The organism is Streptomyces gamaensis (assembly GCF_042656465.1).
In the GTDB taxonomy this organism is placed as follows: Bacteria; Actinomycetota; Actinomycetes; order Streptomycetales; family Streptomycetaceae; genus Streptomyces; species Streptomyces gamaensis.
Genome location: NZ_JBHSPB010000004.1, coordinates 221,061 through 278,731, shown reverse-complemented (window position 1 = coordinate 278,731; position 57,671 = coordinate 221,061). Strand labels below are relative to the sequence as shown.

General features: G+C 72.9%; 45 protein-coding genes, 2 tRNA genes and 3 pseudogenes (2 of these 50 cut by a window edge). 39 read left to right on the top strand and 11 right to left on the bottom strand.

Annotation, left to right across the window (positions count from 1 at the left end; all coding sequences use genetic code 11):
- Positions 1–1,291 carry the 5' portion of a hypothetical protein gene (locus tag ACFP1Z_RS08595; protein WP_390315320.1) on the bottom strand. It extends 8 nt beyond the left edge of the window, so 1,291 of the gene's 1,299 nt are visible here — the first part of the coding sequence; it begins with the start codon at positions 1,289–1,291; the stop codon falls past the left edge of the window.
- An 86-nt stretch (positions 1,292–1,377) separates the two neighbouring features.
- Here ACFP1Z_RS08595 and ACFP1Z_RS08590 point away from each other — a divergent pair.
- The 4 genes and pseudogenes from ACFP1Z_RS08590 to ACFP1Z_RS08575 all read left to right on the top strand — a co-directional run.
- A pseudogene (locus tag ACFP1Z_RS08590) lies at positions 1,378–1,761 on the top strand (ATP-binding protein); the annotation flags it as partial.
- Positions 1,762–1,843: 82 nt separating this feature from the next.
- Positions 1,844–2,047 (top strand): hypothetical protein, encoded by a 204-nt coding sequence (locus ACFP1Z_RS08585; RefSeq protein ID WP_390315553.1) that lies wholly within the window; start codon positions 1,844–1,846, stop codon positions 2,045–2,047.
- Complete coding sequence (locus ACFP1Z_RS08580) at positions 2,047–2,295, top strand: DUF7848 domain-containing protein (RefSeq protein WP_390315552.1); 249 nt, start codon at positions 2,047–2,049, stop codon at positions 2,293–2,295. The genes ACFP1Z_RS08585 and ACFP1Z_RS08580 overlap by 1 nt, the downstream gene beginning before the upstream one ends.
- A gap of 380 nt (positions 2,296–2,675) precedes the next feature.
- Positions 2,676–2,963 carry a hypothetical protein gene (locus ACFP1Z_RS08575; protein ID WP_390315319.1) on the top strand — a complete coding sequence of 96 codons (288 nt, stop codon included), beginning with the start codon at positions 2,676–2,678 and terminating at the stop codon, positions 2,961–2,963.
- 1,029 nt (positions 2,964–3,992) lie between these two features.
- Here ACFP1Z_RS08575 and ACFP1Z_RS08570 read toward each other — a convergent pair.
- Positions 3,993–4,400 carry a peptidase inhibitor family I36 protein gene (locus tag ACFP1Z_RS08570; protein ID WP_390315318.1) on the bottom strand — a complete coding sequence of 136 codons (408 nt, stop codon included), beginning with the start codon at positions 4,398–4,400 and terminating at the stop codon, positions 3,993–3,995.
- A gap of 276 nt (positions 4,401–4,676) precedes the next feature.
- A complete protein-coding gene (locus ACFP1Z_RS08565; protein WP_390315317.1) occupies positions 4,677–5,453 on the bottom strand; it encodes a GntR family transcriptional regulator in 777 nt (258 codons plus the stop codon).
- Between the two features lie 172 nt (positions 5,454–5,625).
- On the opposite strand from ACFP1Z_RS08565, the gene ACFP1Z_RS08560 reads away from it, so the two are divergent.
- The 4 genes from ACFP1Z_RS08560 to ACFP1Z_RS08545 all read left to right on the top strand — a co-directional run bounded on the left by ACFP1Z_RS08560 (position 5,626) and on the right by ACFP1Z_RS08545 (position 9,194).
- Positions 5,626–6,000 (top strand): SCO3933 family regulatory protein, encoded by a 375-nt coding sequence (locus tag ACFP1Z_RS08560; protein WP_390315316.1) that lies wholly within the window; start codon positions 5,626–5,628, stop codon positions 5,998–6,000.
- Positions 6,000–7,292 carry an FtsK/SpoIIIE domain-containing protein gene (locus tag ACFP1Z_RS08555; RefSeq protein ID WP_390315315.1) on the top strand — a complete coding sequence of 431 codons (1,293 nt, stop codon included), beginning with the start codon at positions 6,000–6,002 and terminating at the stop codon, positions 7,290–7,292. The genes ACFP1Z_RS08560 and ACFP1Z_RS08555 overlap by 1 nt, the downstream gene beginning before the upstream one ends.
- Entirely contained in the window at positions 7,289–7,486 is a 198-nt protein-coding gene (locus ACFP1Z_RS08550; RefSeq protein WP_390315314.1) for a hypothetical protein, read from the top strand. The genes ACFP1Z_RS08555 and ACFP1Z_RS08550 overlap by 4 nt, the downstream gene beginning before the upstream one ends.
- A 310-nt stretch (positions 7,487–7,796) precedes the next feature.
- Positions 7,797–9,194 (top strand): replication initiator, encoded by a 1,398-nt coding sequence (locus ACFP1Z_RS08545; RefSeq protein ID WP_390315532.1) that lies wholly within the window; start codon positions 7,797–7,799, stop codon positions 9,192–9,194.
- Between the two features lie 220 nt (positions 9,195–9,414).
- Here the strand turns inward: ACFP1Z_RS08545 and ACFP1Z_RS08540 are convergent, their stop codons facing one another.
- Positions 9,415–11,034 carry a recombinase family protein gene (locus ACFP1Z_RS08540; RefSeq protein WP_390315313.1) on the bottom strand — a complete coding sequence of 540 codons (1,620 nt, stop codon included), beginning with the start codon at positions 11,032–11,034 and terminating at the stop codon, positions 9,415–9,417.
- A 299-nt stretch (positions 11,035–11,333) separates the two neighbouring features.
- On the opposite strand from ACFP1Z_RS08540, the gene ACFP1Z_RS08535 reads away from it, so the two are divergent.
- The 5 genes from ACFP1Z_RS08535 (at position 11,334) to obgE (ending at position 18,692) form a co-directional block, all read left to right on the top strand.
- Positions 11,334–12,110: a TIGR03936 family radical SAM-associated protein gene (locus tag ACFP1Z_RS08535; protein WP_390315311.1), complete on the top strand. Its 777-nt coding sequence runs from the start codon at positions 11,334–11,336 to the stop codon at positions 12,108–12,110.
- Between the two features lie 221 nt (positions 12,111–12,331).
- A complete protein-coding gene (locus ACFP1Z_RS08530) occupies positions 12,332–16,261 on the top strand; it encodes an Rne/Rng family ribonuclease (protein WP_390315309.1) in 3,930 nt (1,309 codons plus the stop codon).
- 262 nt (positions 16,262–16,523) lie between these two features.
- Positions 16,524–16,844 (top strand): 50S ribosomal protein L21, encoded by a 321-nt coding sequence (gene rplU / locus ACFP1Z_RS08525; protein WP_390315308.1) that lies wholly within the window; start codon positions 16,524–16,526, stop codon positions 16,842–16,844.
- A 14-nt stretch (positions 16,845–16,858) separates the two neighbouring features.
- Positions 16,859–17,113: a 50S ribosomal protein L27 gene (gene rpmA, locus ACFP1Z_RS08520; RefSeq protein WP_390315307.1), complete on the top strand. Its 255-nt coding sequence runs from the start codon at positions 16,859–16,861 to the stop codon at positions 17,111–17,113.
- Between the two features lie 139 nt (positions 17,114–17,252).
- The gene (gene obgE, locus ACFP1Z_RS08515; RefSeq protein WP_390315306.1) at positions 17,253–18,692 is read left to right on the top strand and encodes a GTPase ObgE; all 1,440 of its coding nucleotides are present in this window, start codon (positions 17,253–17,255) and stop codon (positions 18,690–18,692) included.
- A gap of 64 nt (positions 18,693–18,756) precedes the next feature.
- Here obgE and ACFP1Z_RS08510 read toward each other — a convergent pair whose 3' ends face one another.
- A complete protein-coding gene (locus ACFP1Z_RS08510) occupies positions 18,757–20,799 on the bottom strand; it encodes a hypothetical protein (protein ID WP_390315305.1) in 2,043 nt (680 codons plus the stop codon).
- A 296-nt stretch (positions 20,800–21,095) separates the two neighbouring features.
- On the opposite strand from ACFP1Z_RS08510, the gene proB reads away from it, so the two are divergent.
- The 5 genes from proB (at position 21,096) to ACFP1Z_RS08485 (ending at position 26,528) form a co-directional block, all read left to right on the top strand.
- The gene (proB, locus tag ACFP1Z_RS08505; RefSeq protein ID WP_390315531.1) at positions 21,096–22,214 is read left to right on the top strand and encodes a glutamate 5-kinase; all 1,119 of its coding nucleotides are present in this window, start codon (positions 21,096–21,098) and stop codon (positions 22,212–22,214) included.
- Between the two features lie 314 nt (positions 22,215–22,528).
- Positions 22,529–23,062, top strand: coding sequence for a hypothetical protein (locus ACFP1Z_RS08500; RefSeq protein ID WP_390315304.1), 534 nt, complete (start codon positions 22,529–22,531; stop codon positions 23,060–23,062).
- A 140-nt stretch (positions 23,063–23,202) separates the two neighbouring features.
- Positions 23,203–24,501, top strand: coding sequence for a glutamate-5-semialdehyde dehydrogenase (locus ACFP1Z_RS08495; RefSeq protein WP_390315303.1), 1,299 nt, complete (start codon positions 23,203–23,205; stop codon positions 24,499–24,501).
- 82 nt (positions 24,502–24,583) lie between these two features.
- Complete coding sequence (locus ACFP1Z_RS08490; RefSeq protein WP_390315302.1) at positions 24,584–25,246, top strand: SCO2584 family spore wall biosynthesis protein; 663 nt, start codon at positions 24,584–24,586, stop codon at positions 25,244–25,246.
- A gap of 184 nt (positions 25,247–25,430) precedes the next feature.
- Complete coding sequence (locus tag ACFP1Z_RS08485; RefSeq protein WP_390315301.1) at positions 25,431–26,528, top strand: SCO2583 family membrane protein; 1,098 nt, start codon at positions 25,431–25,433, stop codon at positions 26,526–26,528.
- Here ACFP1Z_RS08485 and ACFP1Z_RS08480 read toward each other — a convergent pair whose 3' ends face one another.
- Complete coding sequence (locus ACFP1Z_RS08480; RefSeq protein WP_390315300.1) at positions 26,529–27,614, bottom strand: M48 family metallopeptidase; 1,086 nt, start codon at positions 27,612–27,614, stop codon at positions 26,529–26,531.
- Positions 27,615–27,703: 89 nt separating this feature from the next.
- On the opposite strand from ACFP1Z_RS08480, the gene ACFP1Z_RS08475 reads away from it, so the two are divergent.
- The 9 genes from ACFP1Z_RS08475 to phsA all read left to right on the top strand — a co-directional run bounded on the left by ACFP1Z_RS08475 (position 27,704) and on the right by phsA (position 34,261).
- Positions 27,704–27,871 carry a hypothetical protein gene (locus ACFP1Z_RS08475; protein WP_390315299.1) on the top strand — a complete coding sequence of 56 codons (168 nt, stop codon included), beginning with the start codon at positions 27,704–27,706 and terminating at the stop codon, positions 27,869–27,871.
- A gap of 131 nt (positions 27,872–28,002) precedes the next feature.
- Positions 28,003–28,155 carry a hypothetical protein gene (locus ACFP1Z_RS08470; protein WP_390315298.1) on the top strand — a complete coding sequence of 51 codons (153 nt, stop codon included), beginning with the start codon at positions 28,003–28,005 and terminating at the stop codon, positions 28,153–28,155.
- A gap of 55 nt (positions 28,156–28,210) precedes the next feature.
- A complete protein-coding gene (gene nadD / locus ACFP1Z_RS08465; protein ID WP_390315297.1) occupies positions 28,211–28,822 on the top strand; it encodes a nicotinate-nucleotide adenylyltransferase in 612 nt (203 codons plus the stop codon).
- 71 nt (positions 28,823–28,893) lie between these two features.
- Positions 28,894–30,585, top strand: coding sequence for an LCP family protein (locus ACFP1Z_RS08460; protein ID WP_390315296.1), 1,692 nt, complete (start codon positions 28,894–28,896; stop codon positions 30,583–30,585).
- Positions 30,586–30,697: 112 nt separating this feature from the next.
- Positions 30,698–31,144 carry a ribosome silencing factor gene (rsfS, locus tag ACFP1Z_RS08455; RefSeq protein WP_390315295.1) on the top strand — a complete coding sequence of 149 codons (447 nt, stop codon included), beginning with the start codon at positions 30,698–30,700 and terminating at the stop codon, positions 31,142–31,144.
- A complete protein-coding gene (locus ACFP1Z_RS08450) occupies positions 31,141–31,794 on the top strand; it encodes a histidine phosphatase family protein (protein WP_390315530.1) in 654 nt (217 codons plus the stop codon). The genes rsfS and ACFP1Z_RS08450 overlap by 4 nt, the downstream gene beginning before the upstream one ends.
- Before the next feature lie 136 nt (positions 31,795–31,930).
- A tRNA-Ala gene (locus tag ACFP1Z_RS08445) sits at positions 31,931–32,003 on the top strand.
- A gap of 114 nt (positions 32,004–32,117) precedes the next feature.
- Entirely contained in the window at positions 32,118–32,351 is a 234-nt protein-coding gene (locus ACFP1Z_RS08440) for a hypothetical protein (protein ID WP_390315294.1), read from the top strand.
- A 146-nt stretch (positions 32,352–32,497) separates the two neighbouring features.
- Positions 32,498–34,261, top strand: a complete 1,764-nt coding sequence (phsA, locus tag ACFP1Z_RS08435; RefSeq protein WP_390315293.1) for an O-aminophenol oxidase PhsA — start codon at positions 32,498–32,500, stop codon at positions 34,259–34,261.
- 295 nt (positions 34,262–34,556) lie between these two features.
- Here the strand turns inward: phsA and ACFP1Z_RS08430 are convergent.
- Positions 34,557–35,438, bottom strand: a pseudogene (locus ACFP1Z_RS08430) (glycosyltransferase 87 family protein); the annotation flags it as partial.
- 170 nt (positions 35,439–35,608) lie between these two features.
- Here ACFP1Z_RS08430 and ACFP1Z_RS08425 point away from each other — a divergent pair.
- The 7 genes and pseudogenes from ACFP1Z_RS08425 to ACFP1Z_RS08395 all read left to right on the top strand — a co-directional run.
- A tRNA-Ala gene (locus ACFP1Z_RS08425) sits at positions 35,609–35,681 on the top strand.
- A gap of 532 nt (positions 35,682–36,213) precedes the next feature.
- Positions 36,214–38,190 carry a S53 family peptidase gene (locus tag ACFP1Z_RS08420; protein ID WP_390315529.1) on the top strand — a complete coding sequence of 659 codons (1,977 nt, stop codon included), beginning with the start codon at positions 36,214–36,216 and terminating at the stop codon, positions 38,188–38,190.
- A gap of 240 nt (positions 38,191–38,430) precedes the next feature.
- The gene (gene leuS / locus ACFP1Z_RS08415; RefSeq protein ID WP_390315292.1) at positions 38,431–41,280 is read left to right on the top strand and encodes a leucine--tRNA ligase; all 2,850 of its coding nucleotides are present in this window, start codon (positions 38,431–38,433) and stop codon (positions 41,278–41,280) included.
- A 233-nt stretch (positions 41,281–41,513) separates the two neighbouring features.
- Positions 41,514–42,263 (top strand): TraB/GumN family protein, encoded by a 750-nt coding sequence (locus ACFP1Z_RS08410; protein WP_390315291.1) that lies wholly within the window; start codon positions 41,514–41,516, stop codon positions 42,261–42,263.
- A gap of 130 nt (positions 42,264–42,393) precedes the next feature.
- A complete protein-coding gene (locus tag ACFP1Z_RS08405) occupies positions 42,394–43,239 on the top strand; it encodes a DegV family protein (RefSeq protein ID WP_390315290.1) in 846 nt (281 codons plus the stop codon).
- 146 nt (positions 43,240–43,385) lie between these two features.
- Positions 43,386–44,459, top strand: coding sequence for a ComEA family DNA-binding protein (locus ACFP1Z_RS08400; RefSeq protein ID WP_390315289.1), 1,074 nt, complete (start codon positions 43,386–43,388; stop codon positions 44,457–44,459).
- Positions 44,456–47,230: pseudogene (locus tag ACFP1Z_RS08395) on the top strand (ComEC/Rec2 family competence protein); the annotation flags it as partial. The gene ACFP1Z_RS08400 and the pseudogene ACFP1Z_RS08395, both read left to right, overlap by 4 nt.
- Position 47,231: 1 nt before the next feature.
- Here ACFP1Z_RS08395 and ACFP1Z_RS08390 read toward each other — a convergent pair.
- The gene (locus ACFP1Z_RS08390) at positions 47,232–47,459 is read right to left on the bottom strand and encodes a hypothetical protein (RefSeq protein WP_390315527.1); all 228 of its coding nucleotides are present in this window, start codon (positions 47,457–47,459) and stop codon (positions 47,232–47,234) included.
- A 169-nt stretch (positions 47,460–47,628) separates the two neighbouring features.
- Here ACFP1Z_RS08390 and holA point away from each other — a divergent pair, with 169 nt between their 5' ends.
- Positions 47,629–48,615 carry a DNA polymerase III subunit delta gene (gene holA / locus ACFP1Z_RS08385; protein ID WP_390315288.1) on the top strand — a complete coding sequence of 329 codons (987 nt, stop codon included), beginning with the start codon at positions 47,629–47,631 and terminating at the stop codon, positions 48,613–48,615.
- Between the two features lie 299 nt (positions 48,616–48,914).
- Here holA and rpsT read toward each other — a convergent pair whose 3' ends face one another.
- Positions 48,915–49,175, bottom strand: coding sequence for a 30S ribosomal protein S20 (gene rpsT / locus ACFP1Z_RS08380; RefSeq protein WP_390315287.1), 261 nt, complete (start codon positions 49,173–49,175; stop codon positions 48,915–48,917).
- 208 nt (positions 49,176–49,383) lie between these two features.
- Here rpsT and lepA point away from each other — a divergent pair, with 208 nt between their 5' ends.
- The 3 genes from lepA to hemW all read left to right on the top strand — a co-directional run bounded on the left by lepA (position 49,384) and on the right by hemW (position 55,075).
- Entirely contained in the window at positions 49,384–51,249 is a 1,866-nt protein-coding gene (lepA, locus tag ACFP1Z_RS08375) for a translation elongation factor 4 (protein ID WP_390315286.1), read from the top strand.
- A 248-nt stretch (positions 51,250–51,497) separates the two neighbouring features.
- Positions 51,498–53,387 (top strand): AMP-dependent synthetase/ligase, encoded by a 1,890-nt coding sequence (locus ACFP1Z_RS08370; RefSeq protein ID WP_390315285.1) that lies wholly within the window; start codon positions 51,498–51,500, stop codon positions 53,385–53,387.
- 455 nt (positions 53,388–53,842) lie between these two features.
- On the top strand, positions 53,843–55,075 hold the full coding sequence (gene hemW / locus ACFP1Z_RS08365) for a radical SAM family heme chaperone HemW (protein ID WP_390315284.1): 1,233 nt from the start codon (positions 53,843–53,845) through the stop codon (positions 55,073–55,075).
- A gap of 84 nt (positions 55,076–55,159) precedes the next feature.
- Here hemW and ACFP1Z_RS08360 read toward each other — a convergent pair whose 3' ends face one another.
- Both ACFP1Z_RS08360 and ACFP1Z_RS08355 read right to left on the bottom strand, forming a co-directional pair.
- Positions 55,160–55,990: a DUF3097 domain-containing protein gene (locus tag ACFP1Z_RS08360; protein WP_390315283.1), complete on the bottom strand. Its 831-nt coding sequence runs from the start codon at positions 55,988–55,990 to the stop codon at positions 55,160–55,162.
- A gap of 76 nt (positions 55,991–56,066) precedes the next feature.
- Positions 56,067–56,831, bottom strand: a complete 765-nt coding sequence (locus ACFP1Z_RS08355) for an MBL fold metallo-hydrolase (RefSeq protein WP_390315282.1) — start codon at positions 56,829–56,831, stop codon at positions 56,067–56,069.
- A 151-nt stretch (positions 56,832–56,982) separates the two neighbouring features.
- On the opposite strand from ACFP1Z_RS08355, the gene hrcA reads away from it, so the two are divergent.
- Positions 56,983–57,671, top strand: partial view of a heat-inducible transcriptional repressor HrcA gene (gene hrcA, locus ACFP1Z_RS08350; RefSeq protein ID WP_390315281.1) — the 5' portion only. It continues 328 nt past the right edge of the window; only the first 689 of its 1,017 coding nucleotides appear in the window; the start codon lies at positions 56,983–56,985; its stop codon lies beyond the right edge, outside the window.

The window sequence follows — 57,671 nt, the reverse complement described above, 5'->3', positions numbered from 1 at the left end:
CGAACCGGTCGCGAATGATCTCGAAGTGATCGATGAAGGCGGCCACCTTCGGCAGGACGCGGTGCGGGAGCAAGGAGCCTGCCACTGAGGCGAGTTCGCTGAAGGTGCGGGCCGATCCCGTGTGCCGGACGATGGCGAGTGCCTTGATCGCCGCGTCGGCTCCGCTCTCCGGCTCACCCGCCGTGACGTAGGCGCGGGCAAGGCGGGCGAGATAGACGCTGCGGTCGTTGCGGTAGACCTGCGGAAGCGCGGCCAACTGTCCCTCGAACAGCTTGATCGCGCGCTGCGGCTGGCCCAGGTCGATCCAGCAGTTGGCGCGCTGGATCTCGATGTAGGTCGGCGTGCAATAGGACGTGTCCACGGTCGCGTCTGTCCCGGCCGTGGCTGCCTCGGCGGCGAGTTCGCACGCCTCGTCGAACCTGGCGAACGCCGCCCGCTCGTTGCGCATCAGTGCGTAGCCCTGGGCCTCCTGCTGAGCAGCCAGAGCCGTGAGCTGCGGGGTGAGCCCGGGCAGTCGTTGCGCGGCCTTGGCCAGTCCTACGGCCTTCTGGGCGCTGGCCTGCGCGGTGGCCTGGTTGCTCTTGCGGAACAGCAGGTACGCCTGCATGTGGTCGTCGGCTGCCTCCTGGGCCCATTCCATGGAGCGGTCGGACCACAGGGCCGCACTGCGGAAGTCGCCCAGGTCCTGGTACAGCCAGCCGATGAACTCGGCGACTTGGCCGCCGGTCCGTAAGAGGGTCTGCCGGGTCGGCCCGGTGGCGGTCTCCAGCAGCCGGGAGATGTTCTGCGCGTGCTGGACGACGGACGGGATGCTGTGGCGGGCGCCGAAGTAGTTCGCCGTCTGGTAGTGCTGCGGTAGCTGGCCCTCGATGAGGGTGGCGGCGAACTCGGGGTCGGTGGTGTTGTCGACCGGACCGGCGTCGGCGGAGTCGTCGAAGAGGCCGGCGCCCGGGTCCGGGGCGGTCGCCGTGCCTGCGGTCGCGGTCGGGAAGCCGTCGCCGTCGGGTTCCCAGTCGCGGCGGGCGAGTCCCAGCATGTGGCCGGGGATGCGCAGGCCATCGGCGAGACGCTCGATGACCTGCATGTCCTTCACTTCGCGCTGTCCCTTGGCGACTTCGCCGACACGGCTCGGCGACATCTCGCAAAGGCGTGCGATCAACGAAGGGTAGATGCCTGCCCGCTTGGCCATCTGGAAGATCGTGGCGAAGTCCCGTTGTCTGCACGCCTCGACCATCATGGCGTCTCGCAGCAAGCGGGCCGGAAAGCCCTGTGGGGGCTGGTGCTTGGGCATGAGCGGCGCTCCGGGGAGGGACGGAATCCGCGTCGGGTCCATAGGGATGTGGTTACCGGTGATGTTACCCACCGTGGGTAATCACGATGGGCTCGATTCGTGAACTGGTGCCCGCGATGCTGCTGGACATGAAGGGAAGGCAGGAAGACGCGAACGGGCAAGAGGTGAGGCGGTGTTGGGCACATGACCCGCGCTGCGTCGCCCGGGCCCGCGCCGATCTGAGCAAGGCTCTCGCTGACTGGGGGCTGGCATCGATCGAGGATGCGGCCGTCCTGGTCCTCTCCGAGCTGCTCACGAACGCGGTCGCTCACACGCTGGCCTCACCGGGCCTGGCGATCGAAACGGTCTTCCGGCGTGACGGCCGGACCGTGCGGATCGCGGTGGACGACGCGGACCACCGGCGCCCCGTGGCCCGTGCTGACGACGAGCACGGCGGCTGGGGACTGCTCCTGGTGGCGGCGCTCGCCGACTGCTGGGGCGTGAGCAGCCAGTCACATATCGGCAAGTCGGTGTGGGCCGAACTCACGGCCCCCGACACGGAAGGAGATCGCGATGGCTCATGTCTGGGCGTCGCGGGTGCGGCGCGGCGACAAAGTGTGCGTCCGGGGCCGCTGGCGGGAGGTCAAGGAGGTACGTCCGGAGCGGCGCGGCGGGGGCAACCCCGTAGTGGTGCTGCTGTTCAAGGACGGCCCGGCCCAGCGGATGAACGCGACGGCCCGCGTCGAGATGGTGCGCGGCGGGAAGGGGGTGCGGTGATGGCTTCGCAACCGGTTGTACGGCCCCGTAAGTGGATGCTGAAGGTCGACTACAGGGGAATTCCGCCGCAGTTCAAGCTGAAGTGCATGACGTGCGACGGGACGCCGGAAGACCCCTCGTACCTCCCGGAAGAAGTGCAGCGGTGGGGGACCGCTCACACCGAAGCGACGGGGCACACCGAGTTCCGGGGCGAGAACCTGACCTACTTCCGGGCCGTGCTCGTGGACGCCCCCACACCGTCCCCGTAGACCGGGCGGGGGCCGTCACGACCTGGGAGGGCTGGCGGCCTCCGTCCTCCAACTCCCCTGGCGCATGCGCTCATAGTGCGTGTCTCTCGTCCATCGCGCGCTGTGAGGGCTGGGTTCCCCTGCCACGCCGGGGAGGCGGTGCACCGGGCACCGCGTGCGGTCCCGCTCCCGAATGAGGCCGGATGTGGCGGGAGCGGGACCGCGCACAACCACCGGAAACAAGGACCGGACCACCCCCGCGCCTGGCAGCAACCGGGGTGGTCCGGACGGGGAACGAGAAGAACCCCGGTGCCGATGGTACCGGGGTTGCCGCCGCGTGCGTGTGCGATCAACCCCGATCGACAGGAGTCAACACCACACTTGCTGAAGGGGATTGGGCAATGCACGAGTCAGACGGCGTGTGGTCCGACGCGGGAGAGTTCGACCCGGACGCGGTGGTGTGGGTGCGTGGGGTGGACTACGTGGCGGGCTGGCGTGCGGCGAAGGACGCGGCGGCGGAGCTGGAGAAGGCACTGACGGCGGCGGGAGTGGACGCGGCCGGCGCCTCGGTGTCGGCGGCGGCGCGGGCGGACGGGGCCGGGGTGGTGCGGCTGGTGTGGCCGGTGGAGACCGTACGGACCGTGGCGCGCCTGCTGGAGGACGCGGGGGAGCTGAAGCGGGCCGGGTGAGACCGCAACTGGCCACGGTGGGGCGGGCTGACGCCTGGCCACGGTGGTGCCGCGCTGAGCGGAGCGCCCACGACGGGCCCGGCCACAGCGCGGCAGCTGCCGCTCCCCCCCGAGCCACGGTCTATGGGTGCGGTCTCCTCACGCGGCCGCATCCGTGACGGCGGGAGTACGGCGCCCGGCCTCCCACGGCCCCGCCTGACGCGGTACCGGACCCGCGCCCCCCACCTCTCCCCTCGCTGCCAGCCTCACTGCCTGCACCACGGCGAGAGCGAGAGACGGCAGAACACCTATCGTGCGGTCCTGGCGTTGCCGTGTGTGTGGTCGGCCTGCACCACAGAAAGCGCGCCCCGACGGTGGGACGGGCGAAGGAGCCGAGCAATGTGGACCTGCACCCCCACCGGCATCAGCCACACGTCGAAGGCTCTTGACACGTCACGGCCTGTGCCACCCGAGACGCAGGACCGATGATGCTGTCCCCCTCCCGCAGACGACAACGGCGCCGCCACGCGAAGCGAGCGCAACCACAGACCAGCAACCCCCACCGCCCGCTGGCGGCCTCAGGCCGGGCGCCACGGCTGCCGGGTCGGCTCGACTACGGGCGCGTGTCAGGGGTGTTGCGGATGCGGGGCGGCCTGGCGCCGACCGGGACCGGCCGCCAGGCCGCAGCCCGGGCGGGCGCCGGGGCCGCCCGGCGCGCCCGTGGGCGCGCCCTTGAGGAAGTGAAGAAGATTTCGACCGATCCCGGGGATGGAGCCGCTCCGAACGCGTCGCGAGGGTGGCTCTATGCGGTGTCCATCCGGTTGGTCTGGCCTTCAACTCGCCAGGAAGTCCCGGTCAATCCTCGTCGGGGTAGTCCCACTAGGCGTGTCCGGTGAATCGGTGACCGGTGCGCGGACGTACCGTTGTGCGTGGCATGTGGCGGGGTGTTCTTTGGGCCGTGGAGTGGGCTCGTCTGGCGCCGCGTCTGCCGTGGACGGCCATCCTGGCTGTGATCCGCTGTGGCTGCGTGAGTGAGCCGCCGGAAAGTGCTTAGTGGCCCTCGCCGGGCGGTGTGCCGCAGCTCGGGCCGCCCGGGCCGTCGAACTGCACCGAGTTGAAGAAGTCCCGGAAGTCCGGGTAGAAGTTGCCCTTGCCGGTCGGGCCGGCGGAGGTGACGGCCGTGCAGCCGGTGTAGTTCGTTCCGGACCAGAGGTGGATGGTGGAAGAGGTCCGGTTCCAGTCCGATTCGGCGCGCGCGTTCATGCCGAGCGCCGCGAGGTCCGGCGTGCTGTGCGTCAGCGTGATCACGTCGCCGGTGCCGTCGAGGCCCGAGAACATGCAGTAGTAGCCGTCGGGACATCTGTCATACCCGTCGGCCGCACGGGCCGTGGTGACCGGCACGACGGTGGCGGCCGCGACGGCCACTGGCACGAGCAGGGTGCGCAACGTATTCCTCATCTACTGATGCTCCTTGACCCGGATTCCGAAGATTCGTCGACTCGGTGCAGATCATCACTCGTGCCGTTGCCGCCCAACCGTTCTGATGAGGTGGCGTGTCACCGCGCAGATCAGCTGGAGGCTTCCCCGCCACTGCATCAGACACACAAATCACAGGTAGTGAAGGAGCTATCGGGGGCACGAGCAGCATCCTCGCGCTACCGCTGTCCCGGCGGGCAAGGTACAACAGCATGCTCGATCGCCCGGCAGCGGATGGGCGTGATCCATCGGACATGCCTAGGAGCGGGTGCGCTTCCCTGCGGCTTTGTCGGCGGTGATGCGGTAGGCGAGTTGGGCGTGTTCGGCGCTGACGCAGAGTTCTTCGAGGGCCAGGGGGTGGCCGTCGGCGTCGTGGGTGGTGCGGGTGGCGACGAGGAGCGGGGTGGCGTCGGGGATGCCGAGTGCGGTGCGTTCGTCGGGGAGGGGCATGCGGGCGCGTACGGTCTCGGTCCACGTCAGGGTGTGTCCGGCCTTCTCCAGCAGGCCGTAGACCTCGGCCGGTTCGGTGTCCGGGGCCTCGGTGAGCGGGGTGTCTTCGGCGGTCGCGAACGGGATGAGCGTGCGGTGCAGGGCCCGCGTCCCGGTGGCCGGGTCGGACAACAGGCGGTCGACGCCGAAGAGGGCTTCTCCCTCAGCGAGTTGCAGCGCCGCCCCGGTCGTGACGGTGGTCTCCACCCGGTGCACGCCCGGCGCCTCGGCCTGCTGCCACTTCGTGCCGTCGGCGGTGGTGAAGGTGCCGCCGGCGCCGCGCTGGATGCTGCGCTGGACGGTGAGGACGGGCTTCCCGGCGGCGCGGACGTAGCTGCCCTTGCCGTGGCGGACGTCGATGAGGCCTTCCGCGCGCAGGGCGGCGATCGCGTTGCGGACGGTGGGACGGGAGACCTTGTAGCGGTCGATGAGCTGGGCTTCGGAAGGGAGCGGGGCGCCGGGCGGGAACTCCCCGGAGGTGATGGCGTCGCGGATGGCGGCGGCGACCTGCTGGTAGAGGGCTCCGGGGCGCTGGATCTCTGACATACCGGGCTGTTCCTCTCGGCTCTGGCAGCGATGTCATACGAGGGTCATCACTCGTCAGCATAAGTGCTTGTGCGGCACGCCGACAGTCCCTCATAGGTGTCACTCGTAAGGACAAGTGACGTCAGGGTGTCTGTGCTCTGGCGTTCCCGAGTGGCCTGGGAGGCCGAAGATCATGCAGTCCATTCCTGTGGACACATCCCGGCTGGGCGTACTGCGCTGCGCGGTCGCGCCCGAGCCGAAGACGACCGGTTTCGAGAGCAGGGAGGTCAAGAAGGACCGCGACGGCAACACCGTCTGGACCGTGGGTGTGATGGTGCGTCAGGACGGGCGCCGGGTGTCGGTGATCGAGGTCGCCGTTCCCGGGGAGCCGGTCGGCGTCGTCGAGGGCGTGCAGGTGAAGCTGACCGGGCTGGAGGCGTTCGCCTGGGCCATGGGCGACCGGCACGGCATCAGCTTCCGCGCCGCCGCCATCACCCCCGTCCCCGCTCCCGCCACGACCACTACCGCGTCCGGCGCGGGCACCGGCGGTAAGGGTGGTGGTGCGTGATGGGAGGGCTGTGGCTCTCGCTGTTCGCCGCGTTACTCGCGGCGGCCGCTCTCGCGGGGCCGTCCCTGGCGGGGCGGTTCCCGGTCGCCGTCTGGTACCTGACCGGCTACCCGGTCACCGCGCTGCGGGTGGTGTGGACCTGGCGCAAGGCGGCAACCCTCAACGATCTGGCGGTCGCTCCCCGGCCCGCGCGCGGGCTGATCGGGGAACTGATCGTCAAGGGCGAAGCGCTGCGGCCGGTCGCTCCACGCATCTCGTGGCCCCGCCCGACGCGTACGGGCCTGACCGTGACCGTGCGCCTGCACCCCGGACAGACCCCCGAGCCGTACCTCGCGGCGGCGGAAGCGCTGATGCACGCGTGGCGCGTCCACGCCGTACGCGTCAGCTCCCCGGAACGCGGGCTCGTCCGCCTGGCGGCCACCGCCGGCGACCCGCTGAAACAACCACACCTGGCCACAGCGCCGAAAGCGCTGCTGTCCGCGCTGGTCGGCATCCTCGAAGACGGCAGCGCGTGGGTGCTCAATCTGCGGCAGGTGCCGCACTGGCTCATCGTGGGTGCCACGCAGTCCGGGAAATCCACCCTCCTGGCCCGGCTGGTCACGCAGCTGGCCCGGCAGAAGGTGGCCCTGATCGGCATCGACTGCAAAGGCGGCATCGAACTCGGCCTGTTCGACGGACGGCTGTCCGCCCTGACCACCTGCCGCAAAGAAGCCGTCGCCGTCCTCGGCGCCCTCGTCGGCGAGCTGCACGACCGGATGGAGACGTGCCGCACCTACGCGGTGCGCTCCGTGTGGGACCTCCCGGACGACGTACGGCCTGTGCCCATCGTGGTCCTGGTCGATGAACTCGCCGAGCTCTACCTCTCGGACGGCACGCGGGCGGGGAAAGCCGAGGCGGAAGCCTGCTCCACGTACCTGCTGCGGATAGCCCAGCTCGGCGCCGCCCTCGGCCTCCACCTCGTCGTGGCCGGGCAACGGGTCGGCTCCGACCTCGGCCCCGGCGTCACCGCGCTGCGCGCCCAGCTGTCGGGCCGCGTCTGCCACCGCGTCAACGACGGCGGCACCGCCGAGATGGCCCTCGGCGACCTGAACAAGGACGCCATCACGGTCGCCCAAGCGATCACCACGGACGAGAAGGGCGTGGCCGTGTGCGCCGGGGCCGACGGGGCCTGGGCGTGGGCCCGCTCCCACCACACGAGCGTGCTGGAGGCGCGGAAGACGGCCATGGCCCACGCCCACCTCACCCCCGAACTCCGCCCGGTACGCAAGGCACTTGCGGAGGTGGAGTCATGATCAGCGAGAACACAGCACTCCCGCTCGTGATCGTCTTCGGCCTCGTCACCACGCTGCTCGTGCGCTCCCGCGAGGTGCGCTGGTGGGAAGCGGTCCTCATCGCCCTGTTCGGCGTCTACCTCGGCCAGACCCCCGTCATCTTCACCGTCAACGGGTTCATCTCCTGGCTGTTCTCCGGCCTCACCCACACCTGACCCCCGAAGAGAGGGGCCCAACGCCTATGCCCATGCGCCCCGTTCGCTGCCCCGTCTGCAAGGGCGAACGCCGCATCCGCACCCACACCGGACGGTGGCGCCGCTGCCGCTGCTGCCGGGGCCACGGCACCATCCGCTGACCGCACACCAGACCAACCCCCAGAAAGGCCGAGCCCATGGACGACACCGGACCACCACCCAACCACCCCGCCGCCGGCACGGCGGCCCACCCCGGAAGGTCCCCACCACCATCGCCACCGCCAACCCCACGGCGGCTGACCGGCGCGCCGCCCTCGACCGCGCGGCGCGCCTGCGTCAGCTCCCCGACACCGACCGCGACATCATCCACCTCGCCAACGCCCCTACCTTCCACCGCCTGTTGGAGCAGATCACCGCCACCGGAGGCTGCGCCCACCCCGTCCACCTGACCGGCCACACCACCACCCGCGACACCGTCACCGGCGAAATCCTCCACCACTACGACACCCGTACCGAACCCGGCGAACGCCTCCTGATCCGCTGCCGCAACCGCCGCGCCACCGTCTGCCCGCCCTGCTCCCGCCTCCACTCCGGAGACACCTTCCACCTCGTCCGCGCCGGACTCACCGGCGGCAAGACCGTCCCCGCCACCGTCCAGACCCACCCCCGCCTCTTCCTCACCCTCACCGCACCCGGCTTCGGCCCCGTCCACCGCACCACCACCAGCGGCCAACCCTGCCGCCCCCGGCGCGGCACCGGACACTGCGAACACGGAAAGGCCCTGGGCTGCGGGAGCGTTCACCCCTTGGACGACCCGCTGGCCGGGCAGCCGCTCTGCCCCGGCTGCTACGACTACACGACGCACGTCCTCTGGCACGCCCACGCCGGACAGCTCTGGGACCGCTTCACCCGCGCCGTCCGCCGCCACCTCGCCACCACCGCCGGGATCACACAGTCCCGCTTCCCCGACTACGCCCGGCTCTCCTTCGCCAAAGTCGCCGAGTACCAACGCCGGGCAGCCGTCCACGTCCACGCGGTCGTACGCCTCGACGGCCCGGACGGCCCCACCACCCCGCCGCCCGCCTGGGGCACGGTCGACACCCTCACCACCGCGATCCGCGCCGCCGCCCGCACCGTGACTGTGCACACCGCCTACAGCCCGGCCACCGGCCAACACACTCTCCGCTGGGGCACCCAACTCGACGTCCGCCCCCTCCGCACCACCACCGCCGACGCGGACGGCCTGGCCGACGACGCGGTCGCCGCCTACGTCGCCAAGTACATCTCCAAAGGCGCCCACGACACGGGAGCCGGCACTGACCACCGCCTCACCACCCGCGACGACCTCGACACCGCCCCCGTCACCCCCCACGTCCGCGCTCTCATGCGCGCCTGCTGGGACCTCGGCGCACTCCCCGAGTACGAACCCCTGCGCCTCCGCGCCTGGGCCCACACCCTCGGCTACCGCGGCCACCTCCTCACCAAATCCCACGCCTACTCCACCACCTACACCGCACTCCGCGCGGACCGTCAAAACCACGCCCGAGACGCCGACGACACCCCGGCCGCCCCGGACACGGTCACCGAATCCCAGTGGCGCTACACGGGCACCGGCCACACCCCCGGCACCGCCCTCCTCGCCAACGGAGTCGCTCAAGACCTGGCCCACAACCATGAGCTTGCCCGTGAGGCCCTGGCGCTCGGATCGAGGCGAGGTGAGGCGGGATGAGGGGGCGGTCAACGGTTCAAGGCAGCAGGGCCGCTGTGGTCACGGGCGTTCCGGTCGCTCGGGACAAGGAAGGCCGACGGGTCGGCGAACGACGGACAAGAGCCACGGTGACCAGCGAGATTGTCATCGTGGACAGCGACGGCAACCAGGAGCCGTACGACCCCAGCAAGCTATGAACACAGGCCCCTGCCGTGCGGCAGGGGCCTGTCTCGTTGGTGAGCTAGAACTTCTCGCCGAAGTCGTCTTCCTTCATTACCAGGCGCTCTCGGACGTCCTTCGGGATGAGGAGGCGCAGACGAACCTGAGGGGCTCGAACCCCCGGGATCTTCGTCCGGTAGACCTCGCACTTGACGCCGACGCGGACCAGGTCGGCAGCCATGGCTTCCATGCCTCCTTCCTCCCAGTGCTGCTGGAACGTCTTGCCGTTGTGGACGTTCACCCAGCGGTCCTGGGTGGTCTCCGGATCGATGGACTCAAGGTCGGCGATGAGCTTGTCCAGCGTCTCCTGGGCCTGTTCCTGAGTGAACCGTGTCTTCGAGAAGCGGCCCTCGGGCTCCAGTTCCTTCATGTAGTAGGCGATGGAGTCCTGGAGGCGCTTCACCTCCTTGCGCGCCTCTGCACCCCTCGCGTACTCCCGGACCTGTACCGGCCAGTCGCCGAGGACAGTCAGGACGTCCTGCACGAGTTGCCCATAGACCTCATCGGGGTTCGGAGCGCCATAGCCTCCGCTCTTGCAGCCTTGGCAGCGAAGGTAGCGGTATGTCGCCGTCGTCCTGTTGTTCACCTGCACGGTCATGTTGGTGCCGCAGTCTGCGCAGGTCAGGACCCCCCGGAACTTCGTGGGCCCGTCCGTCTGCCGTGGGGGCTGGTTCTTGGCAGACCTGTCCAGGTTGGTCTGGAGCTCGTAGAACTCGTCCTCGGTGAAGACACCCTCTGCGACCCTGATGGGCTTGCCGTCCTTGCCCAGGACGAGTCGTGACCTGCGGGACCCACTCTCGGGGTCCGTCTCGACCCGGTAGCCCAACAAAGCCGGATTGCGTAGTCGGCTCAGCAGCGTGGAGGCGGTGAGGCCGGGCCCGCAGAGACCAGACCGTACGAGCACCTTGACCATGCGCCTCGCGGACGGTGGGTTGGGCCTCCTTACTGCGCGCCGGCACCAGTGGAGTGCTCGGTGCGCTGTCCCCTCTATACGGAGGACAACATTGCCGTGCTCGTCCACGTCAGTCACGTAGCCGTAGGCGGGCTTGCCAACCAGCCACTCGCTCTGTGTCTTCGTATAGTCCCAGAGGCTCGCGACGCGGGTGGAGGTGTTGGCGGCCTCGATCTCGGCGATACCTCCGATGATCGTGACCAGGATCTTCCCTGCCGTCGTGGTCAGGTCGATGCTGTCGTGCTTGGAGACCAGGTTCTTGCCGTACTTCAGGCACCAGTCGATCATGGTCGACAGATCCGACAGGCGGCGTACGAAGCGGTCGAGCTTCCAGAAGAGCAACACGTCGAACTCGGGCACCCGGTTGTTGAGCCAGTCGCCGAGTTGCTTCCTCTTCCAGGGCGGCACCTTGGTTGCGCTGACGTTCAGGTCGCTGGCCACGCCCACGACCCTGCACCCCTGCTCCTTCGCCAGGATCCGGAGATCGAGTTCTTGTCGAACAGGTGAGGTCGTGTCGTCCGTCCATACCGACAGGCGGACGGACAGGAGTGCCCGGGGAGCGTCCTCCGGTAACTGGGCTTCGGCCGCTTTCAGGTCTTCGAGCAGCGCCAAGTCCGCTGCTGTCCACTCGGCCTCGACGTCGTATGCCTTCTGCTTCGCTGCTGACTTCGTACGTGAACGCTTTGACATGCCGGTGACTTTAGGGGTGTATCTGTCTGCCCGCAGATGCAGACCGAGATCCAAATCGGTCCGACCGGCAAGAAGTTGCTGCCGCTGACCGTGGTGAAGTAACAGCGTGACCCGTGGGGGGAGGGCTCCGGCCCTCCCCCCACGGCCGTGACGGGGACGTCTTCCCCGGAGACGAGTCCTGACCCGCCGGACCACGTCACTGCGTGAGGCACGTACTCTAGGTAGCAGTACGACCGCTCTCACGAAGGACGAGACCACTGGGCAAGCGACAGCCCGAAGGCCCGCCGCCCGCACCCGCGGTGCAGCGCATCCGACTGCGTTACACCAAGCGCGGCCGCCTCCGGTTCACCAGCCACCGTGACTTCCAGCGCGCCTTCGAGCGGGCGCTGCGCCGCGCCGAGGTGCCCATGGCGTACTCGGCGGGCTTCACCCCGCACCCCAAGGTGTCGTACGCCAATGCCGCACCCACCGGCACGGGCAGTGAGGCCGAGTATCTGGAGATCCAGCTCACCGAGGCCCGGGACCCGGGCCCGCTGCGCGAGCTGCTCGACGCGTCGCTGCCCGCCGGGCTCGACGTGATCGACGCGGTGGAGGCGCACACCTCCTCCTTCGCGGACCGGCTGCAGGCCTCCGTGTGGGAGCTGCGGCTGGACGGCGTCGAGCGCGCCGAGGCCGAGCGGGCCGTGGCGGCCTTCCTGGCCGCCGGGGCCGTCGAGGTCGAGCGCCGCACGAAAAACGGGTTGCGGACCTTCGACGCGCGTGCCGCGGTCGTGCGGCTGGAGGTCCTCGACGCTCCGGCCGATAGGCCCGGTGACGGTGCCTGTGCGATACTGCGGCTGGTTGTTCGGCATGCGACACCCGCCGTTCGACCCGACGACGTCCTGTCCGGCCTCCGCGCTGTGGCCGACCTGGCGCCGCCGGTCCCCGCTGCGGTGACCAGGCTGGCGCAGGGGCTGCTCGATGAGGAGACCGGCACGGTGACCGACCCGCTCGCGCCCGATCGCGACGCCTCCCCGGCCGCTTCGGCCGCCGGGCCGGGCGCCGGTGCCGCGCGGGTCCCGGAAGGTTCCGGGTAAGGACGGCCGTTGCCGCGCCGCCGTACCGCCTGGGAGCCACCCCGGTCCGGCAGGCGCACTGACCAGAAGACTTTCGCCGGTGCCGACGCCTCGGACCCGGCGAGCGAGACGACAGCTCCCGTGCGGCGACCGCGCCCCGGACGGCGGTACCGCGCTCATCACGCGGACCACCGGGCCGGAACCGGCGCGGCGCCCGGGAGCGTGACGGGAGAACCGCCCGCATGCTCGAACCCATTGAGCCCAATGACACCGAAGCCGTGACCCCCGGCGAGACCGGGCCCGGCGACACCCTGCCGCCGCGCCGGCGCCGCCGGGCGGCGTCCCGCCCGGCGGGCCCGCCCGCCTCCGGCGGCACCACCGACGCCGTACAGCCGCAGGCCGCCGACCTGCCGGAGGCCGCGCAGGCCGCCGAGGCCCAGGCCGCTCCGGCCGCCGAGGCCGCCGCTCCGGCCACCCCGGCCCGTCCGCGCCGCCGCGCGACCCGTAAGGCGGCCGCTCCGGCGGGCTCGCCGCGTGCCGCCGAGGAGGCCGCCGAGACTGTTCCGGCCGTGGAGGCCGAGGCTGCGGAGCCGGTCGAGGCCGAGGCTGCGCCTTCGGCGCCGGCCCGTACGCGTCGTCGTGCCACGCGCCGGGCGTCGGCGCCCGCCGGTGCGCCGCTTGCCGCAGAGACCGCAGAGACCGTCGAGCCGGTCGCCGAGCCGGCGCCGGCCGCGGAGCCCGCCGCTCCGGTGGCCGAGGCCGCCGCCGAGGCCGCGCCGGCCCGTCCGCGCCGCCGCGCGACCCGTAAGGCGACCGCCCCGGCGGGAGCCCCGCAGGCCGCGGAGCCGGTGACCGAGGCCGCTCCGGCCGTGGAGGCCGAGGCTGCCGAGCCGGTCGAGGCCGAGGCTGCGCCTTCGGCGCCGGCCCGTACGCGTCGTCGTGCCACGCGCCGGGCCTCCGCGCCCGCCGGTGCGCCGCGTACCGCCGAGCCGGTCGAGGCCGCTGCCGAGACCGCCGCTCCCGAGACCGAGGCCGCCGCTCCCGAGACCGAGGCCGCCGCGCCGGCCGCCGAGGCCGCGCCCTCGGCGCCCGCCCGTACCCGACGCCGCGTGACCCGTGCCGCCGGTACCGCCGCGCGCGAGGCCGCTCCGGTCGAGACGGCCGCCGCCGTCGAGGAGACCGCCGAGGAGGCCGCTCCGGCCGCCGAGCCGCGGGCCCGCCGTACCCGCCGCCGGGTCGTGGCCGAGCCCGCCGCCGGTGGTCCGGAGGCCGAGGAGACCCCCGCCCGTACCCGACGCCGGGCCGTGCGTCCGACGGCGGCCATGTTCCAGGCGCCGGTGTTCACCGAGCCGATGTTCCAGACCCCGGAGACCGCCGCGGCCGCCCTGGCCGAGGAGCCTGCCGAGGAGACCGCCGCCGCGCAGCCCGCCGAGACGGGCCGGCGCCGGCGCCGCCGTCGCGGGGAGCCCGCCGAGGCCGCCCCGGCCGCCGTGGCGGAGACCGCCGCCGAGGCCGAGCAGGAGGCCGAGGAGGCGGAGGCCGCCCCGGCCGCCGAGGGCGAGGAGCCGGCCGAGCGTCCCTCGCGCCGCCGTCGTCGCGGGGGCCGTCGCCGCCGCCGTGGCGAGGGTGCCGAGGCGGAGGCCGAGGAGCCGCAGGAGGAGGCCGCCGAGGAGCAGGCCGCCGAGGGCGAGGAAGAGCCCGAGGAAGGGGCCGAGGGCGCCGAGGAGGCGGGCGCGGGCACGGCCGGCAGCCGTCGCCGTCGCCGCCGTCGCCGCCGCAGCGGGGAGGCCGCCGAGGCCGAGCCGGGCGAGAACGAGCCGGAGCGCACGGTCGTCAAGATCCGTGAGCCCCGCAAGCGCGAGGAGCCGGGCACCGGCTTCGACGAGGTGCAGTCCATCAAGGGCTCGACCCGCATGGAGGCGAAGAAGCAGCGCCGCCGTGAGGGCCGAGAGCAGGGCCGCCGCCGGGTGCCGATCATCACCGAGGCCGAGTTCCTCGCCCGCCGTGAGGCCGTCGAGCGCGTCATGGTCGTCCGCCAGAGCGGCGAGCGCACCCAGATCGGCGTGCTGGAGGACAACGTCCTCGTCGAGCACTTCGTGAACAAGGAGCAGGCCACCAGCTACGTCGGCAACGTCTACCTGGGCAAGGTCCAGAACGTGCTGCCGTCCATGGAGGCCGCGTTCGTCGACATCGGCAAGGGCCGCAACGCCGTCCTGTACGCCGGTGAGGTCAACTTCGAGGCGCTCGGCATGGGCAACGGCCCGCGCCGTATCGAGAGCGCCCTGAAGTCCGGCCAGTCCGTGCTCGTCCAGGTCACCAAGGACCCGATCGGCCACAAGGGCGCCCGGCTGACCAGCCAGGTCTCGCTGCCCGGCCGCTACCTGGTGTACGTGCCCGAGGGCTCGATGACCGGTATCAGCCGCAAGCTGCCCGACACCGAGCGGGCGCGGCTGAAGCAGATCCTCAAGAAGATCGTCCCCGAGGACGCGGGCGTCATCGTGCGCACCGCCGCCGAGGGCGCGAGCGAGGAGGAGCTGGCGCGCGACGTCCAGCGGCTGCAGGCGCAGTGGGAGGACATCCAGAAGAAGGCGAAGAACGGGAACGCTCCGACCCTGCTGTACGGCGAGCCGGACATGACCGTCCGGGTCGTGCGCGACATCTTCAACGAGGACTTCTCGAAGGTCATCGTCAGCGGTGACGGCGCCTGGGAGACCATCCACGGCTACGTCTCGCACGTCGCCCCGGACCTCGCGGACCGGCTGCAGAAGTGGACGTCCGACGTCGACGTCTTCGCCACGTACCGGATCGACGAGCAGCTGATGAAGGCGCTCGACCGCAAGGTCTGGCTGCCCAGCGGCGGTTCGCTCGTCATCGACCGGACCGAGGCGATGGTCGTCGTCGACGTCAACACCGGCAAGTTCACCGGTCAGGGCGGCAACCTTGAGGAGACGGTCACCAGGAACAACCTGGAGGCGGCCGAGGAGATCGTGCGCCAGCTGCGGCTGCGCGACCTCGGCGGCATCATCGTGATCGACTTCATCGACATGGTGCTGGAGTCCAACCGGGACCTGGTGCTGCGCCGGCTGCTGGAGTGCCTGGGCCGGGACCGCACCAAGCACCAGGTCGCCGAGGTGACCTCGCTGGGCCTGGTCCAGATGACCCGCAAGCGGGTCGGCCAGGGCCTGCTGGAGTCCTTCTCCGAGCAGTGCGTGCACTGCAACGGCCGTGGCGTGATCGTGCACATGGACCAGCCGTCCACGGTGGGCGGCGGTGGCGGCGGCAAGCGCGGCCGGAAGAAGGGCAAGGCCGTGGCCGCGGAGCGGCCCGCCGAGGCCGAGGCGGCTCCGGTGGTGGAGGCCGCCGAGGCCGCCGCGCCCGAGCTGGAGCCCGTGACGGTGACCGAGGCCGAGCTCGTGCCGTCGGTCGGCGGCGGGGCCGACGAGGAGTGGTTCGGCAGCCCGGCCGAGGCGGAGGCCGCCGCGAAGCGGGGCCGTACGCGCCGTCGGGCCACCCGCAAGGCCACCGCTCCGGCGGGTGCGCCGAAGGCGGCCGCCGAGGCGGAGGTCGTCGTGATGCCGAAGGCTCCCGAGGAGCCGGCGGAGGCCGCGCCCGTGGCTGCGGCCGAGCCTGCTGCCGCGCCTGCGGCGGAGGCCGTCGCGGAGGCCGTCGTCGAGCCGGCTGCGGCCGAGGTGCCGGTGGCGCCCGCAGAGGAGGCCGCCCCTGTCCGTACCCGTCGCCGGGTGGCGCGCCGGGCGTCCGCTCCGGCGGGCTCCCCGGCCGGGGCGGAGCAGGCCGTGGTCGTGGTGAGCGCGCCTGCGGCGGAGGCCGTGGCCGAGGAGGCCGCCGAGCCCGCCGCCGAGGTCGCTCCGGCCGTCGAGCCGGCCGCCGAGGCCGTCGAGAGCACGGTTGTCGAGAGCGCGGAGGAGGCCGAGGAGGCCGCTCCGGCGAAGAAGGCGGTTCGTAAGACGGCCGCCAAGAAGACGACCGCGAAGAAGACGGCCACCGCGAAGAAGGCCACGGCGAAGAAGACGGCGGCCAAGAAGACGACCACGGCGAAGAAGGCCACCGCCAAGAAGACCGCGGCCAAGAAGACGACCGCGAAGAAGACCACGGCCAAGAAGACGGCGGCGAAGAAGGTTGCCGCCGAGGCAGTGGCGGCGTCGGAGGACTGAGGGAGCCGACGGGCCTCCCCCAGCGATCGCTGGGGGAGGCCCGCGTTTCCCCCGCACCCCGCTGGGGAAAGGCGCCGGTTTGACCCCCCGGTGTGCGGCCCGTAACCTTGTCGTTCGGCGTCTGTACGCCACCCCTGAGCAGACACCTCCCGGCTTTCCGGGAGAGGCCGCTCGTCCGCCTCCGGATGGGCGCGGGCGTAGCCCCGCGACGAGAGCGGCTGGCATCAGAGGTTCCGTTTACTAGCGAGAGAGTGAGATCCGCGTGTACGCAATCGTGCGCAGCGGTGGCCGCCAGCACAAGGTTGCTGTTGGCGACATCGTCGAGGTTGACAAGATTTCCACCGCCAAGGTGGGCGACGCGGTCGAGCTCTCGACGCTGCTCGTCGTCGACGGCGAGAACGTCACCAGCGACCCGTGGGTCCTGGCGGGCATCAAGGTTCAGGCCGAGATCGTGGACCACCACAAGGGTGCCAAGATCGACATCCTGAAGTACAAGAACAAGACCGGCTACCGCAAGCGGATCGGTCACCGCCAGCAGTACACCGCGCTGAAGATCACCACCATCCCCACGGCTGCGAAGTAAGGGACTGACGAGAGATGGCACACAAGAAGGGCGCATCGTCCACCCGGAACGGTCGCGACTCCAACGCTCAGCGGCTCGGTGTGAAGCGCTTCGGCGGCCAGACCGTCCTCGCCGGTGAGATCCTGGTCCGCCAGCGTGGTACCCACTTCCACCCGGGCGCCGGTGTCGGCCGCGGTGGCGACGACACGCTGTTCGCGCTGCAGGCCGGTGCGGTGGAGTTCGGCACCCACCGTGGCCGCAAGGTCGTCAACGTCGTTCCGGTCGCCTGATCCAGGTTCCGTAGAGCGACAGCAGCGAGGGCGGACCTCTCTTCCCTGCGGGGAAGCGGGTCCGCCCTCGCTGCGTTGAGATACGTACAGATCCCCCGATGTCCCCCGATCACGGACCACTCACCTGGAGGCACTCGCTATGACCACCTTCGTGGACCGCGTCGAGCTGCATGTCGCCGCGGGTAACGGAGGCCATGGCTGCGCCTCCGTGCACCGCGAGAAGTTCAAGCCGCTGGGCGGCCCGGACGGCGGCAACGGCGGCCGCGGCGGCGATGTGATCCTGGTCGTCGACCAGTCGGTCACCACGCTGCTCGACTACCACCACAGCCCGCACCGCAAGGCCGGCAACGGCAAGCCCGGCGAGGGCGGCCACCGCTCCGGCAAGGACGGCGCCGACCTGATCCTGCCCGTGCCGGACGGCACGGTCGTCCTCGACAAGCGCGGCAACGTGCTCGCCGACCTCGTCGGCCAGGGCACCAGCTATGTCGCCGGGCAGGGCGGCCGCGGCGGCCTGGGCAACGCGGCGCTCGCCTCCGCCCGCCGCAAGGCCCCCGGCTTCGCGCTGCTCGGTGAGCCCGGGCAGAGCGGTGACGTGGTCCTGGAGCTGAAGACCGTCGCGGACGTGGCGCTCGTCGGCTACCCGAGCGCGGGCAAGTCCTCGTTGATCTCCGTGCTGTCGGCCGCCAAGCCGAAGATCGCGGACTATCCGTTCACGACGCTCGTGCCCAACCTCGGTGTGGTCACGGCCGGTTCGACCGTCTACACCATCGCCGACGTGCCCGGGCTGATCCCCGGCGCCAGCCAGGGCAAGGGCCTGGGCCTGGAGTTCCTGCGGCACGTCGAGCGCTGCTCGGTGCTCGTGCACGTCCTCGACACGGCGACGCTGGAGTCCGAGCGGGACCCGCTGAGCGACCTCGACGTCATCGAGGCCGAGCTCAGGGAGTACGGCGGTCTGGAGGACCGGCCGCGCATCGTCGTCCTGAACAAGGTCGACATCCCCGACGGCCAGGACCTCGCCGACATCATCCGGCCCGAGCTGGCCGAGCGCGGCTACGACGTCTACGAGGTGTCGGCCGTCTCCCGGCAGGGTCTGAAGGAGCTGTCGTTCGCGCTGGCCGGCATCGTCGCGAAGGCGCGGGCCGCCCGGCCGAAGCAGGAGGCGACCCGGATCGTCATCCGCCCCAAGGCCGTGGACGACGCGGGCTTCACGGTCACGCTGGAGGACGACGGCATCTACCGCGTGCGCGGTGAGAAGCCCGAACGCTGGGTGCGGCAGACCGACTTCAACAACGACGAGGCCGTCGGCTACCTCGCCGACCGCCTCAACCGCCTCGGTGTCGAGGAGGAGCTGATGAAGGCCGGGGCCCGCGCGGGCGACGGCGTGGCCATCGGCTCCGAGGAGGACGCGGTCGTCTTCGACTGGGAGCCGTCGATGGCCGCCGGTGCGGAGATGCTCGGCCGCCGTGGTGAGGACCACCGCTTCGAGGCCCCGCGCCCGGCGGCGCAGCGGCGCCGCGACCGGGAGGCGGAGCGGGACGAGGCACAGCAGGAGTTCGAGGGCTTCGACCCGTTCGCGTAAGGCGGGACTCATGACGGAGGGCCCGGAGGCGCAAGCCTCCGGGCCCTCCGTCATGGCACGGCCGCTACGCGGACGTGCTCACCGCGTCCGCGTCCCGCTGGCCCGGAATCTCCGAGGCCGCCCGCGCGGCCGCCCGCGCCGCGCGGGCATCCGCCTGCGCGGCCAGCGCCACCGCGGCCTGGTTGAAGCGGACCAGCGACGGCGGGTCGGAGGGGCCCAGCAGCTGGACCTTGAGCTCCTTGCGGGCGGCCACGAACACGTCCCGCGAGGGCTCGCGCACGGCCGCCAGCAGCGCGGGGACGCCCTCCGCCTCCGGGGTGAGGACGGTGGCCGCGCTGACGGTCGGGAAGACCGCACGGAACTCGTCCTCGGCCATCCCCGAGGTGTTGGCGACCGCGTACGGCTTCTCGCTGACCAGGTAGTCGGAGACCACGCTGGAGACGTCGCTGATGAGCAGGTCGGCCTGGTTGAAGCAGCTGAACAGGGCGGGCCGCGCCGTCGTGATGATCTGGTGCTCCCACTCCGGCAGCGACGCCCAGTAGGCGCTCTCCCAGGCGGCGGTGGCGGCCTCGACGTTCGCCGAGCGGTCCGGCTCCGGGGTGCTCTGCAGCATCATGCGCTCGATCTCGTCGGCGCTGGGGCGGAACGTCCTCGTGGTGAGCCGGTCCAACTCCTCCGTGCGGCGCGCCAGTTCGGCGGCCGCCTCGGGGCCGGGGCGCTCGCCGGAGCGCCGCGTGTTGGCCTCGCGGATCATGGCCTGGATGCGCTGGTTCGCCTCACCGGCGCGCGGGTCGACGGAGCCGGTCATCGGGTGCGGCTTGTACAGCAGACGCACCCCGGGGTCGGCGAGGAGCGCGCGGACGACGTTCTCGCCGGCCAGCATCACCGAGGTGTTGCCGGGGTTGCCGTCCCAGCCCTCCCACGTCGGCGCGTACAGCACGGTGGTGTACTGACCGGCGGGCGGGCCCGCGTACGGGCGGATGGGGGCGAGCTGCGGGCGGCCGACCTCGACCACGTCGCGGTCGTCGACGCCGATGTCGGCGAGCTGGTAGCGCTCGCGGGCGGCGGGCCCGGCGACCCAGATCTCGTCGTACGCCTTGGAGTAGGGGTTGCAGCTGGAGAGCTTGTCGCTCTCGCCGTGGTTGATGAACGCGTGCTTGATCGACGGCATTCGCAGCACCTGCGAGGTCTTACCGGAGTTCGCCGGGTGCAGCATCATCTTCAGCGAGGACTTCTCCAGCGCCATCAGGTGCGCGACCTTGGGGATGCACACGATCGGCACGTCGGTGGCGTCGATCTTCTCCACCATGAAGCGCTCGCGGAGCACGATGACGGGGTTGCCGTCGAGCTCGGCGAGCGTGGAGAGCCACATGTTGGCCTGGTAGGCGGAGCTGGTCCCGCCGGAGAAGTACATGCCGACGGTGGGCCGGTACTCGGCGAGCCAGTTGTCGAGCCAGGCCAGGGCCTGCTCCTCACCGGCGATGCGCTTCTTCGCCCCCAGCCAGGTCGCCAGGTAGGCGGTGCCGCCGAAGGCGAGGACGACGGCGAGGCCGAGGCCGATCCCGCCCCACAGCACCCGGTGCGTGCCCGCCGTGACGAGCAGGCCCGCCGTGGCCGGGACGGACAGCCGCAGCAGCCGGCGGCCGTGCTGGCGGCTCAGCAGGCGCGGCGGGGCGGCGCACAGGCGCAGGGCGGAGGCGTCGATGTTGCGGGTGACGAACGGCAGCGTGCGGCTGCGGCGGACCAGGATCGCCGTGGCCTGGCAGGCGAGGTGCGCGCCGTAGAAGAGCACGAACCCGATCAGCAGCGGGACGTACTCGCGCAGCGGCTCGTCCCCGTGCAGGCGCAGCAGCCCGACCATGACCAGCATGTCGCGCAGCAGCTGCCGCACCATGACGTCGAAGCGGATCTTGCCGAGCAGTGCGAGCAGACCGGGATCGCGGTGCTGCAGATAGAGGTCGAGCGCGAGGCCCGCCGCCGAGGCGATGATCAAGAGCGGCACGTTGGGCAGCAGCGCGCCGACGAGCTGGCCGGTGAAGAACACCAGCATGGCGAGCAGCGCCGCGAGCTGGACCGCTCGGCGGGAGGCTGTTCCGGCAGAAGGCACTGGACGGGCTCCTGGCACGAGGGACGAGAAGGACGTAAAGGCTTGGAAAAGGGACCGCGCCGAAGGGCACACCTGACGACGGTCGACTACTGACCGTATGACGGGGGCTGCCCGACGAGCAATCTTCTCCGACGGGAATCATCGCAAAACAGGGCCGAACGACCACAATCGTCCGGGCGGTAGATTGGCCGCCCCAGCAGACAACGCAGCAGACGAACGCAGAGGTGCAGAACGTGGCAGGGGCAGGGGCAGCGGAGACGCACGGCGCGCAGGAGACGCACGGCACACGGCCCGAGGTGACCGGTGCCCGCCGGATCGTGGTCAAAGTGGGATCCTCGTCGCTGACCACCGCGAGCGGCGGGCTGGACGCCGACCGCGTCGACGCGCTCGTCGACGTGCTCGCCAGGGCCGTGGGCCCGGCGGGCGGCACGGACGGCAAGGAGATAGTGCTCGTCTCCTCCGGCGCCATCGCCGCCGGGCTGGCGCCGCTGGGCCTGACCCGGCGCCCCCGCGACCTGGCCCGGCAGCAGGCCGCCGCGAGCGTCGGCCAGGGGCTGCTCGTCGCCCGCTACACCGCCTCCTTCGCCCGCTACGGGCGCCGGGTCGGCCAGGTGCTGCTGACCTCCGACGACACCAGCCGCCGGGCCCACTACCGCAACGCGTGCCGGACGCTGGACCAGCTGCTGGCCATGGGCGCGGTACCGGTCGTCAACGAGAACGACACCGTGGCCACCGACGAGATCCGCTTCGGCGACAACGACCGGCTCGCCGCGCTCGTCGCCCATCTCGTGCGCGCCGATCTGCTCGTCCTGCTCTCCGACGTCGACGGGCTCTACGACGGCGACCCCAGCACCCCCGGCACCTCGCGGATCGCCCGGGTGCGGGGCCCGCAGGACCTTCAGGGCGTCTCCATCGGCAGCGCCGGCAAGGCGGGCGTCGGCACCGGCGGCATGGTCACCAAGGTCGAGGCGGCCCGGATCGCGGCCGCCGCCGGTATCCCCGTCGTGCTGACCTCGGCCAGCCGGGCCGCGGACGCCCTCGCCGGGCGGGAGACCGGCACGTACTTCCACCGCACCGGCCGGCGCTCGGCGGACCGGCTGCTGTGGCTCGCGCACGCCTCCACGCCGCGCGGCGCGCTCACCCTCGACGAGGGGGCGGTACGGGCCGTGGTCGAGGGGACCGGCTCGCTGCTGCCCGCGGGCATCGCGGCGGTCGAGGGCGAGTTCAGCGCCGGCGACCCGGTCGAACTGCGCGACCCGGCGGGCCGGGCCGTGGCGCGCGGGCTCGTCACCTACGACGCGGGGGAGATCCCCCAGCTGCTCGGCCGCTCGACCCGCGACCTGGCCCGCGACCTGGGCCCGGGCTACGAGCGGGAGGTCGTGCACCGGGACGACCTGGTCGTGCTGCCCCACTGACCGCCGACCCCCGCTGACCGCTGCCCGCGGGACCGCTGCCTGCGGGACCGCCGCAAGGGCATGCCGCATCGCTGACGGTCGTCACCGCAGGGCGAGAACCCCTCGGCCGGCGGCGCACCCGCCGGCGGCGCCGCGTCGAGCGTGTGCGAGCAAGTCCAGCCTTTCCATGGGGACCTTCCCGAAAACCGCCCCGTGGCCCCGCCCGGGCTGGTCAACTTTGATGCGGGAGAGAAGCAGGGAGAACCGTTCGGCACGGCTCCGCCGCCCGCGCGGAGCGGCGGACACAGGAGCAGCGAGCACACAGGAGGCCACCGGTGAGACGAGGGCGACCGGGGGCGCTGCCCCGCGGCGGCGGCACTCCCGACCGGGCCCGCCGGGCCGCGGGGGAGGAGCGCGCCCTGACCAGCGTCGCCGCCGGCGACGCCACGGACGGGCCGGACGCGGCGGGGGAGCGGGACGGCGCGGCCGGGCCGCGTCCGGCGGGCACGGCCGCACCGGCCGGCGCGCGCTCGCGCCTGTGGCACATCACCCTCAGCGTCTCCGGCCGGGAGGCGCCGCTCGCCGAGGTGCGCCGTGCCCTCGAACAGCTCGCCCACGACCACCCCTTCCTGCTGACCAGCCGCTACGCGGGCGACCACGCCGAGATCCGCTACTGGGAAGAGGCGCGTGATCTGCACGACGCCGCGGCGGTCGCGCTGCGGCTGTGGGGCGAGCACCGCTCGTCGGCGAAACTGCCGCCCTGGGAGATCGTGGGCCTGGAGGTCATCGACCGCGAGACCTACCACCAGCGGCTCTCGGCGGGCCACGGGCCGCTGCCGGCCACCCCGGTGGGCATCCATCCCTTCTAGCGCCCGCCGGCGCCTCCTGGCCCCGTTCCCGGCCTTCCCGGCCTCCCCCCGCCCTTTCCCGCCGCCACGGCGGTCCCGCGCCCGTCCACAGTCCGGAACCCCGCCGCGCCCCCGCCCGCCACCGGACTAGGCTGCGGGGCATGAGCAGCGTTTTCCCCTCCCCCCTCGCCGACCCGATGCCGCAGTCGCCGGTGCTGCGCGCCGCCTACCGCGCCCGCGCCGCGGCCGAGGAGCTGGCGCCACTGCCGCGCTCGGTGAAGGACGAGGCGCTGCTGGCCGTCGCCGACGCGCTGGAGGTCCGCGCCAAGGAGATCGTCGAGGCCAACGCCGAGGACGTGGCGCGCGCCCGCGCCGCCGGCACGAGCGAGTCCGTCGTCGACCGGCTCACCCTCACCCCGGAGCGGGTGCGGGCCATCGCCAAGGACGTGCGCGACGTGGTCGCCCTGCCCGACCCGGTCGGCGAGGTCGTGCGCGGCTCCACCCTGCCCAACGGCATCGAGCTGCGGCAGGTGCGCGTACCGCTCGGTGTCGTCGGCATCATCTACGAGGCCCGCCCGAATGTCACCGTCGACGCCGCCGTGCTGTGCCTCAAGGCGGGCAACGCCGTGCTGCTGCGCGGCTCTTCGTCCGCGTACGCCTCCAACACCGCCCTCGTGCGCGTCCTGCGCGACGCCGTCGGCGGCGCCGGACTGCCCGCGGACGCCGTGCAGTTGGTGCCCGGCGAGAGCCGCGAGTCCGTCCGTGAGCTGATGCGCGCCCGCGGCATGGTCGACGTGCTCATCCCGCGCGGCGGCGCCTCGCTGATCCGTACGGTCGTGGAGGAGTCCACCGTCCCCGTCATCGAGACCGGCACCGGCAACTGCCATGTGTACGTGGACGCCGAGGCCGACCTCGACATGGCCGTCGGGATCCTCGTCAACTCCAAGGCGCAGCGCCCCAGCGTCTGCAACGCCGCCGAGACCCTGCTCGTGCACCAGGACATCGCCGCCGAGTTCGTGCCGCGCGCGCTGGCCGCGCTCGCCCGCGAGGGCGTGACGGTGCACGGCTGCGAGCGCTTCCTCGCCCTCGCCGAGGGCGGCCCGGCGACCGTCGTGCCCGCGACCGTCGAGGACTGGGAGACCGAGTACCTGGACTACGACATCGCGGCCGCCGTCGTGGACTCCCTGGACGCCGCCGTCCGTCACATCCGGCTGTGGTCCTCCGGCCACACCGAGGCCATCGTCACCGATTCCCAGCGCGCGGCCCGCCGTTTCACCCAGCTCGTCGACGCGGCGGCCGTCGCCGTCAACGCCTCGACGCGCTTCACGGACGGCGGCCAGTTCGGCTTCGGCGCCGAGATCGGCATCTCCACGCAGAAGTTGCACGCGCGCGGACCGATGGGCCTGCCGGAGCTGACCTCCACCAAGTACGTCGTCACCGGCGACGGCCACGTGCGCTAGCGGCGCGGCCCCGGGACGCCGGGTACCCGGCAATTCCCGTACCGGCTGCGCGCATTGAGCGCGCGCGGGCTACGCTGGACGCGTGCCGGACGACGTGGGGGGCAAGCCGTTCCCGGACGGTGAGGAGCCCGACAGCAGCCACCAGCAGGACGCGACGGGCCCCGCCGCCCAACAGGGCGGCGGGAAGGGCTGGTTCGCGCCCACGGCCCTGGACGAGGAGTTCGTCCGCGCGGCCCCGGTCCACGAGCCCACCGCCGCCGAGCGGATCCGCTCGGCCGCCCAGGCCCGCGCCGAGGCGGACCCCGCCCGCCCCCGCTCGGCCGGCGGCGATCCCCGCGACTCCTGCGACCCTTTCGGCCACGCCGAGGGCCTGCCCGGCCACGGGGACGGCTTCGCCGGGGACCGGCCGGGCGGCACCGGCTGGCCCTCCCTCTCCCGCGACCTCGACCCGGACGACGCCTACGGGCCGTACGGGCGCTACGGCGCCCCCCGCGCGCCCTACCGCGGCCACCCGCGCTGGCACCGCCCGGTGGCCTGGATACTCGCCGTGCTCATGGGTATCGGCGTGGTGGCCCTCGCCTTCACCGCCGTCTACCGGGGGGCCTCCTCCGGCGACCGCACCAGTCCGGATCCGCCGCCCGCCACCTCCGGCGTGGACGCCCCCGTCGTCGAGCGGCCCGGTCCGTTGCCGTCCGTGTCGGCGGATGCGGAGCCTCCGGTGGGTTCGGCCGCCTCCCGCGGCTGACCGGCGCCCGCCGGGTGCGGGCGGCACCGCCCCGGGCCCGCCCGCACCCGGCGCGACCGGCCGCGACAGGGCTCAGCGGCGCTCGCGGGGGCGCGCGCGACGCGGTGCCTCCGGCCGGAAGACCACCGAAAGTTGTCGTGTACCAGGGCGTTTACCGGAGCCCCGGCAGACCTACCCTTGAGGTATGGGCCGGCCTGGAGACCCACCTGAGGGGACGCCCGAGGGAGTCCCTGGGAGTGGGGACGACGAGTTCCGATCGGTCGTCTTCGACGAATCGTTCGTTCGCGCTGCACGGCTCCAGGAGCTGTCCGCACGCGAACGGATGGGTGACAGCGCGCTCGCTGTCCGTAACCGGCACGCCTGGGCGCGGGTCAGCACCTCGCGGCAGGTCCTCGTTCTCGTCGTCCTCATCGCCCTCGCCTTCGGCACCGCCGTCTACATGGGCCTGCGGCATCCGTACAAGGACGCCGCCGTTCCCCCCGCCGAACCCCTGCACTCCACCGTCGTCCCGCTCGCCCCGCGCGACCCCGTGCCCGGCGGCACCGCCCAGCAGCTCTTCGAGAGCGGCCCGGCCGCCCGCTTCCGGGACGGCGCCGAGGGCGTCACCCTGCCCGCCGCCCGCAGCACCGCGCACTTCTCCGAGAGCCAGGTCATCGCGGCCCTCGCCGCCGCCAAGGAGTACACGGTCAAATCCGCGCTCGACCCCGCCGTGCTCACCGGCGGCGACCGGCGCACCGTGCGCGTCCTGCTCGACCCGGCCCAACTCGACCAGTTCGACAAGAGCTTCGACCACCCCGCCGCCGACGGCCGGCACGCCGCCACCGGCTGGCTGATCCGCTTCGACCCCGCCCAGGTCGTCCTCGCGAACGCGCCCATACGCACCCAGGGCGTCTTCACCGTCGCCGAGACCGGCCCCGCCACCCTGGAGGTCTCCGGCGACCACACCTTCGTCTACGCCGTGCGCCCCGCCAGGGCCGGCCACGACGAACGCCCGGGCACCACGGACACCTCCCTGTTCACGGTGCGCCGGGCGATGCGCTTCCGCTTCGACCGCGACGGACTGCAGGAACACCGCCTGACGGTGCTGTCGGCCTCGCTCCAGGCCGGCCCCGAGTCCTGCTCCGCCGACGACCAGGTCTATCTGCGGCCGCTGCTGGCCGGGCAGAGCGCGGGCCCCGACGGCCCGGCCGCCACCGACCCGTACGCGACCGGCCAGGTGACGCCGGCCCTGTGCGGCACGCTCGCCCCCGGCGCCCAGCCGGTGCCGCCGCAGCGGCACTAGCTACTCCTTGCCGCCGCCCTTGCCGCCGTCCGGCCCCTTGCCGCCCCGGAACGTCTCCCGCAGCCGCCCGCCGAGATCCCCCGCCCCCTCGGCGATGTCGCGCACCAGCCCCATGAGCGGGTCCTTGCTGGAACGGACCGACTCCGCGTAGTGGTTCGCGGACTCGCGCAGGGAGTCGGTGACCGAGGTGCCCTTGTCCTCGGCACGGCGCGGGTAGTGCCCCTCCAGCAGCCGCTGGTAGTCGCGGCTGTCCGCCCACTTCTTCAGCTCGGCCGCGCGCACGGTGGTGAACGGGTGGGAGCGCGGCAGCACGTTCATGATCTTCAGTACGGAGTCGCGCAGATCGCCGCCCGCCTCGTACTCCTCGGCCTGCGCGAGGAAGGCGTCCACGTTCATCTCGTGCAGGTGGTCGCCGCCCGCCAGCTTCATCAGACCCCGCATCGAGGCCCGCAGGTCCTGCCCGGCCAGCAGCCCGGCCCGGTCCGCCGACAGCTCCGACTTGCGGAACCACTCGCGCAGCGCCGTCACGATCGCCGTGACCGCGAGATTCCCGAGCGGGATCCAGGCGACCTTCGCCGCGAAGTTCGTCAGGAACAGCAGGATCGTGCGGTAGACCGCGTGGCCCGACAGCGCGTGCCCCACCTCATGGCCTATGACGGCCCGCATCTCCTCCTCGTCCAGCAGCTCCACCAGGCCCGTGGTCACCACGATCACCGGCTCGTCCAGGCCCACGCACATCGCGTTCGGCTGCGGGTCCTGCGTGACGTACAGGGGCGGGACCTTCGGCAGGTCCAGCACGTAACAGGCGTCCAGAAGCATCCGGTGCAGATGCGGGAACTGCCGCTCGCCCACCCGCACCGAGTCCGACAGGTACAGCAGCCGCAGGCTGCGCTCCGGCAGCAGCCCGCTGAGCGTCTTGAAGACCGTGTCGAAACCGCTCAGCTTGCGCAGCGCCACCAGGGCGCTGCGGTCCGCCGGATGCTCGTAGGCGCGCGAGGAGATGTCCGGGAAGCGCTGCCGCACACGGCCGGGCAGCCGCTCCTGCGCTTCCCCGCCGAGCCCCGTGCTGTCGTCGATGCCGCTCATCAAGACCCCCTGCGTGAAACGATCTCGTCCTTGCCCCCGCTTCCGTACCCCACCCTAGGCGCCGCCGCCGGGCTCGCTACCGTGGAGACATGACCGACATCAATGGTTTCACCGCGCACCCCCTGTTCACGGAGCTGGCCGTCTCCAGCGGTGACCAGGGGCCGGGGCCGGTGATCCGTACGGTCCTCGTCGTCGGCGTGGTCGGCATCGTCTTCCTCGCGTGGTTCCTGCTGCGCGGCTACGGCAACAAGGACTGAGCGCGCGCCCCGGCCGCTTGTCCGCCCGCCTGTCCGCCGTCGGCCGGAGTCGGCGTGATGCGGCGCGCCGCCCCCGCATACGATGTGGCAGAAGTCTCCGCCGACCCTCAACCGGATAGGTCCTGCCGACGATGCACACCATCACCTCAGCGCTGACGACCCTCGCCGAGAGCGAGCACGTGGACAACCACCCCAGCATCAGCCCGTTCATGACCGGTGGCGCCGCCCTGGTCATCCTGCTGCTCCTGCTGTGGGTCACCACCCGCTTCAACCGCGACCGCTGAGCGTGCCGGTCCCTGCGGCAGCGGCGCCCCGGCGCGCCCAGTAGGGTCTGCACGCATGGGAGAGCAGACAGGGCCCGTGAAGCGGCGGCTCGGCGTGATGGGCGGGACCTTCGACCCGATCCACCACGGACACCTGGTCGCCGCGAGCGAGGTGGCCGCGCAGTTCCACCTGGACGAGGTGGTGTTCGTGCCGACCGGGCAGCCGTGGCAGAAGAGCCACCGGCAGGTGTCCCCGGCCGAGGACCGCTACCTGATGACGGTGATCGCCACCGCGTCGAACCCCCAGTTCTCGGTGAGCCGGATCGACATCGACCGCGGCGGGCCGACGTACACCACCGACACCCTGCGTGAGCTGCGGGCCCTCAACGACGACGCGGACCTGTTCTTCATCACCGGAGCCGACGCGCTGGCGCAGATCCTCACCTGGCGGGACGCCGAGGAACTGTTCTCGCTCGCGCACTTCATCGGGGTGACGCGGCCCGGGCACATACTGGCCGACCCCGGCCTCCCCGAGGGCGGGGTCTCGCTCGTCGAGGTGCCGGCCCTCGCGATCTCCTCCTCCGACTGCCGGGCCCGCGTGGCGCGGGGCGAGCCGGTCTGGTACCTCGTCCCCGACGGCGTCGTGCGCTACATCGCCAAGCGCAAGCTGTACCGGCACGAGAGCTGACGCCCGACGCCCGGCCGACCCCGGCCGGCGCCGCACAGGGCACCCCGCACAAGGCACTTCGAGGGGCACTGGTGAACGACCGACAGGACCCGTACGGGCAGGACCCGTACTCCCCCTACGCCCAGGGGATGCCCCCGCAGCAGCCGCAGGTGTACGGCTACGACGCCTACGGGCAGCCGGTGTACCGGCCGGACGCCCCGGAGCGCGTGTACGACCAGTACGGGCAGCCCGTGCAGCCTGTACCGCCCGTACAGCCCGCACAGCAGGAGCCTGTACAACAGCAGTCCGTACAGCAGCAGTCCGTACAACCGCACGCGGGCTACGACGCATACGGGTTCGGCACGCAGCAGCAGTACGACCCGTACGCGGCGCAGCCCGTAGGGGACGCCGCCGCGAGCGGGCAGGGGACGCAGGAGTGGATCCCCCCGCAGCCCGGCCCGCCCCCGCACGAGGAGCACACCGGGCAGCACGGGGAGCAGCGGGCCGGCCGGCAGCCGTCCGCCGGGGGGCAGCCGCAGGGCGCGGCCCCCGACTACCGCACCGAGCAGTTCTCCTTCATCGAGGAGCCGGACGACTCCTCCGAAGACGTCATCGACTGGCTGAAGTTCAGCGAGAGCCGCACCGAGCGGCGCGACGAACGCAAGCGCAAGGGCCGCAACCGCGTCGTCGCCCTCGTCGTGGCCCTCGTCCTCGTCCTGGGCGGGGTCGCGGCCTACCTGTGGTTCGCGGACTCCGGCAGCGGCAAGAAGAAGACCGCGGTCACCGGGCAGAAGCGCGACGTGATCGTCGTCCACCTGCGGGAGACCGACGGAGGCGGCTCCTCCACGGCCCTGCTCGTCGACAACGAGACCGCCGGGAAGGGCACCACCGTCCTGCTGCCCAACTCGCTGTCCGTCGCCAAGGACGGCGGCTCCACCACGCTCGCCAAGTCCGTGCAGGACGCCGGCACCGGCGCCACCCGCGACGCCCTCGGTGCCCTCCTCGGCGCCGACATCAAGGGCAGCTGGCGGCTGGACACCCCGTACCTGGAGAACCTCGTCGAGCTGGTCGGCGGCATCTCCGTGGACACCGACGCCGAGGTGCCGGGAGCGAAGTCCGGCGACGCCCCGCGCGTGCGGCAGGGCCGCGCCCAGGCCCTCAACGGGCAGGCGGCCGTCGCCTACGCCACCTACCGGGCCTCCGGGGAGGACCCCGGCAAGCAGCTGGCCCGCTTCGGCCAGGTCATGCAGGCCGTGCTGAAGAAACTCTCCACGGACGGCGCCACCGCGACCCGCACCATGGAGAACCTCGCCCAGATCCCCGACCCCTCGCTGTCCGTGGAACAGCTCGGCGCCTCCCTGGCCCAGCTCGCGGCCCTGGCGCAGAAGGGCGCCTACGACACCGCGGTGCTGCCCGTGCAGCCCGACGGCACGCTCGCCCCGCAGGCGACCGACAGCGTGGTCAAGGGGATCCTCGGCGGCACGGTGAAGAACACCCCGCCCGGTGCCACGCCCCGCGTCAGCGTGAAGAACGCCACAGGCGGCAAGAACGCCTCCGGCGCCGCGCAGATCGCGCTCGTCAACAGCGGCTACACCGTCGTCGACGGCGGCACGGCGGGCTCGGCCGAGGCGGCCTCCTCCGTGACGTACGCGGACGACAAGCGCGAGGCCCAGGCCAAGGAGGTCGCCAAGACGCTCGGCCTGCCGGACGGGGCGGTGAAGAAGGCGGCAGGGGCCGCGAACGCCGATGTCGTGGTCGTGCTGGGCAAGGACTACAAGAGCTGAGGACTACAAGAGCTGAGGACCACAAGGGATGGGGCGAAATGCCCGGGAGGGCGTCACGGCGGTCGTGAGACCCTTGATGCGGTACTGACCCTCTTGACCGAAAGCATGGCTTGTGACCGCCACGGACCGCTCCATCGAGCTCATCAAGGCCGCCGCCCAGGCGGCCGCAGACAAGCTCGCGCACGACATCATCGCGTACGACGTCAGCGACGTGCTGTCGATCACCGACGCCTTCCTGCTGGCCTCGGCCCCCAGTGACCGCCAGGTCAAGTCGATCGTCGACGAGATCGAGGAGCGGCTGCTGAAGGACCTGGGCGCCAAGCCGGTCCGCCGCGAGGGCGACCGCGACGCCCGCTGGGTGCTGCTGGACTACGTCGACATCGTGATCCACGTGCAGCACAGCGAGGAGCGCGTCTACTACGCCCTGGAGCGGCTGTGGAAGGACTGCCCGGAGATCGCCCTGCCCGCCGACGCGGTGGCCACCCGCGGCAAGGGCGAGGAGCACGCCCGGGAGCGCGCGGCGGAGGGCCTCGACGGCGCCGAGGGTGAGCCGCGCTGAACGGCGACCGGAGCGGCCGTGGCCGCCGCGTCGTGCTGTGGCGCCACGGGCAGACCGCGTGGAACCTGGAGCGCCGCTTCCAGGGCTCCACGGACATCGAGCTGACGGAGGCCGGCGTCGCGCAGGCGCGCCGCGCCGCCCGGCTGCTGGCCGCCCTCAAGCCCGACGCGATAGTCGCCTCCGACCTCCGGCGGGCCCGGGCGACGGCCGCCGAACTGTCCGCGCTCACGGGCCTCGACGTGGTCACCGACGCCGGGCTGCGCGAGACGTACGCGGGCCGCTGGCAGGGGCTGACCCACGAGGAGATCCTCGGCCTCTACGGCGACGAGTACCGGGCGTGGAAGCGCGGTGAGCCCGTCCGGCGCGGCGGCGGCGAGCTGGAGACCGAGGTCGCCGACCGGGCGGCACCGGTGGTGCTGGACCACGTCGCGAAGCTGCCGCAGGACGGCACGCTCGTCGTGGTCAGCCACGGCGGCACGATCCGCACCACCATCGGCCGGCTGCTCGGCCTGGAGCCCCGTTCCTGGGAGGCGCTCGGCGGCCTGACCAACTGCTGCTGGTCGGTCCTGGGCCAGGGCGCACGCGGCTGGCGGCTGCTGGAGCACAACGCCGGCACGCTGCCCCAGCCCGTCCTCGGCGACGACGTCTGAGACCGTCCGCGGCCGGGCGTCCGGCGGCCGCGGGCCGGGCGTCCGCCCCGGATTTCACTTCTGGGCAGCTCACAGGCTAAAGTTCTTCTTGTTCGCGGGGAACGCGGAGGGAAGCCTCCGGGGAGCCGGGAACAGCGGGGCTATAGCTCAGTTGGTAGAGCGCCTGCATGGCATGCAGGAGGTCAGGAGTTCAATTCTCCTTAGCTCCACAGCGGAAAACGATCCCGTCTCCCGGGTATGAGGAGACGGGATCGTTTGCTGTACCTCCTTGATCACGTGGCAGAATCGGGCGACCGGGTGCGGACGGCCGAAGGGGAGACCGGGTGGGGGCACACAGCCGGAAGTGCGACTGGTGCGGCAGCGGCACCCCGATCGTCCGCGACCTGGAACCGGTCAATGCCGACTACCAGTACTGGTGCGTCGAGTGCGCACGGGCGCTGATCATAAAAGGCGACCCCATCGAGACCTATCGCGAGCTGGAGGGCGAGCCCATCTACGGGCGGCTCCTCGACGAGCACTGCGCGCTCAAGCGCTTCTACTCCTTCGCCAGCGCCTGATTCCGTGTTTCTGCGCAACTGGGGCAACCCTGCGCGCCGTTGGGCGCGTCCTGCACCGTGAGAGCTGCCGCCGGAAACGGCCGGCGGCACGGGGGAGCACACGGGGGAGTCACTCTGTGACCGAAACAGCGATCAGTCCTGCCGGCTTGCGTGAAACCGCTGCCGGACTCACACCGTTCATCGACGCCCTGCGCGTGCCGCCGGTGCTGCGGCCTGACGCGCAGGAGGCCCTCCAGGGCATCGAGATCGAGCTGTCCGCCACCTGGGCCCGGCTGCACTCGGAACTGCCGCCCACGCGCGTGTGGACGTACGCGGGCCACTTCCCGGGGCCGACCCTGGAGGTCCGGCGGGGGCAGCGGCTGCGCGTGTCCTGGACCAACCGCCTCACCGGCGGCTACCCGGTCACGGCGGTCGAGGCGCAGCCCCGCCAGGGCGAGCCGGCACCCAGCGACGTCCCGGGCCGCAGCGGCGCCGAACCGCTCGCCGCGGTGGCCGCCCTGCCGCCCTGGACGGTCACGCACCTGCACGGCGCCCGGACCGGCGGCGGCAACGACGGCTGGGCGGAGAACGCCGTCTCGCCGGGCGACAGCCAGCTCGCCGAATATCCCAACGACCACCGCGCGACGGCCTGGTGGTACCACGACCACGCCATGGACATCACCCGCTTCAACGTCCACACGGGCCTCGCGGGGATGTATCTGCTGCGCGACGACGAGGAGGACGCGCTGCGGCTGCCGTCCGGCGAGTTCGAGATCCCGCTCGTCGTGCAGGACCGCAACCTCGACACGGACCCGGACGGCCTGCTCTCGGGACGGCTGCTGCACAAGACCGAGATCGTCGCCAAGGACGCGCAGGGCAACAACGTCACCAAGGCGTTCTCGGGCCCGTACACGCTCGTCAACGGCGTCGTCTGGCCCTACCTGGACGTGGCCGCCCGCTGGTACCGCCTCCGGCTGCTCAACGCCTCCAACGCCCGTATCTTCGAGCTGCAGTTGACGGACGAGGACAGCGGCGAGCCGGTGCGCGGCGCGGTGTGGCAGATCGGTACGGACGGCGGGCTGCTGCCGCGTCCGGTGCCGCTGGACGCCCCGCTGCCCGTGGCCCCGGCCGAGCGCATGGACCTGCTGGTCGACTTCGGCAGGCTGCGCGGGCGGCGGCTGCGGCTGGTCAACTCCGCTCAGGGCGTGCGGTATCCGCAGGTGATGCAGTTCCGGGTGGACGAGGAGCCGGTGCGCGATCCGTTCGTGCTGCCCGAGGTCGTCTCCGGCTCGTTCCGGCGGATTACGCACGAGACGGCGCCCGAGCACGGGCACCGGCTCGTCGCGCTCGTCCCGCCGGGCACCGCAGGAAACCTCCACCCGGGGATGTGGGAGATGCACCGGGTGGACCCGGGGCAGGTGAAGGTGCCGTCCGAGGGCGTCGTGCAGTTGCAGGGCGCCGACGGCACGGTGCGTACGTACGTCAGGGGCGCGAGCTCCTTCGACGACGCGCTGGGCTTCATGGCCGAGCACGACGCCTGGGAGCAGTGGAGCTTCCTCAACCTGGGCGGGCCGACACACCCGATGCACATCCACCTGATGGACTTCCAGGTGCTGGGGCGGGAGCTGTATCCGGCGGGCGCGGGCAGCTCGTTCGACAGCGCGCTGGGCGGTACGCGTGCCCCGCTCGTGTCCACCGGCCAGGCCCCGGTCTCCGACAGCGACGCCGGCTGGAAGGACGTGATCCAGGTGCCCGCCGGGCAGATGGTGAACGTGATCGGCCGGTTCCACGGCGGGAAGGGCCGGTTCATGTTCCACTGCCATCTGCTGGAGCACGAGGACATGGGGATGATGCGGCCGTTCGTCGTGATGCCGCCCGAGGTGATGGCGTTCCATCACGGGAGCGGCGGCGGGCGGCACGGCGGCCACTGACGCCGTAGCGGCCCGTGCCGCGTGCCGCGTGCACGGCGGTCAGTGTCAAGAAGAGCGCGGCGGCGGCCGGATAGCCCGCGCACAGCAGCATCTGGCCGCCGCTGTGGTGGAGTTCGGGGCGGGCCTGCCCGTGGTGCGGGACCGTCCACAGCGTGTACGAGCAGAACACCGCGCCCGCCGCAGCGGTGGCGGCCCACCGGGCGCCGCTGCGGCGGGCCGCCGCCTCACCGGCGCACAGCACCCCGGCGGGCACGCACCACACCCAGTGGTGCGACCAGGAGACGGGGCTGACGAGCAGGGCGGTCGCCGCGCAGCACAGGGCGCCCCGGGCGCGGGCGGTGCGCGGCGGGCCGCGGTGGTGCGCCAGGGCGGCTACGGCGATGCCGGACACGGCCGTCAGGGCGGCGCAGAGCGCCCACCACGGGCCGGGGTCGCCGGTGTGCAGAAGCCGCGCGAGAACGCCGCGCAGCGACTGGTTGCCGGCGTCCTCGGCGCGGCCCACCCGCCCGGTGTCGTACAGGGCGGTGGTCCAGAAGGTCCGCGTGTCGTGCGGCAGGGCGATCGCGCCGAGCAGGACCGTCGTCGCGAACGTCGCCGTGGCGACGGCGGCCTGCCGCAGCCACGGGGCTCCGGAGCGGCGGGTGAGGCCCACGGCCGCGAAGTGGACCACGAACAGCGCGGGCGTGAGCTTGACGCCTGCCGCGAGCCCGGTGCCGAGTCCGGCCCAGCGGTGTCCCGCCGGGCGGGTGAGGTCCCACAGCACGAGTGCCAGGAGCGCGAGGTTGACCTGGCCGTTGCCGAGCGTCTTCCACACCGGCTCGCACCACACGCACAGGGCGCCCCCGGCGAGCGTCACGGCCGCGCGGGGGCGGCGGCCGGCGAGCCGCAGGGAGAGGTGGACGACGACGAGCAGCAGCACGAGGTTGGCCGCGTCGGCCAGTACGCGCAGCAGCGCCGGGCCGGGCGGAGTGAGCGCGGTGAACAGCAGCGCCGCGAAGGGCGGATAGGTGGTGGGCAGGCGCGAGGGCGTGGCACGCAGCGCGTAGAGGTCGTCCCCGGCGCGTACGGCCAGGCCCTCGGCGCGGTAGACGAACAGGTCGACGGAGGTGACGTGGCAGGCGCGCTGGGCGAGGAGGAAGAGGCCGTAGGAGACCAGACACCCCGTGGCGGCGGCCACGGTGCTGCGGCGGACTGTCACGACGGGCGAGCTTATACCGTTTTGTCCGTTCTTGTGGGCCTTGTCGTATGAGCTGCGGGTATCGATTTGGCAGGTGAGGGGGGTGACCGTGTAAAGTTCTGGGTGTCGCCGGGGGAGCCCGGAGAGACGGAAAAGCGAAAACAGAACAAGGGGCTATAGCTCAGTTGGTAGAGCGCCTGCATGGCATGCAGGAGGTCAGGAGTTCAATTCTCCTTAGCTCCACAGAAGATGAGCGGGTCGTCCGGAAACGGACGGCCCGCTCTGTCGTTCCGGCGTGACCTCGACGACCGGCGGTGCACCCGCTGCGCCGCGCCCGCGGCCGCCGCTCGGTACGCGTGCGGCCGGGTCTGCGCCCTCCTGGGGTCCGTCAGGGGCCGCCAGGGCGGCGTGGGGGCTGCCGGGCGGCCGCCGCCCGCGTTCGGCCGCGCGCCGTGGCCGCCGCCCACGGGCACGCCCTGCGGACCCGGGCCGCCTCGCAGGCCCGCGGCAGGGCCGAGGACTCCCCGGAGGCCGGCCGCTCCGGTCACGAACCGCCCCGCCCGGCAGGTCCGTTCGCCCCGGCCGTCGGACGTCGTTCGTCAATCCGCCCGTAACAAACGGGATTTGAGCTGCCCTCACCGGACACCCTTTTGCCTCTTCTTGGCGAACGCATGCCCCATGGATGAACGGTTCATCGACAGAGTGACCGCGTTGTGTGCGTGCTGCGGCCGGCGCCCGCGCCGGAGAGGCACATCCGCCGCACGCGACCGTTCGCATGCAGGGGGTTCCATTGAGATCAAGCAGCTCCAGAGCGCGTGCCGCGCTGGCCCTGGCGGCGTCGCTGCCGCTGGTCGCCGGGGCGCTCGCGTTCGGCGTGCCCGCCGCCGGCGCGGACTCCGGCCCGCACGGCCGGCAGGCCCTGGCCGGCACCAAGCCCGCGTGGGCGACCGGCACCGCCGACCGCGGCCGCGTCGACGGCGCGGACGAGGTGACCGCACGGGTCTATCTCGCCGGCCGGGACGCCAAGGGCCTCGCGGCCTACGCGCAGGCCGTCTCCGACCCGAAGTCCCCGTCGTACGGCAAGTACTTGACCGCACACCAGGCGCAGGATCGTTTCGGCGCGACCGAGGCCCAGATAGCCAAGGTCACCGACTGGCTGAAGTCCTCCGGCCTGACGGTGACCGGCAAGAACCAGCACTACGTCACGGTGAGCGGTGACGCGGCGGCGGCCAAGAAGGCGTTCGGTACGGAGCTGCACAACTACACCAAGGACGGCAGGACCTACCACGCGCCGTCGACCACGGCGTCCGTCCCCGCCTCCCTCGACGGCGCCGTCCTGACCGTCGTCGGCCTGAACAACGCGCCCCGTCTGGCCAGGCACAACGAGACCCTGCCGGGACCGGACAAGGCCTTCCGCAACGCGGGCCCGTTCTCGACGTACTTCGGCTCCACCACCGACAACAGCCTGCCGTCCGCCTACGGTTCGCACCCCTCGTACGCCATCAAGGGCTACACCGGCAAGCAACTGCGCGCCGTCTACGGCGCGAAGAACTTCACTGGCAAGAACGTCACCGTCGCCATCACCGACGCGTTCGCCTCGCCGACGATCACCGGCGACATCGAGCAGTACGCGAAGCGCAACGGCGACAAGGCGTACCGCAAGGGCCAGTACACGCAGGTGCTGCCCGCCGACTACAACCGCACCGCCGAGTGCAACGCGTCCGGCTGGTACGGCGAGCAGACCCTGGACGTCGAGGCCCTGCACGGGGTCGCCCCGGACGCCGACATCGTCTACGTGGCCGGCGCCTCCTGCCAGGACGACGACCTGATCGACGCCCTGCACAAGATCGTGGACAACCGGATGGCCGACATCGTCTCCAACTCCTGGGGCGACATCGAGACCCACGAGAGCCCGGACGTGGCCGCCGCCTACGACCAGGTCTTCCAGACCGGCGCCGTCGAGGGCATCGGCTTCTACTTCTCCTCCGGCGACGACGGCGACAACACGGTCAAGACCGGCGTCAAGCAGGTCGACACCCCCGCGAACTCTCCCTGGGTGACCTCCGTCGGCGGCACCTCGCTGGCCGTCGGCAAGGGCGACAAGTACTTGTGGGAGACCGGCTGGGGCACGCACTCGGCGCCGCTGTCGAAGGACGGCCACAGCTGGGACGGCCTGCCGGGCGCCTTCACCGGCGGCGCCGGCGGCGGCACCAGCACCCTGCACCCGCAGCCCTTCTACCAGCGCGGCGTCGTCCCCGACACGCTCGCCAAGGCGAACGGCACCAGCGCCCCGATGCGCGTCGAGCCCGACATCGCGGCCGTCGCCGACTCCAGCACGGGCTTCCTGGTCGGCCAGACCCAGACGTTCCCCGACGGCAGCGTGAAGTACGACGAGTACCGCATCGGCGGCACCTCGCTCGCCGCCCCGGTCATCGCCGGTGTGCAGGCGCTCGCGCAGCAGGCCCGCCACGGTGTGCCGATCGGCTTCGCCAACCCGGCCATCTACGACCGCTACGGCACCCCCGCCTACCACGACGTGACCGACCACCCGCTGGGCAAGGGTCGCACCCCCGCCGTCGCGCGCGTGGACTACGTCAACCACGTCGACGCCTCCGGCGGCACGGTGACCTCGCTGCGCAGCATGGGCGGCGACCTGTCCCTGTCGGCGACCGTCGGCTACGACAACGTCACCGGCGTCGGCAGCCCGGCCGACACCTACGTGACCTCCTACGTGCCCGGTCAGCGGAACTGACCGCGCGGCCCGCACCGGGGCGGCAGCGCCGGTGCGGGCCCTTCGGCCCCTGCGGTAACCTGACCTCTATGCGTGCCGTACGCCTTCTGCTTAGCGGGCCGCGCTGATCAGTGCCGACCGGCCCAGCCGGTCGGAATCGGCGCGGCGTCCCCTCCTGTGCGAGGGGATTTTTCATTTCCTGAACATTTCACGGAATACGGCACCCGCAGGCAGAGACGACGATCTGGAGCTTTGAGGACGATGAGCGAGACCACCACCGCCGCCGAGGCGGCTGCCCCGCACCGCTACACGGCCGCGCTGGCCGCCGACATCGAGGCACGCTGGCAGGACGTCTGGGACGCGGAGGGCACCTACGACGCCCCCAACCCGAGCGGTGAGCTGGCCGGCGACCCGGAGACCGTCGCCCGGCCCAAGAAGTTCATCATGGACATGTTCCCGTACCCCTCCGGTGCGGGCCTGCACGTCGGCCACCCGCTGGGCTACATCGCCACCGACGTCTACGCGCGCTACCACCGCATGACGGGCCACAACGTCCTGCACACCCTGGGCTTCGACGCCTTCGGCCTGCCCGCCGAGCAGTACGCCGTGCAGACCGGCACGCACCCGCGGGTCTCCACCGAGGCCAACATGGAGAACATGAAGGCCCAGCTGCGCCGGCTGGGTCTGGGCCACGACAAGCGCCGGTCCTTCGCCACGATCGACCCGGACTACTACAAGTGGACCCAGTGGATCTTCCTGCAGATCTTCAACGCCTGGTACGACCCCGAGGCGAGGAAGGCCCGCCCGATCGGCGAGCTGGTCGAGCAGTTCGAGCGCGGCGAGCGCGAGGTCCCCGGCGGCCGGGCCTGGAGCGGGCTGACCGCCCGTGAGCGCGCCGACGTCCTGGGCGAGTACCGCCTGGCGTACGCCTCCGACGCGCCCGTCAACTGGTGCCCCGGCCTGGGCACCGTCCTGGCCAACGAGGAGGTCACCGCCGACGGCCGTTCCGAGCGCGGCAACTTCCCCGTCTTCAAGGCCAAGCTGCGCCAGTGGAACATGCGCATCACCGCCTACGCGGACCGCCTGCTGGAGGACCTGGAACCGCTGGACTGGCCCGAGGCCATCAAGCTGCAGCAGCGCAACTGGATCGGCCGCAGCGAGGGCGCCCGCCTCGACTTCGTGGCCGCCGGCCGCGACGAGAAGATCACCGTCTTCACCACCCGCCCCGACACCGTCTTCGGCGCCACCTACATGGTGCTGGCCCCCGAGCACGAACTGGTCGACGCGATCGTGCCCGCCGAGTGGCCGCAGGGCACCAAGGACGCCTGGACCGGCGGTGCCCGTACCCCGGCCGACGCCGTCGCCGCCTACCGCAAGCAGGCGGAGGCCAAGACCGACGTCGAGCGGCAGACCGAGGGCAAGGACAAGACCGGCGTCTTCACCGGCGCGTACGCCGTCAACCCGGTCACCGGCGAGGAGATCCCCGTCTTCGTCGCCGACTACGTGCTGATGGGCTACGGCACCGGCGCGATCATGGCGGTGCCCGGACAGGACGAGCGGGACTGGGAGTTCGCGACCGCTTTCGAGCTGCCGGTCGTGCGTACCGTCGCGCCGCCGGAGGGCTGGGAGGGCGAGGCCTACACCGGCCAGGGCCCGGCCATCAACTCCGCCAACGACAAGCTGGACCTCAACGGCATGGACGTCGCCGAGGCCAAGCGCACGGCGATCGCCTGGATCACCGAGCAGGGCATCGGCGAGGGCACCGTCAACTACCGGCTGCGCGACTGGCTGTTCAGCCGCCAGCGCTACTGGGGCGAGCCCTTCCCGATCGTCTACGACGAGGACGGCGTCGCCCACGCGCTGCCCGAGTCGATGCTGCCGCTGGAGCTGCCCGAGGTCGACGACTACTCCCCGCGCACCTTCGACCCGGACGACGCGGACACCTCCCCGGAGACCCCGCTGTCCCGCAACGAGGACTGGGTCGACGTCGAGCTGGACCTGGGCGACGGCCCCAAGCGCTACCGCCGCGAGACCAACACCATGCCCAACTGGGCCGGTTCGTGCTGGTACGAGCTGCGCTACCTGGACCCGCACAACAGCGAGCAGCTGGTCGCCCCCGACGCCGAGCGCTACTGGATGGGCCCGCGCGAGGGACAGCCGCTGGGCGGCGTCGACCTGTATGTCGGCGGCGCCGAGCATGCCGTGCTGCACCTGCTGTACGCCCGCTTCTGGTCGAAGATGCTCTTCGACCTGGGGCACATCTCCTCGGCGGAGCCGTTCCACAAGCTGTTCAACCAGGGCATGATCCAGGCGTACGTCTACCGTGACGCGCGGGGCATCGCCGTACCGGCCGCCGAGGTCGAGGAGCGCGACGGCGGCGCCTTCTACTACGAGGGCGGCAAGGTCAGCCGGCTGCTGGGCAAGATGGGCAAGTCCCTGAAGAACGCCGTCACTCCGGACGAGATCTGCGCCGAGTACGGGGCCGACACCCTGCGCCTGTACGAGATGGCGATGGGCCCGCTGGACGTCTCCCGCCCCTGGGACACGCGTGCCGTCGTGGGCCAGTACCGGCTGCTGCAGCGCCTGTGGCGCAACGTCGTCGACGAAGCCACCGGCGAGGTCACGGTCGTCGACACCGAGCCCGACGAGGCGATGCTGCGCGCCGTGCACAAGGCCGTCGACGGCATGGGCCAGGACATGGCGAACCTGCGCTTCAACACCGCCATCGCCAAGTTCACCGAGCTGAACAACTACGTGACCAAGCAGCGCGAGGTGCCGCGCTGGGCCGCCGAGCGGCTGGTGCTGCTGGTGGCGCCGCTGGCCCCGCACATCGCCGAGGAGCTGTGGCGGCGCCTGGGGCACACCGGCTCGGTCGTCCACCAGGACTTCCCCGTGGCCGACCCCGCCTACCTGGTCGACGAGAGCGTCACCTGCGTCGTCCAGATCAAGGGCAAGGTCCGGGCCCGCCTGGAGGTCGCCCCGTCGATCTCCGAGGAGGAGCTGGAGCGCACCGCGCTGGCCGACCCGGCGGTCGTCGCCGCCCTGGGCGGCGCCGGTATCCGCAAGGTCATCGTGCGCGCGCCGAAGCTGGTGAACATCGTTCCCGCGTGACGCACGCGGCGGGGGTGTGAGCTGATGCCGCCGAGGCGGCATCAGGGCATCCCCTACGGGGCGGGGCACGGTCTCTCCGGGCAGGTTGCGGGTTCTTCCGGAACCCGCGGCCTGCCCGGCCCCGTTACCGTGGAGACAGCACCAGCGGAGCCGGGGCGTGCGGGAGCCGGGCTCCGCCACACAGAGGTCCGCCTGGTCGACCCGCCGTCCGTCGAGCCTGCCGAGGAGCACCCATGGAAGCCGTGGCCGTGATCGTCGCACTGATCTTCGCGGCCCTGGTGGCGCTCGGGGTGTTCGCCACCGTCAAGACGGTACGGGCCGTCAAGCGCGGTGTGGACCGTACGGTCACCCAGGCCCGCCGCACCGTCGAGGACACCCGGCTCAAGGCCCGCACCTACGCGCAGCCCGGCCCGGCCGGGGAGGTCGCCCAGCTGCGGCTGTCCCTGCGCACCACGATGCGCGCCACCCAGGAGGCCCTGCGCGGCGCCGCCCCCGAGGACCCCTCGCTCTCCGAGGCCCTGGCCCTCTTCGAGCGGCTCAGCGAGCACGGCCACGAGCTCGACGACGACCTCAGGCGCCTGGAGACCGAGCCGAACAAGGAACGGCTCGCTGCCCGCCTCGCGGAGCTGCGCGAGCGCACGGAGCAGATCAGGAGCTCGGCGGAGGAGCTGCGCTGGGCCGCGCAGGACCGGGCCCGGCGCTTCGCCGACGACGATCTGCAGTCGCTGGGCGACCAGATTCGCATGGAGGCGGGTGCGCTGCGCCACTGGACCAAGGAGCCGGACGAGCCCGTGGCGGCCCCCGATCCGGCCGCCGGGAGCGCGGCGGGAGGTGCCGCCGGGGGCCCGGCCGGGGCGGGCGCGCCCGGCGCCGGACCGGCGGCCGGGCAGGGCCCGGAGCCGCGCGCGATCACCGGGCGCGAGCCCTGGCGGCAGCCCGGCTACTCCTGGCAGAAGACGCGCCGCCCGGAGGGCACGGGCTGAGGGCCCGGGTTCTGAAGGCCCGAAGGTCTCTACCCGATGCCGGGCCGCGCTGTCCGGCGCTCCGGGCGCACGATCACGCGCACGGGGGCCGCTCTGCCGCGAGGAGGCACCGGCGGGTAATCTCCCGAGCATGTCCCGCCACGTCGCTGTCGTCACCGATTCCACGGCCTATCTGCCGGAGCAGACGAGCAGGCGGCACCGGATCAGCGTCGTCCCGCTGACGGTCGTGCTCGGCGAGGAGGCGCTGGAGGAGGGCACCGGCGTCTCGGCCCGCTCGGTCGCCCAGGCCCTGCAGAAGCGCAGGCCGGTGACCACCTCGCGGCCCGGCCCCGAGGTCTTCGCGGCCGCCTACCGGGCGGCGGCCGAGTCCGGGGCGCAGGGCATCGTCTCGCTCCATCTGTCGGCCGAGTTCTCCGGCACCTACGACGCGGCCCTCCTCGCGGCCCGCGAGGCGCCGGTGCCGGTACGGGTCGTGGACAGCGGCATGGTGGCCATGGCCCTGGGCTTCTGCGCGCTGGCCGCCGCCGGGGTCGCGGAGGCCGGCGGCACCCTCGACGAGGCCGTCGCGGCCGCCGAGAAGCGCGCGCAGAGCACGGCCGCGTACTTCTACGTCGACACCCTCGACTATCTGCGCCGGGGCGGCCGCATCGGCGCGGCCCAGGCCCTGCTGGGGTCGGCGCTCGCGGTCAAGCCCCTGCTCCAACTGGACGGCGGGCGCATCGAGTTGCGGGAGAAGGTCCGTACGGCGTCGAAGGCCATCGCCCGCCTTGAGGAGCTCGCCGTGGAGCGGGCCGGTGCCGCCTCCGTCGACGTCGCCGTCCACCACCTGGCCGCCCCCGAGCGCGCCGAGGCGCTCGCGGAGCACCTGCGGGAACGGGTGCCGGGGCTGGCGGAGTTGCATGTCAGCGAGGTCGGTGCGGTGATCGGGGCGCACACGGGGCCGGGGCTGGTGGGCGTGGTGGTCTCGCCGAGGTAGGCGGGGCGGCGGGGGCACTCGGTCCGGCGCGGCTGTTCCGGCCGGATCTCACCCGTCCGGGTGGCGGGGTTTTCCACAACTGCCGGGTTTTCCACGGAAATCGGGGCGTCTCAGCGGGATCGGGCGGATACCCCTACGGTCGGGGCATGACCGATCACGCGAACACGGGTACGGGGGCGGGCGCCGGCGCCGCCATGGACACTGCCGCGCTCGAACATCCCGCCGGGGACGGCGGGTTCGGGACGCGGGACCGTGCGGCGGCGCTCTTCGCGGGGGCTGCGCCGACCGCGCCGGGGTCGCTGGCACATGGCACTCCCTCGGGCGGCTGGGGCCGGGAAGGCCCCGTGGCCGCCGGGGTCCGCGAGCCATCGGAAGGCGTCAACGACGCCCGCGTCGGCGGGACATGGCCGGTGCGGGGCGGTGCGGACCCGCCCGGCGGGCCGGGGAAGGGATCCAACGGCGTCCGTCGGGGGCCGGGTTGGCGGCTCGCCGTGTGGGAGCGGCTGCCGGTGTGGGTGCAACTGCGGTGCGGCATCGAGCCGAAGACCCTCATGGCGCTGTGCGTCGTCCTGGCCGCCGCGTGCGCCTTCGCCGTCCACCACTTCTGGACGGGCCGCCCGCAGGCCGTGCCGGAACCGGACCGGGAGACGCCCGCGGCGGCCGTCGCGCCGACGGCGGCGCCGTCGGCCGGGGGAGGGCCGGCGGCGGGTGCGACGGGGGCCGGGCCGGCTGCCGGGGCGGCGCGCACGGGCGGGACGGTCGTCGTGGACGTGGCCGGGAAGGTGCGGCAGCCGGGGATCCAGCGGCTGCCCGCCGGTTCGCGGGTCGCCGACGCGCTCGCCGCCGCGGGCGGCCCCGGGCCGGGGACGGACGTGACCGGCCTCAACCGGGCGAGGGTCCTCGCCGACGGCGAGCAGATCGTGGTGGGCGTCACCCCGCCGCCGGGTGCGGGGTCGGCCGGGGCGCCGGGAGGGGCGGGCGCGGCACCGGCAGTTCCCGGCGCGTCCGGCGCGGCTGCCCGCCCCGGCGGCCCGGTGAGTCTCAACACGGCGACGCTGGAACAGTTGGACGCCCTGCCGGGGGTGGGCCCCGCGCTCGCCCAGCACATCCTCGACTACCGCACACAGCACGGCGGTTTCCGCTCCGTGGACGAGCTCCGCCAGGTCCACGGCATCGGCGCCCGCCGCTTCGCCGAACTCCGCCCCCTGGTCCAGCCATGAGCCGAGGCAAGGAGGCGCGACGCCCCGGGAGCCCCGCCCCGCCCCGGGAGGGCCCGGGAGCGGGCCGTGCCACCCCGCACGACCTGCGACTGGCCGTCCCCGCGTGCGCGGCCTGGGCCGCAGCGGCCTGGGCCCTGGACGCGGCTGCCGGCACGGTGGCCGTCGCCGTGACCACGGGGACGCTCGCGGCGCTGCTGCTGCTCCACCGGTCGCGCCGGCACGCACCGGGCGTGGTGGCGGGTGGCTGTGGGGACGGGGGTGCGGGGGTGTCGGTGGGCCGCCCGGCTGTGACTGCGGGTGTCGGCGGGGGAGTTGCCGTGCCGGGCGCGGCCACGGGAGTTCGCGGGGGCACGGGCGCAGCGTGCCCGGGCGGCCGCCCGGCTGTGACTGCCGCGCCCTCGGGCGCCGACAGGGGAGTCGCCGCACCGGGTTCCGGGGCCACGGGCGGTGCGGCGGCTCCCGTGGGCTGCGCGGCCGTGGGCTCCCTGCCGTCAGCCGGTGCGGTCGGCCCGGCCCCGCGCCCCCGGAGGGCGCTCTTCTCCCGGTATCCGGGGGCCGTCGTCGCGGTCGCCGCCGTGCTGCTGTGTGCCGTGGCCGGGGCGAGTGCCGCCGCGCTGCGGGCCGCCGACGGGCGCCGGGGGCCGCTGCCCGGGCTGGCCCGGCGGTCCGGGGTCGCCACCGTGGAGGTGACGGTCAGCGGGGATCCACGGGCCGCCCGGCCACGGGTGCGCGGAGCGGCCCGCGCGGAGCCCGTCGTCGTGGTGGAGGCCGAGGCCACCGAGGTCCTCACCCCCACGGGCGCGGTCGCGGTCCGGACGCCGGTGCTGCTGATCGCGCACCCCTCCTGGCTGGGGCTGCTGCCGTCCACACGCCTGCGGGTGACGGGCCGGCTCGCCCCGCCCCAGCGGGAGGGCGACCGTATCGCCGCCGTCGTGCGCGTGGCCGACCACGGGCCGCCGCGCGTCATCGAGGGACCCGATGCCGTACAGCGCCTCGCGGCCCGGCTCCGGGCGGGACTGCGGCGCGCCTCGGACGGGCTCGCGCCGGATGCCCGCGCGCTGCTCCCGGGGCTCGTCGTCGGGGACACCTCCCGCGTCCCGCCCGACCTCGAAGCCGCCTTCCGGGCCACGGATCTGACGCACCTGCTGGCCGTCTCGGGCGGCAACCTCGCCATCCTGATCGCCGTGCTCATCGGCCCGCCCCACCTCGCGGCACGGGCCGAACGCCGGGGGCTCGCCGCCCGGTTGGGGATCCCGCTGCGGCTGACGTCGGTGCTCGGGGCGGGGCTCGTGCTGGTCTTCGTCGTGGTGTGCCGGCCGGACCCCAGCGTGCTGCGGGCGGCCGCCTGCGGTCTGATCACGCTGCTCGCGCTCGGCACGGGCCGGCGCCGCAGTCTGCTGCCCGCACTCGCGGCCGCCGTCCTGCTGCTGGTGCTCTACGACCCGTGGCTGGCCCGCAGTTACGGCTTCCTGCTGTCCGTTCTGGCCACTGGCGCCCTGCTGACGGTCGCGCCCGGCTGGGGCGACGCCCTGCGGCGCCAGGGGGTGCCGCCGCGCCTCGCGGAGGCCCTCGCGGCGACGGCCGCCGCGCAGGCCGTGTGCGCACCGGTGATCGTCGCGCTGTCGGCGCGGGTCAGCCTGGTGGCCGTGCCGTGCAATCTGCTGGCGGAGGCGGCGGTGGCGCCCGCCACGGTCCTCGGTTTCGCGGCGCTCGTCGTCGCCCCGCTCGCGATGCCGCTCGCGAAGTGCCTGGCCTGGCTCGCGGGTTGGCCCACGTCCTGGGCCGCCGCCGTGGCCCGTACGGGTGCCGGCCTGCCCGGCGCGGAGCTCGGCTGGCCGGGCGGCCTGCCCGGCGCCCTGCTGCTCGCCGCGGCCACCGGGGCGGCCGTGCTCGCCGCGCCCCGGCTGCTGCGACGGCCCTGGGCGTGCGCGGTCTGCGCGCTGCTCCTGCTGCTGGCGGTGCTGCGGCCGGTTCCGCTGACGCGGTTCGTGACCGGCTGGCCGCCGCCGGACTGGCGCTTCGTCGCGTGCGACGTGGGGCAGGGGGACGCCCTCGTCCTCGCGGCGGGGGAGGGCACGGCCGTCGTCGTGGACGCGGGTCCCGAGCCGAGGGCCGTCGACCGGTGCCTGCGTGTCCTCGGGGTCGAGCGGGTGCCGCTCGTCGTGCTGACGCATTTCCACGCCGATCACGTCGACGGGCTGCCCGGGGTGCTGCGGGGCCGGGCGGTCGGGGCGATCGAGACGACGTCGTTCGAGCGGCCGGAGGGGCAGGCCGCGTTCGTCCGCGCGACGGCGCGGCACGCGCGGGTGCCGGTGACGGCGGCCGCGCCGGGGGAGCGGCGGCGTCTGGGCGGGCTGTCCTGGGAGGTGCTGTGGCCGCCGCCGGCGGGCACGTCCCCGGCGGCGGAGGACGGCCCCAACGACGCCAGCGTCACCCTGCTCGTCCACAGCGGCCGGCTGACCCTGCTGCTGCTCGGGGACCTCGAACCGCCCGCCCAGCAGGCCCTGTCGACGGCCCGCCCCGGGCTGCCGCCCGTCGACGTGCTCAAGGTCGCCCACCACGGTTCCGCCCACCAGGACCCGCAGTTGCTGCGCCGGCTCCGCCCGCGGCTGGCCGTCGTGTCGGTGGGCGCGGGCAATCCGTACCGGCACCCCTCGCCCCGGACGCTCGCCGCGCTCCGGGCGGGCGGCGCGGCCGTCCTGCGCACCGACACCGACGGCCCGGTCGCGGTGACGGGAGCGGCGGCGGCCGTCACGGCCGGCCGCCGCCGGGTCACTCGGTCTCCAGCCAGCCCTCGTACTCGTCGGCCAGCTCGCGCAGCGCCGCCCGGTCCAGTTCGCCGTCGGGGTCCTCCAGGACCACCAGCCACTGCGCGTCCTCGGCGTCGTCCTCGCCCGCCAGGGCCTCCCGGACGATCTGCGGCTCCTCGTCGAGGCCGAAGCGCCGGACCGCCTCGTCGGCGGCCTCCTCGGCGGCCTCCCGGTCGGGGAGCACCAGCAACAGCCGCTCGGAGAGAGGCTCCCGGGCAGACGAAGCAGACGAAGGGGACGGCGAAGCCGAGGAGGATGAAGCCGAGGAAGAGGAAGGAGTGCTGCTCACACGCTCATTGTGCGATACGGGCGAACGGCCGCGACGGGGGGTGTCGGTGCCGCGTGGGATGCTGGACGCGATGGCCAGGAAGACTGCAACCGACGACCCCCTCGCCCCCGTCACGCTCGCCGTGGGCCAGGAGGATCTCCTGCTGGACCGTGCCGTGCGCGAGGTGGTGACGGCCGCCCGTGCCGCCGACGCGGACACCGATGTGCGTGAGCTCACGCCCGACGCCCTCCAGCCCGGCACGCTCGCCGAGCTGACCAGCCCCTCGCTGTTCGCCGAGCGCAAGGTCGTGGTCGTGCGCAACGCGCAGGATCTGTCGGCGGACACGATCAAGGACGTCAAGAGCTATCTCGCGGCGCCCGCCGAGGAGATCACGCTGGTGCTGCTGCACGCCGGCGGGGCCAAGGGCAAGGGCCTGCTGGACGCGGCCCGCAAGGCGGGGGCCCGCGAGGTCGCCTGCCCGAAGATGACCAAGCCCGCCGACCGGCTCGCGTTCGTCCGCGCCGAGTTCCGCGGCCTGGGCCGCTCCGCGACCCCCGAGGCCTGCCAGGCGCTGGTGGACGCGATCGGCAGCGACCTGCGCGAGCTGGCGAGCGCGTGCGCGCAGCTCGCCGCCGATGTCGAGGGCACCATCGACGAGGCCGTCGTCGGGCGCTACTACACCGGCCGCGCCGAGGCGTCGAGTTTCACCGTCGCCGACCGGGCGGTCGAGGGCCGGGCGGCCGAGGCCCTGGAGGCGCTGCGGTGGGCGCTGGCGACGGGCGTCGCGCCCGTGCTGATCACCAGTGCCCTCGCGCAGGGGGTGCGCTCCATCGGCAAGCTCGCCTCCGCGCCGCGGGGGGCCCGGCCGGGGGATCTGGCCCGGGAGCTGGGGATGCCGCCGTGGAAGATCGACCGGGTGCGGCAGCAGATGCGCGGCTGGTCGGCGGACGGGGTCGCGACGGCGCTGCGGGCGGTCGCCGAGGCGGACGCCGGGGTCAAGGGCGGGGGCGACGACCCCGAGTACGCCCTGGAGAAGGCCGTGGTGGCGGTGGCGCGGGCGGCCCGCAGCGGCAGATGAGTCCGCCGCCCGGGGCCCCGCCCCGGCGCCGGCCCTCGAACGCACAGAGTCCCGGAACGCACAGAGACCGGAAACGCACAAAGGCCCCGCGCCCGCCCGGGGAAAGGGCGGGCACGGGGCCTCGTGATCGTTCAGTGAGCCGTCAGGCTCCTGCCGCACCCGCGTGGCGAACGACCGCGTGCGGCACGGGGGGCCGGGACGGAGCGGCTGAGAGAGGGGTCCGCTGGGGTCCGTACCGGTGGGTTCCGAAGAGCTCGCGCCCTTCGGAGGGCCGGGGCTCGCACCCCGGCGGGGCCGCCTTACTTGGCGGCGACCAGCTTGGCCAGCGCCGACTTCTTGTTGGCGGCGGCGTTCTGGTGGATGACGCCCTTGCTCGCGGCCTTGTCCAGCTTCTTGCCGGCCAGGCGGACGGCGGCGACGGCCTTCTCGGTGTCGCCGGAGGCGATGGCCTCACGGGCCGAGCGGATGGCGGTCTTGACCGAGGACTTGACGGCCTTGTTGCGCAGGCGCGCCTTCTCGTTGGTCTTGTTCCGCTTGATCTGGGACTTGATGTTCGCCACGAAAAGAGCCTTTTCAGGTTCGTTGGAGTTCGTAAAGCGCCCGCGCGTGTGAGAGGGCACGCCAGGCACAGTGGTCCAGGCTACCAGCAGGCCTCGTGCCCTCCCAAACCGGACGACCGGCGCCGCTCATGGGACGATGGGAGGCGTCGTATACCCGACTCCCGCCGAGACTGGCGTACCAACGCCGAAGTCACCGAATGGATCCTGCGTGCCCGCGACCCCTACCAACGTGCCCGAGCCGAGCCGTACCGACCCGGCTCTGATCCGTAACTTCTGCATCATCGCGCACATCGACCATGGCAAGTCGACGCTCGCCGACCGGATGCTCCAGCTGACCGGCGTGGTCGACCAGCGGCAGATGCGCGCGCAGTACCTCGACCGGATGGACATCGAGCGCGAGCGCGGCATCACGATCAAGTCCCAGGCGGTCCGTCTGCCCTGGGCGCCGAGCGAGGACGAGTCGGGGACGACTCATATCCTCAACATGATCGACACCCCGGGCCACGTCGACTTCACCTACGAGGTCTCCCGCTCCCTCGCCGCGTGCGAGGGCTGCATCCTCCTCGTCGACGCCGCGCAGGGCATCGAGGCCCAGACTCTCGCCAACCTCTACCTGGCGATGGAGAACGACCTCACGATCATCCCGGTCCTCAACAAGATCGACCTGCCTGCCGCCCAGCCGGAGAAGTTCGCCGCCGAGCTCGCGAACCTCGTCGGCTGCGCGCCGGAGGACGTCCTGAAGGTCTCCGCCAAGACCGGCGTCGGCGTGCCCGAGCTGCTCGACCGCGTCGTGCGCGACGTACCGGCCCCGGTGGGCGTCAAGGACGCCCCCGCCCGCGCGATGATCTTCGACTCGGTCTACGACGCCTACCGGGGCGTCGTCACCTACGTCAAGGTCGTCGACGGCACGCTGAACAAGCGCGAGCGCATCAAGATGATGTCCACCGGCGCGGCCCACGAGCTGCTGGAGATCGGCACGAACTCGCCCGAGATGCTGCCGGCCGACGGCCTGTCCGTCGGTGAGGTGGGCTATCTGATCACGGGTGTGAAGGACGTCCGCCAGTCCAAGGTCGGTGACACCATCACCCAGTTCCAGGGCGGTGCCACCGAGGCGCTCGGCGGCTACAAGGACCCCAAGCCGATGGTGTTCTCGGGCCTGTACCCGCTGGACGGCTCCGACTACCCGGAGCTGCGCGAGGCCCTGGACAAGCTGCAGCTCAACGACGCCGCGCTGGTCTACGAGCCGGAGACCTCCGCGGCCCTCGGCTTCGGTTTCCGCGTGGGCTTCCTCGGGCTGCTGCACCTGGAGGTCATCCGCGAGCGCCTGGAGCGCGAGTTCGGCCTCGACCTGATCGCCACTGCCCCGAACGTGATCTACCGCGTGATCATGGAGGACGGCAGCGAGTGCGAGGTCACCAACCCCAGCGAGTTCCCCACCGGCAAGATCGCCGAGGTGCACGAGCCGGTCGTACGGGCCACGATCCTGGCCCCCAGCGAGTTCATCGGCGCGATCATGGAGCTGTGCCAGACCCGGCGCGGTGTCCTGCTCGGCATGGACTACCTCTCTGAGGACCGTGTCGAGATCCGCTACACGCTGCCGCTCGCCGAGGTCGTCTTCGACTTCTTCGACCAGCTGAAGTCCAAGACCCGCGGCTACGCCTCGCTGGACTACGAGCCCACCGGCGAGCAGATCTCCGACCTGGTCAAGGTCGACATCCTGCTGCACGGCGACAAGGTCGACGCGTTCTCCGCGATCACGCACAAGGACAAGGCGTACGCGTACGGCGTGCGGCTCGTCGCCAAGCTCCGGGAGCTCATCCCCCGGCAGAACTTCGAGGTGCCGATCCAGGCCGCCATCGGCTCGCGGGTCATCGCCCGTGAGACGGTCCGCGCCATCCGCAAGGACGTCCTCGCCAAGTGCTACGGCGGCGACATCTCCCGTAAGCGCAAGCTGCTGGAGAAGCAGAAGGAAGGCAAGAAGCGGATGAAGATGGTCGGCAGCGTGGAGGTGCCGCAGGAGGCGTTCATCGCGGTGCTCTCCAGCGACGAGGGCGGCGAGAAGGGCAAGAAGTAGCCCCCTGCCGGGGATGCCGCCGGAGACGCCGGCAACCCCGGCTCCGTCCCCCAAGGCCCGCCCGTCGCGGGCCCGTTGTACGGCCGTGAGCGCCCATCCCCGTGCCGGGGGCGGGCGCTCACGCGTACCCTCTCGGGAACGGGCGGCGCATACGGGCCCCTTACGCGGCGGCCCCGGGCGCCTTAGGCTGATCGTTGCCCCAAGGTTACTCGCGAGTCACCAGTAACGAGCCGGCCCCGGAGGACGCCGTGACCGAGACACAGGCTTTGATCGAGAACCGGCCGCCCTCCGTGGCGACGATCTTCCTCGACCGGGTGGAGGCGACACCCGACGCGGAGGCGTACCGCTATCCGGTTCCCCCCGCCTCCGGCAGCGGACCGGACGGCTGGGCCTCGCTCACCTGGCGCGCCGCCGCCGACCGCGTCTTCGCCATCGCGGCGGGGCTCGTCGGGCTCGGCGTGCGCCCCGAGGAACGGGTCGCGCTGGCCTCCTCGACCCGGGTCGAGTGGATCCTCGCGGACCTCGCCGTGCTGTGTTCCGGCGCGGCCACGACCACCGTCTACCCCAGCACCAACGCCGAGGAGACGGCCTACATCCTCGCCGACTCCGACAGCCGGGTACTCATCGCCGAGGACGCCGGGCAGCTCGCCAAGGCCCGTCAGTTCCGCGCCGAACTGCCCGGCCTCGCACACGTCGTGGTGATCGACGAGGACGGCGCGGCCCCCGCCGAGGGCGACCCCGAGGGCTGGGTGCTCTCGCTCGCCGAGCTGGAGCGGCGCGGCGCCGAGGAGCTGCGCCGCGACCCCGACGTCGTACGCGAGCGCGTCAAGGCCCTGCGCGCCGAGCAGTTGGCGACCCTGATCTACACCTCGGGAACGACCGGGCGCCCCAAGGGCGTCCGGCTGCCGCACGACTGCTGGTCGTACATGGCCCGGGCCGTCTCCACGACCGGGCTGGTGCGCCCGAGCGATGTGCAGTACCTGTGGCTGCCCCTCGCGCACGTCTTCGGCAAGGTGTTGACTGTCAGTCAGATCGGTACGGGGCATGTGTGCGCCGTCGACGGCCGGGTCGACAGGATCGTCACCAACCTGCCCGTTGTACGGCCCACGTACATGGCCGCCGTGCCCCGCATCTTCGAGAAGGTCTACAACGGGGTCGCGGCCCGGGCGCGCGAGGGCGGCGCCGCCAAGTACCGGATCTTCCAGTGGGCGGCGGGCGTCGCCCGCGAGTACGCGAGGACCTCGCAGGACAACTTCCGCCGCACCGGCAGCACCGCCGTCCCCTTCACCCTCGCCGCCAAGCACCGCGTCGCCGACGCGCTCGTCTACGCCAGGATCCGCGAGGCGTTCGGCGGGCGGCTGCGCGCCTGCGTCTCCGGGGCCTCCGCGCTCGCCCCCGACATCGGCTACTTCTTCGCCGGCGCCGGCATCCACGTCCTGGAGGGCTACGGCCTCACCGAGACCAGCGCCGCCAGCTTCGTCAACCCCCTGGACGCCTACCGCACCGGCACCGTCGGCAAGCCGCTGCCCGGTACCGAGGTACGCATCGCCGACGACGGCGAGGTCCTGCTGCGCGGCCCCGGCGTGATGGCCGGCTACCACGGGCAGCCCGAGCGGACCGCCGAAGTCCTCGAAAGCGACGGCTGGTTCCACACCGGCGACATCGGCGAGCTGTCCCCGGACGGCTATCTGCGCATCACCGACCGCAAGAAGGATCTGATCAAGACCTCCGGCGGCAAGTACGTGGCGCCCGCCGAGATCGAGGGCCGCTTCAAGGCCGTGTGCCCCTTCGTCTCCAACATCCTGGTGCACGGCGCCGACCGCAACTACTGCACCGCGCTCATCGCCCTCGACGAGCCCACCCTCCTGAAGTGGGCCGCCGACCACGGCCTGGGCGGGCACGATTACGCCGAGGTGGTCGCGGCGCGCGAGACCGAGGAGCTGATCGACGGCTATGTGCGGCGGCTCAACGAGGGCCTGCAGCGCTGGCAGACGATCAAGAAGTTCCGGCTGCTGCCGCGCGATCTGGACGTCGAACACGGCGAGCTCACCCCGAGCCTGAAGCTCAAGCGGCCCGTCGTCGAGCGCGAGTACAAGGACCTGATCGAGGAAATGTACGCGGGCACACGCGAGACGTGAGCCTTCCGGGGCGGAGCCCCGGGCCCTGCGAACGCGCTTCCGGGAGGCTTCCCGGGCGCCGCGCGATGCCGTGCCGGGTCCGGGCCGTCCGCTGCGGGCGGGGGCCCGGGAGCGCCGGCCCCTCCGGGGAGGGTTCCCGGCTCCTGCCCCCTCCCGGCCTGCCGGGAGCCCCCGTGGCCCGGGAAGGCGCTTTCCTGAGGCCGAGCGCCGCCGCGCCGCTCTGCCGCGCACCCTCCGGGCCCGGCCGCGCACCCCGAACGCCCGGCGCGCACCGAAGCCGGGCAGGCTGCCCGCCGAGCGGTTCCGGAGCCGGCGCTCCCGGTGGCGGACGTCCCCGCGAGCCCGGGATGCCCCCGGCGCCGGAGGCGCCCCCGTACCCCGGGCCGGTTTCCCCGGGCCCCGGCCCCGGTCCGCCGCCGGGTCCGGGACCCCGTCGCGTGCCGGACAATGGGGTCATGCCTTCCGTACTGCCCGACGGCGAACCCGTGCCCGAGAGCGGGGCGCTGCCCCCGCACGCCCTCGACGGCGCGGGGGCGCGGCCGCTCGGGTTCTATCTGCATGTGCCGTACTGCGCGACGCGCTGCGGGTACTGCGACTTCAACACCTACACCGCGAGCGAGCTGCGCGGCTCCGGCGGTGCGCTCGCCTCGCGCGACAACTACGCCGGCATCCTCGTCGAGGAGATCCGCCTGGCCCGCAAGATCCTCGGTGACGACCCCCGGCCCGTGACGACCGTCTTCGTCGGCGGCGGCACCCCCACCCTGCTGCCCGCCGCCGACCTCGTCGCGGCGCTGCGCGCGATCCGCGAGGAGTTCGGGTTCGCCGACGACGCGGAGATCACCACCGAGGCCAACCCGGAGTCCGTCACCCCCCGCTACCTCGCGGAACTGCGCGAGGGCGGCTTCAACCGGATCTCCTTCGGCATGCAGAGCGCCCGGCAGCACGTCCTGCGGATCCTCGACCGCACGCACACTCCCGGCCGTCCGGAGGCCTGTGTCGCCGAGGCCCGCGCCGCCGGTTTCGCGCATGTCAACCTCGACCTGATCTACGGCACGCCCGGCGAGAGCGACGAGGACTGGCGCGCGTCCCTGGACGCCGCGATCGGTGCGGGCCCGGACCACGTCTCCGCCTACGCCCTGATCGTCGAGGAGGGGACGCAGCTCGCCCGCCGGATCCGGCGCGGCGAGGTCCCCATGACCGACGACGACGTGCACGCCGACCGCTACCTCATCGCCGAGGAGGCGCTCACCGCCGCCGGCTTCCACTGGTACGAGGTCTCCAACTGGGCCACCAGCGAGGCCGGCCGCTGCCGCCACAACGAGCTGTACTGGCGCGGAGCCGACTGGTGGGGCGCCGGCCCCGGCGCGCACTCCCACGTCGGGGGCGTGCGGTGGTGGAACGTCAAGCATCCGGGCGCCTACGCGCAGGCCCTCGGCGAGGGCCGCTCCCCGGGCGCGGGCCGCGAGGTCCTCGGCGAGGAGGACCGGCGCGTGGAGCGCATCCTGCTCGAACTGCGCCTCGCCGCCGGCTGCCCGCTGTCCCTGCTCGCCCCGGCGGGCGCCCGCGCCGCCGAACGGGCCGTCGCCGACGGCCTGTTGGAGCCGGGGCCGTACGCGCGGGGGCGCGCCGTCCTGACGCTGCGCGGCCGTCTCCTCGCCGACGCCGTGGTCCGCGACCTCGTCGACTAGCGCCGCCCGATGAACGGCAGGCCGCAGGCCGGTCGCTCGTTGGGATGAACCGGTACGGGGCGGCCCGCCCCGTACCGGAGGGGCTCAACTCCCCACGGTCACATGGTCGATGAGCCGCTCCACCGCCCCCAGCAGATCCGGCTCCAGGTCCTTGTACGAGCGCACCGACGCGAGGATCCGCTGCCAGGCGGCCCCCGTGTGCTCCGGCCAGCCGAGGGCCCGGCACACGCCCGTCTTCCAGTCCTGCCCGTGCGGTACCGACGGCCAGCGCGCGATGCCCACCGAGGACGGCTTGACCGCCTGCCACACGTCGACGTACCGGTGGCCGACGACCAGCACGTTCTCGTCGGTCACCGACGCGGCGATCCGGGACTCCTTGGAACCCGGCACGAGGTGGTCCACCAGCACGCCCAGCCGGGCGTCCGGTCCCGGCGCGAAGGAGCGGACGACGGCGGGCAGGTCGTCGATGCCCTCCAGGTACTCCACGACCACGCCCTCGATGCGCAGGTCGTCGCCCCACACCCGCTCCACGAGCTCCGCGTCGTGGCGCCCCTCGACATAGATGCGCCCCGCGCGCGCCACCCGCGCCCGCGCCCCGGGCACGGCGATCGACCCCGACGCGGTCCGGCCCGGCCCCTGCGGGGCGGCGGGCCGCGCGGCGGGCCGGACGAGCGTGACGACCCGCCCCTCCAGCAGGAAGCCCCGCGGCTCCATGGGGAAGACCCGGTGCTTGCCGAAGCGGTCCTCCAGGGTGACCGTCGGCCCCTGTGCCGTCTTCTCGCAGCGGATCACCGCCCCGCAGAAGCCCGTCGAGACCTCCTCGACCACGAGGTCCACCTCCGCCGGCACCTCGGGGGCGGGCTGCTGCCGCTTCCAGGGAGGGGTCAGGTCCGGGCCGTAGTGTCGCTCGCGCATGGGGGCCATTCTCGCCCCGTACGGGATCTTCCTGTCACCCCGTCACGTACGGCCCGTACGCGCCCGCCGCCGCCCGTCACCCCTCCCCGTACCGCGCCGCGAGCACCGCGCGCTGCTCGCGCACGAAGCGGGCGTCGACCACGGCGCCGTGCCCCGGCACGTACAGCGCGTCCTCGCCGCCGAGCGCGAGCAGCCGGTCGAGCGTGGCGGGCCAGCGGGCGGGCAGCGCGTCCGGTCCCGCCTGGGGCTCGCCCGACTCCTCCACCAGGTCCCCGCAGAACAGCACGGCCGGGCCGCCCGTCCCGGTGACCAGGACGGCCAGGTCGTGCGCGGTGTGCCCGGGGCCGACGGCGGCCAGCAGCGCCCGCACCCCGCCGCCCAGGTCCAGCGTCAGCTCCCCGGCGACCTCGTGCCCGGGCCGTACCAGCAGCTCGCACGCCTCGGCCGCCGCCCGCGGGTCCGCCCCGTGCCGTACGGCGTCCGCGCGCAGCTCCTCGCGCCCGCGCGACAGCGCCTCCGCGAGCCCCGCCGCCCCGTACACCCGCACTCCCGCGAACGCCGCCGTCCCCAGCACATGATCGAAATGCGGGTGCGTGAGAGCGATGTGCGTCACGCGGCGGCCGCACAGCTCCTCGGCCTCCCGGCGGATCTCCGCGCCCTCCCGCAGCGACGAGCCGGTGTCCACGACGAGCACGCCCGACGCCCCGGCGGCCACCCCCGCGGTCGCGTCCCAGCCGGGCAGTCTGCGCCGCGCCACCCCTGGCGCGAGACGCTCCCACCGCGCCGCCGCCGGCCCCTCGTGCGCCCCGTCGTGTGCCCCGCCGTCCGCTGTGCTGTGCATACCCGGACGCTACCCGGCGGACGGTCGGCGGGGACCGCTCTTGCCCTGCCCACGGGGCCCGGCCGTACACTGACGGGAGGGATTTGGCACTCGTGACCTCTGAGTGCCAGGGACCGACCCCCGAGAGACGAACGGACTGGAGGTGCGCGCAATGCTGAGCGAACGGAGGCTCGAAGTGTTGCGCGCCATCGTCCAGGACTATGTGGGCACCGAGGAGCCGGTCGGCTCCAAGGCCCTCACCGAGCGGCACCGCCTGGGTGTCTCGCCCGCCACGGTGCGCAACGACATGGCCGCGCTGGAGGAGGAGGGCTTCATCGCCCAGCCCCACACGAGCGCCGGCCGCATCCCGACCGACAAGGGCTACCGGCTCTTCGTCGACCGGCTGGCGGGCATCAAGCCCCTGTCCCCGCCCGAGCGGCGCGCCATCCAGAACTTCCTGGACGGCGCCGTCGACCTCGACGACGTGGTCAGCCGCACCGTGCGGCTGCTCGCCCAGCTGACCCGGCAGGTCGCGGTCGTGCAGTACCCCTCACTGTCCCGGTCGACGGTGCGTCATGTGGAGCTGCTCGCCCTCGCGCCGGCCCGGGTGATGCTCGTCGTGATCACGGACACCGGCCGGGTCGAGCAGCGCATGGTCGACTGCCCGGCGCCGATCGGCGAGACCGCGCTGGCGGACCTGCGGGCGCGGCTCAACAGCCGGGTCGTGGGCCACCGTTTCACCGAGGTGCCGCAGCTCGTGCAGGACCTCCCGGAGGCCTTCGAGCAGGACGACCGAGGAACCGTTTCCACAGTCGTCACGACCCTGCTGGAGACCCTCGTCGAGGAGACCGAGGAGCGGCT

What these genes read in the sequence shown, in the direction of transcription:
- ACFP1Z_RS08585 (WP_390315553.1), top strand. Translation starts at nt 1,844, where the DNA reads ATGGCTCATGTCTGGGCGTCGCGGGTGCGGCGCGGCGACAAAGTGTGC.
- ACFP1Z_RS08580 (WP_390315552.1), top strand. Translation starts at nt 2,047, where the DNA reads ATGGCTTCGCAACCGGTTGTACGGCCCCGTAAGTGGATGCTGAAGGTC.
- ACFP1Z_RS08575 (WP_390315319.1), top strand. Translation starts at nt 2,676, where the DNA reads ATGCACGAGTCAGACGGCGTGTGGTCCGACGCGGGAGAGTTCGACCCG.
- ACFP1Z_RS08570 (WP_390315318.1), bottom strand. Translation starts at nt 4,400, where the DNA reads ATGAGGAATACGTTGCGCACCCTGCTCGTGCCAGTGGCCGTCGCGGCC.
- ACFP1Z_RS08565 (WP_390315317.1), bottom strand. Translation starts at nt 5,453, where the DNA reads ATGTCAGAGATCCAGCGCCCCGGAGCCCTCTACCAGCAGGTCGCCGCC.
- ACFP1Z_RS08560 (WP_390315316.1), top strand. Translation starts at nt 5,626, where the DNA reads ATGCAGTCCATTCCTGTGGACACATCCCGGCTGGGCGTACTGCGCTGC.
- ACFP1Z_RS08555 (WP_390315315.1), top strand. Translation starts at nt 6,000, where the DNA reads ATGGGAGGGCTGTGGCTCTCGCTGTTCGCCGCGTTACTCGCGGCGGCC.
- ACFP1Z_RS08550 (WP_390315314.1), top strand. Translation starts at nt 7,289, where the DNA reads ATGATCAGCGAGAACACAGCACTCCCGCTCGTGATCGTCTTCGGCCTC.
- ACFP1Z_RS08540 (WP_390315313.1), bottom strand. Translation starts at nt 11,034, where the DNA reads ATGTCAAAGCGTTCACGTACGAAGTCAGCAGCGAAGCAGAAGGCATAC.
- ACFP1Z_RS08530 (WP_390315309.1), top strand. Translation starts at nt 12,332, where the DNA reads ATGCTCGAACCCATTGAGCCCAATGACACCGAAGCCGTGACCCCCGGC.
- rpmA (WP_390315307.1), top strand. Translation starts at nt 16,859, where the DNA reads ATGGCACACAAGAAGGGCGCATCGTCCACCCGGAACGGTCGCGACTCC.
- obgE (WP_390315306.1), top strand. Translation starts at nt 17,253, where the DNA reads ATGACCACCTTCGTGGACCGCGTCGAGCTGCATGTCGCCGCGGGTAAC.
- ACFP1Z_RS08495 (WP_390315303.1), top strand. Translation starts at nt 23,203, where the DNA reads ATGAGCAGCGTTTTCCCCTCCCCCCTCGCCGACCCGATGCCGCAGTCG.
- ACFP1Z_RS08485 (WP_390315301.1), top strand. Translation starts at nt 25,431, where the DNA reads ATGGGCCGGCCTGGAGACCCACCTGAGGGGACGCCCGAGGGAGTCCCT.
- ACFP1Z_RS08480 (WP_390315300.1), bottom strand. Translation starts at nt 27,614, where the DNA reads ATGAGCGGCATCGACGACAGCACGGGGCTCGGCGGGGAAGCGCAGGAG.
- ACFP1Z_RS08475 (WP_390315299.1), top strand. Translation starts at nt 27,704, where the DNA reads ATGACCGACATCAATGGTTTCACCGCGCACCCCCTGTTCACGGAGCTG.
- ACFP1Z_RS08470 (WP_390315298.1), top strand. Translation starts at nt 28,003, where the DNA reads ATGCACACCATCACCTCAGCGCTGACGACCCTCGCCGAGAGCGAGCAC.
- nadD (WP_390315297.1), top strand. Translation starts at nt 28,211, where the DNA reads ATGGGAGAGCAGACAGGGCCCGTGAAGCGGCGGCTCGGCGTGATGGGC.
- ACFP1Z_RS08420 (WP_390315529.1), top strand. Translation starts at nt 36,214, where the DNA reads ATGCAGGGGGTTCCATTGAGATCAAGCAGCTCCAGAGCGCGTGCCGCG.
- leuS (WP_390315292.1), top strand. Translation starts at nt 38,431, where the DNA reads ATGAGCGAGACCACCACCGCCGCCGAGGCGGCTGCCCCGCACCGCTAC.
- ACFP1Z_RS08410 (WP_390315291.1), top strand. Translation starts at nt 41,514, where the DNA reads ATGGAAGCCGTGGCCGTGATCGTCGCACTGATCTTCGCGGCCCTGGTG.
- ACFP1Z_RS08405 (WP_390315290.1), top strand. Translation starts at nt 42,394, where the DNA reads ATGTCCCGCCACGTCGCTGTCGTCACCGATTCCACGGCCTATCTGCCG.
- ACFP1Z_RS08400 (WP_390315289.1), top strand. Translation starts at nt 43,386, where the DNA reads ATGACCGATCACGCGAACACGGGTACGGGGGCGGGCGCCGGCGCCGCC.
- holA (WP_390315288.1), top strand. Translation starts at nt 47,629, where the DNA reads ATGGCCAGGAAGACTGCAACCGACGACCCCCTCGCCCCCGTCACGCTC.
- hemW (WP_390315284.1), top strand. Translation starts at nt 53,843, where the DNA reads ATGCCTTCCGTACTGCCCGACGGCGAACCCGTGCCCGAGAGCGGGGCG.
- ACFP1Z_RS08360 (WP_390315283.1), bottom strand. Translation starts at nt 55,990, where the DNA reads ATGCGCGAGCGACACTACGGCCCGGACCTGACCCCTCCCTGGAAGCGG.
- ACFP1Z_RS08355 (WP_390315282.1), bottom strand. Translation starts at nt 56,831, where the DNA reads ATGCACAGCACAGCGGACGGCGGGGCACACGACGGGGCGCACGAGGGG.